The organism is Ferrimonas futtsuensis DSM 18154, from assembly GCF_000422645.1.
GTDB classification, from domain to species: domain Bacteria; phylum Pseudomonadota; class Gammaproteobacteria; order Enterobacterales; family Shewanellaceae; genus Ferrimonas; species Ferrimonas futtsuensis.
The window spans coordinates 1-57,671 of sequence record NZ_AUGL01000001.1 but is presented as its reverse complement, the minus strand read 5'-3'; the positions used below and the strand labels follow the sequence as shown (position 1 = coordinate 57,671).

Genomic DNA, 57,671 nt, shown 5'->3' with positions numbered 1-57,671 from the left:
GAGCAATGCGCCTGTCGATAATGGACGTCGCAGATTCCTGACCGCTGCTACAGCCGTAGTGGGCAGTGTCGGCGCCGCTGCTGTTGCGGTTCCATTTATCAAATCATGGAACCCGAGTGCCAAGGCGAAAGCCGCCGGCGCTCCAGTAGAAGTCAACATCAGTAAATTGGAACCAGGCCAGCTTCTGCGTGTCGAGTGGCGCGGTAAGCCGGTATGGATCGTACGTCGTACCCCGGAGGTACTGGATGGCCTGACCAAGCTGGATGACCAGCTGCGTGACCCGGAATCTGTTGAACCTCAGCAGCCCGAGTATGCTCAGAATGCCTTCCGCTCCATCAAAGATGAGTATTTCGTGGCCGTAGGCCTGTGTACCCACCTCGGGTGCTCCCCAACCTATCAACCTGACACCTTTGGCCAGCAGGTCGAAGGCGTTGCTTCCGGATTCTTCTGTCCCTGCCACGGCTCCAAGTTCGATATGGCCGGCCGGGTGTTCCAGGGCGTGCCTGCCCCGCTGAACCTGGTGATTCCACCTCACACCTATGTGGATGAGAACACCATTCTGGTCGGTATTGAGAAGGGGACGGCCTGATTATGAAAAAGATCATTGACTGGATCGACGAGCGGATCCCGATGACGGCCACCTACAACAAGCATGTTGGCCAGTATCCCGCTCCTAAGAACTTCAACTTCTGGTACTACTTCGGCTCTCTGGCGATGCTGGTACTGGTGAACCAGCTGCTCACCGGTGTGTGGCTGACCATGAATTACGTGCCCACCGCAGAAGGCGCCTTTGCCTCTGTGGAGTACATCATGCGTGATGTGGAGTATGGATGGCTGCTGCGTTATATGCACTCCACCGGAGCGTCCGCTTTCTTCGTGGTGGTGTATCTGCACATGTTCCGCGGCATGATGTACGGCTCCTATCAGAAGCCTCGCGAGCTGTTGTGGATCTTCGGCATGCTGATCTTCCTGATCCTGATGGCCGAAGCCTTTATGGGTTACCTGCTGCCCTGGGGCCAGATGTCCTACTGGGGTGCCCAGGTGATCATCTCCCTGTTCGGTGCCATTCCGGTGATTGGTGATGACCTGACCCTGTGGATCCGTGGTGACTACGTGGTGTCCGGTGCCACCCTGAACCGCTTCTTCGCCCTGCATGTGATTGCTCTGCCTCTGGTGCTGGTGGTACTGGTGTTCCTGCACATCATCGCCCTGCACGAAGTGGGTTCCAACAACCCCGACGGCATCGAAGTGAAGAAGAACAAGGGGCCTGACGGCTGGCCTGTAGACGCGATTCCCTTCCACCCCTATTACACCGTGAAGGACATCATGGGCGTGGCGGGCTTCCTGATCCTGTTCTGCTACGTGCTGTTCTTTATGCCTGAAGGTGGCGGTTACTTCCTGGAGCGTCCTAACTTCGAGGCAGCCAACCCCTTGAAAACCCCTGAGCACATTGCTCCGGTATGGTATTTCACCCCGTTCTACGCCATCCTGCGTGCCATTCCAGACAAGCTGCTGGGCGTGGTCGGCATGGGAGCGGCCATCGGTGTCCTGTTCGTGCTGCCCTGGCTGGATCGCTGCAAGGTGAAGTCCGTCCGCTACCGCAGCAGTCTGCACAAGCTGAACCTGGCCCAATTTGTGGTGTGTTTCATCATCCTGGGTTACCTCGGCGCAGTACAGGCAACTCCTGCCCTGACCCTGCTGGCCCGAATCTGTACCCTGGGGTACTTCGGCTTCTTCGTTCTGCTGTTTATCTACAGCAAGAACGAAAACTGCAAACCGGTTCCAGAGAGGGTGACAGGCTAATGAAAAAGGTATTCGCAGTATTGATCGCTTGCCTGCCGGCCCTGGCTTACGCCGCCGGTGGCAACAATGAACATGTGGTCAGCGCCAACATCGACCTGACCGACAAGGACTCCCTCAAGCGTGGCGCCCAGGCGTTCATGGATAACTGCAGTGGCTGTCACAGCTTGCAGTACCAGCGTTATCAGCGCATTGCCGACGATCTGGAGATGACCGAAGACGAGGTCAGCGCCCTGATCCACACCGACGCCAAGGTCGGTGAGCAGATCACCTCCGCCTTGAGCGGTGATAACGGTGCTCAGTGGTTCGGAGCCGCGCCTCCGGACCTGACTCTGGAAGCCCGCCTGAAGAGTCCAGACTGGATCTACTCCTATCTGAAGACGTTTTATGTGGACAAGAGCCGTCCCTTCGGCGTCAACAATCTGGTGTTCCCCGCCGTGGGTATGCCCCATGTGCTGGAAGGGCTGCAAGGCACTCCGGTGCTGCAGGAAGATGGCACCATTGTTGCCACCGGTGGTGCTCTGACCGCCGAGGAGTATGATCAGTATGTCCGTGACATCACCAACTTCCTGGCCTACACCGGTGAACCGGTAAAGCTGGAGCGTGAACGTCTCGGCAAATGGGTACTGGGTTTCCTGTTTATCTTCTTCATCGTGGCCTACCTGCTGAAGAAGGAATACTGGCGAGATGTACACTAAACGCCAATAAGGTTACAATCTACCTCTTGCGCAGTTGGGGGCGGTTTCGCCCCCAACTGTTTTACCGTTTCTGAAAGAGTTTGGAGGATTCGATGGCTGTTGCTGCCAATAAGCGCTCTGTAATGGCACTGTTTTCCGGTGCTAGTGATCTGTACAGCCACCAAGTGCGCATCGTGTTGGCTGAGAAGGGCGTGGGTGTCGAGGTGATTCAGGTTGACCCCAACCATCTGCCGGATGAGCTGGTGGAGATGAACCCCTACAACAGCGTACCGACTCTGCTGGACCGCGAGCTTGTTCTGTATAACTCCCGCATCATCATGGAGTACCTGGACGAGCGTTTCCCTCATCCACCGCTTATGCCGGTATACCCAGTATCCCGTGGCCAGAGCCGTCTGATGATGTACCGCATCCAGAAAGATTGGTATGCCCTGGCCGAGCGCATCATGCGTGGAGACCGCGCGGAAGCGGCCCGCAAAGAGCTGACTGAGAGCGTCCTGGGACTGGCTCCCGTGTTTGCCGAGACTCCCTACTTCATGAGTGAGGAGTTCACCCTGGTTGATTGCTATCTGGCGGCCCTGTTCTGGCGTCTGCCTCAGCTGGGTATTGAGCTGGGCGGCCGTGGCAGCAACGAGGTCAAGGCCTACATGACCCGCGTATTTGAGCGCGAGTCTTTCAAGGCTTCCCTGACCGAAGCCGAGCGTGAGCTGCGCATCGGTGTCTGAGCTGAGTCCTCAACGCCCCTACCTGCTGCGGGCGATGTATGACTGGCTGGTGGATAACGGTCTGACCCCCCACCTGGCCGTCAGTGCGGATCTGCCCGGTGTGGTTGTCCCTCGTCAGTATGTGAAGGATGGCCAGATCGTGCTGAACGTCGCACCTCATGCGGTAGGTAATCTGCAGCTGGGTATCGACGAAGTCAGGTTCAATGCCCGATTTGGCGGTCAGCCTCAGGCGCTGATTGTGCCGCTGTACGCCGTAGAGGCGATCTATGCCCGTGAGAACGGTGCTGGCACCCTGTTCCCGCCGGAAGAGGCGTACGAGAAGGTACTCGAGGGCGACGAGGCGACCTTGCCGGAACCTTCACCCACAGAGGTGGAACCTAAGCCGGACTCCCCGCCGAAGGGGCGCCCCAGCTTAAGGGTGATCAAGTAGAGAAGAAACGCGGCCATGGCCGCGTTTTTTTATGGGACTCTCATGGAAAGTTCCCTGAACTTTGTTCGGTAATCCGGAGGAAAGGTTCGGGATAACTCCGTGCTTCAGGCTGAACAAATTGTAACCGATTCTGCTTGTGTGATCTGGATCGCAAAAATGGCTTTGTGGGCTAAAGTTTTCCAGCAAGCGACGACGTCCGTGTTCTCGATTGAGTTCATGGGAAAAATACTCAGTATCCCAGATATTTACCCAGCCTCTTTACCTGCTTTTTACACAACATTCCGTTTAACGACGCTATAAATTTTAATTAAACAGGGTCATAAATCACTCAGAAATGGTCCTCTTTTCAAGTCAACTTGGTGGATTTGAGTGGTTTGTCCAAAAAGTGGCCGATCAGTATTCTGTTCCCCAGTTATTTCGGTGCTTCCCCGGTTGGGGACACCTGTTCAACACTCAATTATCAGACAGCAGATAAAGGCAACTCCCTTAGTGGGAGGCGCAAAGTCACCGGTCTTACCGTCAGTGGCAAGACAGCGGGACTACCTCATGTCTGGCATCGGTCTTCCTTCCCGGGTTGAAGTCCCTGCCTGCGCGCCCCTTTTATCTGCCGACAGTTGGAGAATCAGACTTGAATCGGCAAGACGACCAGATTAAAAACGGCATCGTACCGTTGAAGAGCCTGTTTGGGGCAGCACTTCTTACTTTTACCCTGAGTGCCTGTGGTGGCTCCGGCGGCGACAGCAGTAATCCGGACCCGGATCCCGATCCACCGCCGGTGATTCCCGACCCGGACCCTGAGCCGGACCCGGATCCCGAGCCGGACCCGGATCCCGAGCCTGAGCCGGACCCGGATCCTGAGCCGGACCCGGATCCTGAGCCGGACCCGGATCCTGAGCCGGACCCTGATCCTGAGCCGGACCCGGACCCGGATCCTGAGCCGGACCCGGATCCCGAGGTTGCCCCGGTGCTGCAGGGGGATGCGGTCTACTTCAACGGTCAGAATGCCTATGGCGAGATTGCCGACTGGCGTGCCGACGGCGAGTTCAGGCTGGTGGCCTGGCTGGATGAGGTGAACAGCGATCCTGCGGCCAGCACCGTGCTGGTGTCAGCCGATGACGGAGACTACCTCTCATTCCGCCACGACAGCGTCGAAGGCAGATGGAACGGCAATACCGTATCGCTGACTGGTCCATTCGAGTTCAACAAGACTCGTTATGTGGAGATCACCGTGGACAACGGTAAGCTCAGCGCGTCCGATGGCGAGAGCCAGGCTAGCATCAGTGATGGTGCGGTGGATGCGGATGCCGCTACGTACCGCTGGATCTATCGTCTGAATGACAGCTACTCAAGTGGGGGGCTGCAGGCGCTGGCGCTGGTGGACCTGGACAATTCCGAGAAGACCCGGACGCTGACGTTCGATCAGGACCAGGGCGTGGTGGCCTCCGGTGATGGTGCCGAGGGCACTCACCTATTGCACGGACTGGCCAGTGGCGACTGGCAGGCGATCACCTCCAATGTGTCGGCGCCCGTGCCCCATGTCGCCAGCCAGGCGGATTGGGACGCAGAGTTTGATAAGAGTTATCCGAACCAGCGTCCGCTTATTGGCACCACCAATGGCAACGATGAGAAGAAGTTTGCCTGGCAGGGTCACTACTGGATGCGTGCCTATGTGCGTATGGCGGAGACCTATGGTGACACCAAGTACCTGGATTACGCAGTGGAACTGGCTGACCACATGTTCAACTACACCGATGAGAAGCGGGTTGAGCGTGGTGAACTGAATATTCACAACCAGCCCTACGAAGGGCTGGCACCCAAGCTGTACCTGAATACTCCGGGTCTGCCGGTGCCCGGCTGGCGCCGTCCCTATAACGGTGCCTGGAGAAATGAGGCGCTGACCGACGGCATGATCCTCAACAGCATCATGAGACTGGTGGATCACATCAAGAGTGAGAACCTCACCCAGTACATGGAGCGGGCGGATTACTACATCGGCCGGGCCGAGCGAATTGTGCGCGCTCACGACAGCTCGTTCAGCACCACCAAAAACGGTGCCATCCAGGGGTCCTTCTTCTATGTGAACTACAAGAATGAGGACTATGGCGACGGGGGCTTGTTCTCCAATCCACTGCCGTTCAACCACGACATGACCCTGGGTACGGCGATGATCTACCTGGACAAGTGGGGTCAGGGTAACGGCGACCTGGGCCAGAAGGCCAGGGAGATCCTCGGTTTCTATATGGACAACCTGAGGATGGAGAGCAACAACCTGTGCAATTGGGACTATCAGTTCCTGGCTAACGGTGGCGGCAAGATGGAAGACTTCAACCATGCCCACCTGGATGTTGGCTTCATGGTTGCGGCCCGTCAGGAGGGCCTGTTGGACAACGATGAGCCTCTGACCTGTATGGCCAATGCCCTGGTCGAGCGTGTGTTCCTGGCACCGGCCATGGCCAGTTTCGGTGTGGACGGTACCGGCGTCAGCTCCACCTGGGACCAGATGGCCATCGGCTACGACTGGATTGAGCTGCAGGGATGGGATGCCCGGGTGGGCCTGGTGGCCGACCACATCCTGCGCCATTACGGAGATCTGAGCTGGTATCGTGCCTACCTGGGAGCGGCCAACTCCCTCTACTGGCAGGCTCAGGCTCAGTAGCAGGCGATGACCAACAGGCCAGTTCTTCCGAGTGAACCGGACTCGACGGGAAGGTTGTTCGGGGAACTGGTCCCCTTGGGGTCATCAGGCTGACCGGCACGCAGCGGCCACATATCACGGGGTCCCCCAAGGGGACCCCGTGATTCTTTTTTCCCAAGTGGGATTTATCCATCATTCCCACCTGCGATTAATTCCCGGATAACTCTCTAAAAACTAAGCGTAAAGCCCCGAAAATACAGGCTTTAGCGTCCATCTGGCTTCCTTGACAATACTCGCTTTGTGTCCATAAACTTGGTAGCTTGTGGGAAAAAGTGGTTATTTGTGGGAAAACCTTGTCCGACTGAAATTTAACAGGGATGGAGTAGCCAGTGTTCAGAGGCGCCAGCAGCATCGCACTTGATGCCAAAGGCCGGATCGTCATACCAAAGCGATACCGGCCCTCGTTGTGTGCGGACGACGCCGGTCCCCTGGTGGTTACCGTAGACATTCACTCCCCCTGCCTGCTGCTTTACCCCCTCCAAGCCTGGAGCGAAGTGGAGCAGAAACTGGCGCGCCTGTCGGACACCCAGCCCAGTGAGCGGGCCGTAAAACGGCTGCTGCTCGGTTATGCCAGCGACGCGGAGATGGACCGCATGGGACGGGTACTGATCCCGCCGCCCCTGCGTCAATTCGCGTCTTTGGAGAAGCAGCTGATGCTGGTGGGCCAACTGAACAAGTTTGAGATCTGGTCGGAACAGAACTGGCAGAACCAGATTGAAGCCTCCCATGCCGCAGTGGAAGCGGAAGCCTTTATCGATAATCAACGTTTACAGGAATTTGCCCTCTGATGGCGGAAACTTTTAGTCATGTCACCGTGCTGCTCAACGAGGCGGTGGACGGATTGAACATCAAACCGGACGGCACCTATGTCGACGGTACCTTTGGCCGCGGTGGTCACAGCCGGGAGATCTTGTCCCGCCTGGGACCCGATGGTCGCCTGTACGGCATCGACCGTGACCCTCAGGCGGTGGCGGTCGCCCAGGAGCTGGAGCAGACTGATCCCAGGTTCCGCATCATCCACGGTCCCTTCTCCGGCCTGGCGGATTACCTGAAAGAGCGCGGACTCGAGGGCAAGGTGGATGGCGTCCTGTTGGATCTTGGGGTGTCCTCCCCACAGCTGGACGACGCCGAGCGCGGCTTCAGTTTCCTGCGGGACGGCCCGCTGGATATGCGCATGGACAACAGCCAGGGCGAGACCGCAGCCCAGTGGCTGGAGCGGGCGGACGCCAAGGACATCGCCTGGGTGATTCGTACCTTCGGTGAGGACAAGTACGCCGGCCCCATCTCCCGTGCCATCAAGGCGCATCTGGAGGAGGGCAAGCCCCTGACCCGCACCCGGGATCTGGCGGGGCTGATCGAGTCCATCACCCCCAAGCACAAGCTGGAGAAGGGCAAGCATCCGGCCACCCGGACCTTCCAGGCGATTCGCATCTACATCAACAGCGAGCTCGAGGAGATTGAGCGGGCCCTGGCCGGGTCTCTGCTGGCGCTGGCGCCCCAGGGGCGGCTGTCGGTGATCAGCTTCCACTCGCTGGAAGATCGCATGGTGAAGCGCTTCATGCGCCGCCAGAGCCAGGGTGAACCCCTGCCTCCCGGATTGCCCCTGACCGAGGACCAGATCAACCAGACCCGCACCATGAAGACCGTGGGCAAGGCGCTCAAGCCAAGCGATCTGGAAGTGGATGACAATACCCGTTCCCGCAGCTCGGTTCTGCGGGTGGCGGAGAGGCTGGGCTGAGGATGAGCCTGGGCGACGCCGGTCTCGGTTCCGCCATTGTGGCGGATCTGCGCCGCCAATGGCCGGTGCTGCTTCTGGGCGTGTTGGTCCTGGGCAGTGCCCTGGCCGTGGTGTGGACCGCCTACGATGCCCGGGCGATGACCAACGCACTGAACCTGCAGTTGCAGCACAGGGATGAACTGGATATTGAGTGGCGCCACCTGCTTCTCGAGGAGCAGACCCTGACCGAGCACAGCCGGGTAGGGCGGATGGCGGAGAAGCAGTTGGGTATGGGGCGCCCCGCTCCGGGACAAGAGGTGGTGGTGAGGCTGCCATGAAACCAGCAACGCGCAAGAAGCGCCCATTGAAGCGACGCATTGCCAAGGCACCGGCCAAGTCCGGGGCCAAACAGAATCTGCATCCCACCCTGTTCCAGTATCGCTACCGCTTCGTGGTGTTTGCCCTGTGTGCCGTTTTCCTGGCCATCGTCGGTCGGGCGGCCTACATCCAGGTGATTTCGCCGGACCGGCTGATCTATGAGGGGGACATGCGCTCCCTGCGAACCCAGACCCGTGAGGTCCAGCGGGGTCTGATTACCGACCGCAATGGCGAGATGCTGGCGGTCAGTGTGCCCGCCGAAGCGATCTGGGCCGATCCCAAGGTGCTGAATCAGAAGAACAGTTTTGCCGATACCCGTCGCTGGCAGGCCCTGGCCGAGGTGGTGGGCGAGGATGCCGACCAACTTGCATCCCGGCTTAAGGCCAACCCCAAGCGCCGCTTTGTCTACCTCAAGCGTCAGGTGACCCCGGCCCTGGCCCGCTATGTGCGGGAGCTCAGGATCGCCGGCATTGGCCTCAAACCGGAGTCCCGCCGCTACTACCCGGCTGGGGAGATCACCGCCCAACTGGTGGGGATCACCAACATCGATGACAAAGGTCTGGAGGGCTTGGAGCGCCAGTACGACGACTGGCTGACCGGCTCGGCCAGCAAACGCAGGGTGCGCAAGTCCCGCGATGGCAAGGTGGTGGAGAACCTGTCGGTGATTGAGGAGGGGGAGAACCCCAATGATCTCAAGCTCAGCATCGACATGCGTCTGCAGTCCCTGGCCTATGAGGAGCTGAAGAAGGCCACCGAATACCATATGGCCAGCTCAGGCTCCATCGTCATTCTGGACGTGGCCACCAGCGAGGTGCTGGCCATGGTCAACACCCCGAGCTACAACCCCAACCAGAGGGCGGGGATGCAGAGTTTTGCCATGCGCAACCGGGCGGTAACCGATACCTTTGAACCCGGGTCTACGGTGAAACCCGTGGTGGTGGTGACCGCCCTGGCCGAGGGGGTGACCGAGCCCGGCGAGGTGATCAACACCAGCCCGGGGTACCGCCGTATCGGCGGCAGTATGGTGAGGGATACCCGCAATTTCGGTAAGCTGGACATCACCCATGTCCTGCTGAAATCGTCCAATATGGGCACCTCGAATCTGGCGCTGCGGATGGACATCGAGACCCTGTTGGACAGCTATGCCGGATTCGGCATCGGCGAGTACTCGGGGATCAATCTGCCCGGTGAGTCCACCGGTGTGCTCTCTCGCCGTCATCGCTGGTCCGACTTTGAGCGGGCAACCCTCTCCTTCGGTTATGGCCTCAGCGCGACCCCACTGCAGGTGGCCAGGATGTACGCCATCCTGGGCAATGGTGGCCGCAAGAACCCGGTGTCGATCCTCAAGGTGAAGCCGGATCAGATGCCGCCGGCGGAGCAGGTGATTCCCGAATGGGCCGCGGAACAGGTGGTGACCATGCTCTCCGGCATCACCGGTCCCGAAGGCACCGCCAAGCGCGCTCACATCGACGGCTACACCGTGGCCGGTAAGACCGGCACCTCCCGTAAGGCGATCGCCGGTGGCTACGGCGATGACTTTGTGACCTTCTTTGCCGGGCTGGCGCCTGCCGAGCGACCCAGGCTGGCGATCTCCGTGGTGATCAACGACCCCAAGGGGGAGGATTACTACGGGGGAACGGTAGCGGCTCCGGTGTTCGCCAAGGTGATGTCCGGTGCCCTGCAGATGCTGAACGTAGCACCCATTAGTGATAAGGAGCGGGCCGGTAATCTGGTGGCCCGCCGAGGAGGCGCAAATGATCGCTCTTGATGATCTGTTGGCGCCCTGGATGACGCTCGAAACACAGACAGAGGTTCAGGGGCTGACCCTGGACAGCCGCAAGGTGGTCCCTGGCGACTGCTTTGTGGCCATACCCGGCCACCTGGTGGATGGCCGCAAGTTTATCGATGCTGCCGTGGCCAACGGAGCCGTGGCAGTGCTGGAGGAGGCGGAGCGGGCCGGCGTGCTTGCCCGATCCCCAATTCTGCGTATTGGCCTGCCCAATCTGGTCAGCCAGCTCAGCGCCATCGCCCTGCGCGCCTATCCACAAGCGGCGGGGCCGGCGCTCTACGGTGTTACCGGCACCAATGGCAAAACCACGGTGACCCAGTTGCTGGCCCAGCTTCACCATCTCATTGGGGACAAGGCCGGGGTGATGGGCACCGTCGGCAATGGCCTCTGGGGGGCTCTTGAGCCGTCGGCCAACACCACCTCAGACGCCATCACCGTCGCCCGCTCCTTGTCGGAGCAGGCCAGGGCTGGAGCCCGGGCCATCGCCCTTGAAGTGAGCAGCCATGGCCTCAGTCAGCACCGGGTGGACGGTCTGCCCTTTGCGGTCGGGGTGTTCACCAACCTCAGCCGGGACCACCTGGACTACCACGGCGACATGAACGGCTATGCCGAGGCTAAGGCCCGGCTGTTTGATCTGCCTCAGCTGGAGGCCGGGGTATTCAATCTGGATGACCAGTATGGTGCCCAGTGGCATCGCCGCTGGCCAGCAGAGAAGACTTCGGTGGGCTACAGCCTGGATGGGGCCACCTGCCGGGGACAGTTCCTCTCTGTGCAGTCAGCCGACTACCACCCGGGCGGAGTGAAGGCGCAACTGGACTCCAGCTGGGGAGCCTTCGAGCTGAACTCGCCGCTGATCGGCGCCTTTAACCTGGCCAACCTGCTGGCCGCACTGGGGGCGATGCTGGTTCGCGGTGTGCCGCTGGCCTCTCTGATTGACGCAGTCAGCCATCTGCAGCCTGCCCTGGGCCGGATGGAGGCCTTCACCGCCCCTGGACGGGCTGCGGTGGTGGTGGACTATGCCCACACGCCGGATGCCCTGGGACAGGCGCTCAAGGCACTGAGGCGTCACTGCCGAGGGCGTCTCTGGTGCGTCTTTGGTTGTGGGGGCGAGCGTGATGCAGGCAAGCGTCCATTGATGGCGATGGAGGCGGAAGCGGTGGCCGATGAACTGGTGCTGACCGCGGACAACCCCAGGACAGAGTCGCTGGAGCAGATCATCGAGCAGATGCGCCAGGGCTTGACCGGGCGTGTTCCCTGCCGCATCGAGACCGACCGAGCCCGGGCGGTGGCGCTGGCCCTGGCGGACGCCGGCGAAAAAGACATGATCCTGGTGGCGGGTAAGGGCCACGAGGATTATCAGATTATTGGCACCGAGCGCCTGGACTACGACGAACGGCGCTGGGTGCAACAGCTGATGGAGGCCAAGGATGATTGATCTGACCCTGAGCCGGATGGCGGAGATCCTCTCCGGAGAGCTGGTGGGAGAGGACCGAATGATCTCCGGCCTGTTTACCGACAGCCGTCGTCCGCAGGCGGGCGGGGTGTTTGTGGCCCTCAAGGGTGAGCACTTCGACGGCCACCACTACCTGAATCAGGTGGCGGATACGGCGGCGGCGGCTTTGGTCAGTGAGCCTCAGCCGGTGGATCTGCCGCAGGTGGTGGTGGCGGACACCCGCCTGGCACTTGGGCAACTCGGCGCCTGGTTGTGCCGTAAGCTCAACCCCTACCGTGTCGCCATCACCGGCTCGGTGGGTAAGACCTCGGTGAAGGAGATGGCGGCGGCCATCTTCGGCTGCCAAGGGCCCACCCTGGCCACCAAAGGCAACTTCAACAACGATCTGGGTGTGCCCCTGACCCTGCTCAGGCTGGAACCTCGGCATCAATTCGGTGTCTTCGAACTGGGGGCCAATCACCCCGGCGAGATCCGTTACACCTCCTCCCTGGTCAGACCCAACGTGGCGATGATCAACAATGTTCAGGCTGCCCACCTGGAGGGCTTCGGCTCCATCGAGGGGGTGGCCCGGGCCAAGAGCGAGATTTTCGAGCACCTGGCAGAAGATGGCATCGCCGTAGTTAATCTCGACGACCATAAAGCCGACTTTATTAAGGCGACCCTGGGGCCCAGGCCCATCCTGACCTTCTCCAGTCAGACCTTTGCCGATCTCTATGCCGAGGATCTGGAGGCGCTCAATAACGGGTGTTACCGCTTTACCCTGCACAGGATAGACGGCGCACGGACCGTCACTCTGCCGCTGGTGGGGCGTCATCAGGTGGACAACGCCCTGGCGGCGGCCACCCTGGCGACCGCCGCAGGCATTGAGCTGGACACCATAGTCCGAGGCCTGCAGAGCGTCGAGCCGGTGAAGGGCAGGATGCGCCCGCTGGTCCTGGCCACCGGCCTGACGCTGATCGATGACAGCTACAACGCCAGTGTGGCGTCCGGCAAGGCGGCCATCGATGTCCTTGCCCAGACAGCCTCTATTAAAGTACTGATTTTCGGTGATATGGGCGAGCTGGGTGAGAATGCAGAACAGTTGCACGCCGAGGTCGGTGACCACGGGGTAAAAAAAGAGATTGACCACGTGCTGACAGTGGGTACATTAAGCCGCTCGATTTCCGCGCCCCACCCCCGGGGACGCCACTTTACGGAACAGCCCGCCCTGGTGGCTGCCGTCAAGGCGCTGGTGAAGGAGAGCGACCGGCCCATAACCCTATTGGTGAAGGGATCCCGAAGCGCCGCCATGGAGCGGGTGATAGAAGCGCTGTCGGATCACTATGGAGAACAGAAGTAGATGCTGGTTTACCTGGCCGAATACCTGGCCCAGTTTAATAGCGGGTTTAACGTCTTTTCCTATCTGACGTTCCGCTCCATTCTCGGATTGTTGACCGCCCTGGTGTTCTGCCTGTTCGCCGGGCCGCACCTGATTCGTTATCTGCAAAATATGCAGATAGGCCAGGTGGTCCGCGACGATGGTCCCGAGTCCCACTTCAGCAAGCGTGGCACCCCGACCATGGGGGGCATCATGATCCTTGGCGGCATCTTTGTCAGTGTGCTGCTGTGGGGAGAGCTGACCAATCGCTACGTGCTGGTGATGCTGTTTGTCCTGGGGTCTTTCGGCGCCATCGGCTTCGTCGATGACTACCGCAAGGTGATCCGTAAGGATCCCAAGGGCCTGATTGCCCGTTGGAAGTACTTCTGGCAATCGGCCATCGCCCTGGTGGTGGCCGCTTACCTGCTGTGGAGTGCCCGCAGTCCGGACGAAACCATGCTGGTGCTGCCCTTCTTCAAGGACGTGATGCCCCAGCTGGGTGGGTTCTTTGTGCTGCTGGTCTATTTCACCATTGTTGGCAGCTCCAACGCGGTCAACCTGACCGACGGTCTGGACGGCCTGGCCATCGTGCCCACGGTCATGGTGGCGGCGGCCTTTGCCCTGGTGGCCTATCTGTCAGGCCACGCGGAGTTTTCCCGCTACCTGCACATCCCTTACCTGCCCGGAGTGGGTGAGCTGGTGATCGTCTGCACCGCCATGGTGGGCGCCGGACTGGGATTTTTGTGGTTTAACACCTATCCCGCCCAGGTGTTTATGGGCGATGTCGGCTCCCTGGCCCTGGGGGCTGCCCTGGGCGCCATCGCGGTGCTGACCCGCCAGGAGATCCTGCTGGTGATCATGGGCGGCATCTTCGTGATTGAGACTCTGTCGGTGATCCTGCAGGTGGGTTCCTTCAAGATGCGCCGCAAGCGGATCTTCAGGATGGCCCCGATTCACCATCACTATGAACTCAAGGGCTGGCCCGAACCTCGGGTGATCGTGCGTTTCTGGATCATCTCCCTGTGTCTGGTTCTGCTGGGTCTGGCGACCCTGAAGGTGCGCTGATGAAGCAAATGACTGCGCCGGTGCAATGGCTGATTCTGGGACTGGGTATCACCGGTCTCTCCTGTGTGCGCCATCTGCATCGACGCGGTGACACCCTGGCGGTGTGGGACAGCCGGGAGACCCCGCCCGGTGCCGACACCCTGGCCAGGGAGTTTCCCGGTGTGCCCCTGTATACCGGGGAGTTTGACCCCCAAGCCCTGCAACAGGCGCAGACTCTGGTGGTCTCCCCGGGGATTCCCCTGGGGCACCCGGCCATTGCCCAGGCCATCGCGGCCGGGACAGAGGCGATCGGCGACATCGAACTCTTTGCCCGGGAGGCGGACGCGCCGGTGGTGGCCATCACCGGTTCCAACGGCAAGTCGACGGTGACCACCCTGGTGGGTGAGATGGCCCGGGCGGCGGGCCGCAGCATTGGGGTGGGGGGCAACATCGGCACTCCGGCCCTGGACCTGCTGGGGCAGGGTCACGACTGCTACGTGCTCGAGCTCTCCAGTTTCCAGCTGGAGACCACCCGCAGCCTCAGGCCGCGCATCGCCACGGTGCTCAACGTCAGCGATGACCACCTGGACAGGTACCGGGACTTTGACCATTACCGGGACACCAAGGCCACCATCTACGCCGGGGCCGAACTGGTGCTGGAAAATGCCGATGATGGCAACACCCGCAGTGGCCGGGAAGATGCGCTGAGCTTTGGCCTGGAGACCGGTGAATACCACCTGGATCAGGGGGTGCTGATGGCCCAAGGGCGGGCGGTGCTGCCGGTGACCGAGATGGCCCTGGTCGGTCGTCACAATCAGGCCAATGCCCTGGCGGCCATCGCCATGGCCGAGGCACTGGCGTTGCCCAATGATGCCATGGTGACCGCCCTGAAACAGTTCGGCGGGCTGCCTCATCGCTGCGAGACCGTGGCGGTGAAAGACGGCGTCCACTACATCAACGATTCCAAGGCCACCAACGTGGGGGCCACACTGGCGGCGTTGCAGGGGCTGGCGGATTTCTCCGGCCGGCTGCATCTGATTGCCGGCGGCGTCGGCAAGGGCGCGGACTTCTCCCCCCTGGCGCCATCGCTGGAGGCTCAGGTGACCTACCTGGTGACCCTGGGCCAGGATGGCGACGCCATCGCCACCATGAAGCCGGGGTCGCTGCGCTGCGACTCCATGGAAGAGGCCGTTCAGCTGCTGGCCGGAAAGACCCGGCCTGGGGACCTGGTGCTGCTCTCTCCTGCCTGCGCCAGCCTGGATATGTTCGCCAACTACATGGTGCGCGGTGACGCGTTCCGCCATGCGGTGGAGGCGTTGTAGATGGGAATGGGCCAACTGTCACTGGATTTCAGGGAGTCGTCATCACAGCCGATGCTGTATGACCGGCTGCTGCTGGTGCTGATGATGGTGCTGGCCTGTGTGGGTCTGGTGATGGTGACCTCGGCGTCCCTGGCGGAGGCGGAAAACCTCACCGGCGATCCCTTCCACTTTGTGAAGCGTCATCTGTTCTTCCTGGCCATGGCCGGGGTGATCGTGGCGGTCGGGGTGCGGATCCCCATCGCCTTCTGGCAGAGATACAGTACGCCGCTGATGTTCGTCGGCCTGGTGCTGCTGGTGGTGGTGCTCATCGGCGGACGCAGTGTCAACGGTGCCACCCGTTGGATCCCCCTGGGGCCGTTTAACCTGCAGGTGGCGGAGGTGGCCAAGTTCACCCTGTTCCTCTATCTGGCCGGGTATCTGGTGAGACGTCACCAGGAGGTGCGGGAGGAGATTAAGGGGTTCCTCAAGCCCTTCGTCGCCCTGGGGATGTACGCCGTGCTGCTGCTGATGCAGCCGGACCTGGGGACCACAGTGGTGATGTTTGTCACCGTCATGGGGATGCTGTTTCTGGCCGGGGCCAAGCTGCGTGATTTCTTTGCCCTGATGTTGCTGGGGGTGGCCATGGTGGTGCTGCTGATCGTGTCGGCGCCCTACCGGATGAAGCGGGTCACCAGCTTCTGGGATCCCTGGGAAGATCCCTTCGGCGCCGGCTATCAGCTGACCCAGTCGCTGATGGCCTACGGCCGGGGAGACTGGCTGGGGCAGGGGCTGGGCAACAGCATCCAGAAACTGGAGTACCTGCCCGAGGCTCATACGGATTTTATTTTTGCGGTACTGGGTGAAGAGCTGGGGTTTGTCGGCGTCACCTGTGTACTGGTGCTGGTGCTGATGCTGGCATTGCGGGCCCTGCGCATTGGCAACCTGGCGCTGCAGGCCAACCAGGCGTTTTCTGGTTATCTGGCCTACGGCATCGGCATCTGGTTTAGTTTTCAGACCGCGGTTAATGTCGGCGCCAGTGTGGGCTTGCTGCCCACCAAGGGGCTGACGCTGCCCATGGTCAGTTATGGTGGAAGCAGTTTATGGGTAACAACGGGCGCAGCCGTAGTATTGCTGCGTATCGACTACGAGCGGCGTCTGGCACAGACAGACGCCAAGGGGGAGAGCAATGACGGCGCCTAAGCGACTGATGGTGATGGCTGGCGGCACCGGCGGCCATGTCTTCCCCGCCCTGGCGGTGGCCCGTCGGCTCCAGGAGCAGGGCTGGCAGGTGAGCTGGCTCGGCACCTCCGATCGCATGGAGGCCAGAGTGGTGCCTCAGCACGGTTTTGAGATCGACTTTATCGACATCCAGGGGGTGCGCGGCAACGGTGTGCTGCGCAAGCTCAAGGCGCCCCTGCAGATCCTCAAGGCGGTGTATCAATCCTGGCGGATTCAGCGTCGGCGTAAGCCGGATGTGGTGCTGGGGATGGGCGGTTACGCTGCCGGTCCCGGGGGCATCGCCGCCTGGCTCAGGGGCACCCCGGTGGTGCTCCATGAACAAAATGCCGTGGCCGGTGCCACCAATCGCATCCTGGCCCGTTTCGCCAGCCGCATACTGTGCGCCTTCGATGGGGTGTTCCCCGGCAAAGGGGCCCGCCGGGTGGGCAACCCGGTGCGTGAGGAGCTGCTGGCGGTGGGTCAGCAGCATCCGGTGGTGCCAGGCGACCAGCTCAAGGTGCTGATCGTCGGCGGCAGCCTGGGTGCCCGGGTGCTCAACGAGACCCTGCCTCAGGCCGCGCAGCTGCTGGGCTCAGGCACCAGTCTCACCGTCTGGCATCAGGTAGGCCGTGGCAATGAGGCGGCCACCCGGGACGCCTGGCAGACCCTGGCCCCGGCGGTCGGAGTACAGGTCTCGGAATTTATTGATGATATGGCCGCGGCCTACACCTGGGCGGATCTGGTGATCTGCCGGGCCGGCGCCCTGACCGTGGCGGAACTGGCGGCCTGTGGCCGTCCCGCCATCCTGGTGCCCTTCCCCCATGCGGTGGACGATCACCAGACCAAAAACAGCGAAGCCCTGGTGGCAGCGGGAGCAGCCAGGTTGCAGCCCCAATCCAGTTTGACGCCAGAGGGTCTGGCGACCCTGCTCACCGAGCTGGCAGAAGATTCAGAACGGTTGACCGCCATGGCAAGGGCGGCAACCCAGGTGGCGGTACCCCAAGCCACCCAGTTGGTGGCCGAGGAGTGTATCCAGGCTGCCGGAGGCAACAATGAGTAACAGAACCACTGCAAACGGCCTGCCCGCCATGAGACGGGTGAAAGCGATCCATTTCGTCGGCATCGGTGGTGCCGGCATGGGCGGCATCGCCGAGGTGCTGGTCAATGAAGGCTATGCCATCAGCGGCAGTGACATCGCCGACAACGCCGTCACCGAGCGCCTCAAGGCGCTGGGGGCCACCATCCACATTGGCCATGATGCCCGGTGGGTGGAGAATAAGGACGTGGTGGTGGTCTCTACCGCCATCAAACAGGATAATCCCGAGGTGGCCGCGGCCAGAGGTGGTCGCATCCCTGTGGTGCAGCGGGCGCAGATGCTGGCGGAGCTGATGCGCTTCCGCCACGGCATCGCCATCGCTGGCACCCACGGCAAAACCACCACCACCAGCCTGATCGCCAGCATTTTCGCCCAGGCGCAGCTGGACCCCACCTTTGTCATCGGTGGCCTGCTCAACAGCGCCGGCACCAACGCCAGGCTGGGCTCAGGCAAGTTCCTGATCGCCGAAGCGGACGAGTCCGACGCCAGCTTCCTGCACCTGCAACCCATGGTCTCCGTGGTGACCAATGTCGAGCCGGATCACATGGACACCTATGGGGGAGACGTCAGCAAACTGCACGATACCTTCGTGGAGTTCCTGCACAACCTGCCTTTCTATGGCCTGGCGGTGGTCTGCGCAGACGACCCCGGGGTGCAGGAGCTGCTGCCCAGAATCGGCCGTCACCTGGTGACCTACGGCTTCGAATCTGGGGTGGACGTGCGCGGCATCGACTTCTGCCAGAGCGGCACCCACTCCGAGTTCCTGGTGCAGCGTGCTGACAAGGCGGATCTCAAGGTGACCCTGGCCCTGCCCGGACGTCACAACGCCCTCAATGCCCTGGCGGCCATCGCCGTGGCCACGGATGCGGGGATTCCCGACGACGCCATCGTCGCCGCCCTGGCCAGCTTCGAGGGGATTGGCCGACGTTTCCAGCAGTATGGCGAGTTCGATACCGGCCGCGGAAAGGCGTTGTTGGTGGACGACTATGGTCACCACCCCAGCGAGGTGGCGGCCACCATCAAGGCGGCGCGTGCGGCCTGGCCTGAGCGTCGACTGGTGATGGCCTATCAGCCACACCGTTACAGCCGTACCCGGGATCTGTATGACGATTTCGCCCAGGTGCTGGCCCAGGTGGATGAACTGCTGCTGCTGGAGGTGTACGCCGCAGGCGAGGAGCCCATCGCCGGAGCAGACAGCCGCGCCCTGGCCAGAACCATCCGTGGGCGGGGCAAGGTGGATCCCATCTATGTGCCTGGTCCGGATGCCTTGCCGGCGATGCTGGCGGAAGTGCTGCAGGATGGGGACGTGGTATTGACCCAGGGGGCGGGAAACATTGGCGCCCTGGCCAGGAAACTGGGCGCCATGGCGCTGTCGGTGGAGACGATGAAAGGGGAACAGCATGACTGAGTTTGGCAAAGTCGCCGTGATGTTGGGTGGCAGCAGTGCCGAGCGGGAGATCTCCCTGAAGTCAGGCAACGCCGTGCTGGCGGGCCTGCTGAAGGCCGGAGTGGACGCCCACCCCTTCGATCCGGCTGAGCGCCCCCTGGCCGAGCTGACCGAGTTCGACCGCGCCTTCGTGGTGCTTCACGGTCGTGGTGGTGAGGATGGCACCCTGCAAGGGGCGCTGGAACACATGAATATGCCCTATACCGGCAGCGGCGTGCTGGGTTGTGCCCTGGCCATGGACAAGGTGCGGACCAAGAGCCTGTGGGCCGGTCAGGGGCTGCCCACTGCCGCTTTCGAAGTGGCGGTGGCCGGTCAGTTCAAGCCGGAAACGGCGTCACAGATGCTGTCCCGGCTGGGTGGCAAGGTGATGGTGAAGCCCGCCAATGAGGGCTCCTCCATCGGCATGGCCATTGCCGAGTCCGGCGAGCAGCTGGCCCAGGCGATTGCCGCGGCCCATGAGTATGACGCTGAGGTGTTGGTGGAGCAGTGGATCGACGGTCCCGAGTACACCGTTTCCATTCTCGGAGAGCAGGCCCTGCCGGCCATCGAGATGCAGACCGACAACGCCTTCTACGACTACCAGGCCAAATACCAGTCCACCGAGACTCGCTATCTCTGCCCCTGCAACCTGCCTGAGTCAGAGGAGCAGGAGCTGAGGACTCTGGCGCTGAGAGCCTTTCGAGCTGTGGGCGCCAGTGGCTGGGGCCGCGTCGATGTGATGCGCACCAAAGATGGTCGCTGGCAACTGTTGGAGGTCAACACGGTTCCTGGGATGACCGAGACCAGCCTGGTGCCCAAGGCGGCCCGCGCGGTGGGCCTCGATTTCCAGCAGCTGGTGACCGCCATCCTGGCGCAGACGGCGGAGTAACCGGCGATGGGGCTGGCGGTGTGGCGCAACTGGACCCGGCCCAGGGTGAACTGGTACTCGGTGTGCGGTGTGCTGCTGCTGATAGCGGTGTTGATCGCGCTCGCCTGGGGCGGACGCATGCTGGGGCAGGTTCTGGCGGATGCGGAACGTTTGCCCATCGATGAGATCGCCCTGGTGGGGGAGCGCAGTTACACCCAGGATGAGGAGGTTCGCCTGGCCCTGTCCCACATCGAGGGGGACAGCCTGGTCACCGCCGACATGGAGAAGGTGCGTTCGGCACTGACCCAACTGCCCTGGGTCAAGCGGGTGACGGTGCGGCGCGAGTGGCCCAACCGGTTGCGACTCTACCTGGTGGAGCAGCGTCCCATGGCCCACTGGAATGGTGACCAGTGGTTGAACCAGGACGCCGAGGCGTTTCAGGCGCCGAAGCGCCCCGGGGTGGGCAAGCTGCCCAACCTGGCCGGTCCGCAAGACAGCAGTGAAAAAGTGTGGCAGAACTGGCTGAAATTCAGTGAGCTTCTGAGGTTAAATGGCTTTATGCCTCAGAGTCTTACCCTGAGTCATCGCCACGCCTGGACCCTGACCCTGGAGGATGGAATGGAGCTCAGGCTGGGGCGCATCGAAGGGATAGAGCGGTTGCAGCGATTTATTGAGCTGTGGCCCACGCTTTCCAAGCAAGGAAGGCGAGCAGAATACATTGATATTCGGTACGATACGGGATTGGCTGTCGGCTGGCAGTTGGAACAGAGAGATTGATGACATCATGACCAAAAGTCAGGAGCGAAACCTAATTGTGGGCTTGGACATCGGCACCTCCAAGGTGGTGGCGATCATCGGTGAGGTGCTGCCTGACGGCGCCATCAGCATCGCAGGCCTGGGCAGTCAGCCCTCCCGTGGCATGGACAAGGGCGGGGTGAACGATCTGGACTCGGTTTCCCGCAGCATTAAGAACGCCATTGGACAGGCGGAGATGATGGCGGACTGCCAGGTGGACTCGGTGTTCCTGAGCATCTCCGGCCGTCATGTGGACAGCCAGAATGAGAAGGGGATGGTCTCCATCGATGACGATGAGGTGACCCAGGACGACGTGGATCACGCCATCCACACCGCCCGTTCGGTGAAGATCCCCACCGAGCGGCGCATCCTGCATGTGCTGCCCCAGGAGTTCACCATCGATGAGCAGGAGGGGATCCGCAGCCCGGTGGGAATCTCCGGCATGCGTATGGAGGTGGATGTCCACATCGTGACCTGTTCCAACGACTGGGCCAAGAACATCATCAAGTGCGTCGAGCGCTGTGGCATTCAGGTTGAGGACCTGGTGTTCTCCGCCCTGGGCAGTGCCGACTCGGTGCTGACTCAGGACGAGAAGGATCTGGGCGCCTGCCTGGTGGACATCGGTGGCGGCACCACCGACATCGCCATCTACACCAATGGTGCCCTGCGCCACTGTGCGGTGATCCCGGTGGCCGGAAACCAGGTGACCAGCGACATCGCCAAGATCTTCCGCACCCCGCTCTCCTATGCGGAGCAGATAAAGGTGCAGTACGCCTCGGCGCGCAGCGCCCTGGTGAGCCAGGAGGAGAGCATCGATGTGCACTCCGTCGGTGGCCGGCCGTCGCGCACCATGTCCCGCCATACCCTGGCGGAGGTGGTGGAGCCCCGTTACCAGGAGATTTTCGAACTGGTCCAGGAGGAACTGCGGGCCAGTGGCTTCGAGGAGCAGGTGGCGGCGGGAGTGGTGCTGACCGGAGGCACCTCCGCCATCGAAGGGGCGGTGGAAGTGGCCGAAGAGTGCTTCGGCATGCCGGTTCGGGTGGCGGTGCCCCACGAGCCCAAGGGACTGAAGGAATACGTCAGCGAGCCAAGCTTTGCAACCTCCGTCGGCTTGCTGTACTTTGGCGCCGAGCGCATCCGCGATCGGGAAGTGGAACGCCACACCAAACACGGAGTGACCAGCCTGCTGGACAGGATCCAAGGCTGGTTTAAGGGCGAGTTTTAGCGGCCCGCTGAGTGGAACGGGGTTAGGATTGACCCCGGTGATACAGCCGCTAGGTAACAGATTGAATTTGGACGCAGGCTAAACGGAGATAAGAGTATGTTTGAGGTTGTGGACGCGCACACCGAAGATGCGGTCATTAAAGTGATCGGTGTAGGGGGCGGTGGTGGTAACGCCATCGAACACATGGTCGAGCAGACCATCGAAGGGGCTCAGTTTATCGTGGCCAACACGGACTCGCAGGCACTGCGCAAGTCCACCGCTGGCACCACCATTCAGCTGGGTAAAAACGTCACCAAGGGCCTGGGGGCCGGTGCCAACCCTGCGGTTGGCTACGAAGCGGCCATGGAGGACAAAGAGTCCATCCGCGCCGCCCTGACCGGTTCCGACATGGTGTTTATCGCTGCCGGTATGGGTGGCGGTACCGGTACCGGTGCGGCGCCTGTGGTTGCCGAAGTGGCCAAGGAGGAGGGGATCCTCACCGTGGCCGTGGTGACCAAGCCCTTTGTCTTCGAAGGTAAGAAGCGTGCTGCCTACGCCGAGCAGGGTATCCAAGAGCTGTCCAAGCATGTGGATTCCCTGATCACCGTACCCAACGACAAGCTGCTCAAGGTACTGGGCACCAAGACCAGCCTGCTGGAGGCGTTCAGCGCCGCCAACAACGTCCTGCTGGGTGCGGTACAGGGCATCGCCGAGCTGATCACCCGTACCGGTCTGATCAACGTTGACTTCGCCGACGTGAAGACGGTGATGTCTGAGATGGGCAACGCCATGATGGGCACAGGTGTGGCTCGCGGTGAGAACCGTGCGGAAGAGGCTGCCGAGGCCGCCGTATCCAGCCCGCTGCTGGAAGATATCGACCTGACCGGTGCCAAGGGCGTCCTGGTGAACATCACCTGTGGTATGGACCTGTCCATCGAGGAGTACACCCTCATCGGTGACCACGTTCGTGCCTATGCGTCTGAAAATGCTACCATCGTGGTAGGTACTGTCATTGAACCTGAGATGAGCGATGAGATCCGCGTGACCGTGGTGGCCACAGGCATCGGTGCCGACAAGAAGCCCGATATCCAGATCGTGGTGCCACCCAAGGCGGCGACCCCGGCGCCAGCGCCTCAGCCTGCGGCTCAGCCCGAGCCCAAGCCGATGGAGCAGCCTCCGGTGTCCATGCAGCCGATCCGCGTTGAACCAGCGATCCCGGCTGTTGAGCCTGCCACTCCGGCTCCGGCTCCGGCCAGCAGCAACCACGGCAACGCCGCGCCCGCCCAGGAGTCCCAGAAGGGTGCCTACCTGGATATTCCGGCGTTTCTGCGTAAGCAGCTGGATTAAAAGGCTTTACTGGCTGATCAGACCAGATTTTGGTTCTGGGCGTTTTTTCTGGTAAAATACGCGCCCTTCATTGAGTTTATAGAGAGCAGGACGGTTAATGAGTAAACAACGCACTCTACAGCGCCCGGTTCAGGCAACCGGTGTGGGCCTTCACTCCGGTGATAAGGTGACCATGAGCATCAATCCCGCCCCAGTGGGCACCGGGATCGTGTTCCGGCGCACTGATCTGACCCCGGTGGCGGAGATTCCCGCCAGTGCTGCGCTGGTGCGTGAAACCACCCTGTGTACAGGTCTGGTCAGCGACGAGGGGCACCGCATTGCGACGGTGGAGCACCTGATGTCTGCCCTGGCCGGTCTCGGCGTAGACAATGCCATCATCGAGGTGGACGCCCCCGAGATCCCCATTATGGACGGCAGTGCCAGTCCCTTTGTATTCCTTCTTCAGACCGCCGGCCTGGTAGAGCAGCCTGCGTCCAAACAGTACCTGCGCATCCGTAAGCCGATCCGGGTCGAAGAGGGAGACAAGTGGGCCGAGTTCCGTCCCCATAATGGCTTTAAACTCAACTTTGCCATCGACTTTGATCATCCAGAGATTGCTCGCAGCCAGCAGAAGATGGTGATGGAGTTCTCCTCCGCCGAGTACATCAAGCAGGTGAGCCGTGCCCGTACCTTCGGGTTCATGCGCGACATCGAGTACCTGCGGGCCAACAACCTGGCCCTGGGCGGCAGCATGGAAAATGCGGTGGTGCTGGACGAATTCCGCATCCTCAACCCGGACGGTCTGAGGGTGGAAGATGAGTTTGTTAAGCACAAGATTCTGGATGCGGTGGGCGATCTCTACCTGGGTGGTTACGCCATCCTGGGCGAGTTTACCGCCTTCAAGTCCGGCCACGCCCTGAACAATCAGCTGATTCGCACCGTTCTGGAGAATCAGGAGGCCTGGGAGCTGGTGAGCTTCGAGGAGGCTCAGGAGGTGCCCATGGACTACCTGGCACCGGTTACCGCCTGACCTAAGAGTTACCTTGCTGGCCGCCCCCATGGGCGGCCAGTTTTTTTAGCTTCTCCCCCAGACTGCCGCCTATAGAATCTGCCAGCTCCTGAATCTGGCTCGCGGCCTGAGGGCTCAGCTTATTGAGATTTTGCGTTACCGGACGCTCAATCCTGGACAGTGCCGGGTTGACTTTGATCTCAATAGTGGTGAGCATTGGGAAGTTTTGTTGCCGCAACTGCTGCAGCAGCTGCAGTTTCATAAACTGCAATCGGGTCGCCCAGGCGGCGCTGTCGGTCTCGATGATCATGACACCGTTGCGAAGGTTGGCCACCCGGTACCGCCCCTTGAGGTCATTACCCAGGAGATCGGCGGTCACTTGCTGCAGCTGCCTGAGCGATTCGGTTCGCTCCTGGACCTGGCGGAGCCTTTGGCCCATCAGCTCGGCAACATCGGTTGGTTTTGATTTCATACCAAGACACGAAACATAAGAAAAGAACTCCATGAGTGTAACAGTCTTTATTAAGGGAAAGCACGGTGTACGACACTGGCAACCGGGCAAGGGGTGGTTTTTACTGCCGCTGATGCTGGTGGCTGCGGGTGTCGGGCTGTTCCAGGCCCATAAGGAGCAGTTGCACCAGGCCGAGCTGGAATTGGCTCAGGCTCAGGAGAGTCAGGCCGAGGGGCAGGAGCAGGTGGATGAGATCCGTCAGCTGACCCAGACCCAACTGGCCACCCTGGCGGTCCGCCTCGGGCGGATGCAGGCGCAGATGAACCGCCTGGAGTCCCTGGGTATCGCACTGGCCGATCGGGCCGAACTTACCGAACAGTTTGATTTCTCATCGGCAGTGGGCCTGGGTGGCGCCAATGCCGATGGGTTGGGTGATGTGGAGCTCAAGCAGCTGCTGCTGGATATGGAGCAACTGGCCAAACGGCTGGACAGCTCGGACAACCAGCTTGCGCTACTTGAAACTGTCGAGCGCAATCACCATATAGACCTAAGCAGTTATTTGTCAGGACGTCCCATCGTCAAGGGCTGGCAGTCCTCAGACTATGGGATGCGCAACGATCCATTTTCCGGCCGTCCCGCCATGCATAAAGGCATCGATTTTGCGGGCACGGAAGGAGGCGATGTCGTAGCCACCGGAGCGGGAGTAGTGACCTATTCCGGAGAAATGTATGGCTATGGCAATCTGGTCGAGATTGATCACGGTAACGGGCTGAAGACCCGTTACGGTCATAACAAGTCCCTGCTTGTCAAAGCAGGCCAGGTGGTAAAGAAGGGAGACGTGGTTGCCGAATTGGGCAACACCGGCCGCTCGACTGGACCACACGTCCACTATGAAGTGTTGCGCAACGATCGTCAGGTCAACCCTAACAAATACGTTTATCGTAAGCCCCGCAGTTAAGCGGGGGTGGCAATCCTGGTGGGACCGGCGGAGTCTGGCCCAAGACCTTTCTAGAAAGTGAAAAAATACGATGTTTGCACAACTCCTCACCAAGATATTTGGTAGCAAGAACGAGCGCACCTTGAAGCAACTGCGCAAGGTTGCCGCGCAGATCAACCAGCTGGAAGCGGAATTCGAGGCCCTGGGCGACGAAGAGCTCAAGGCCAAGACTGAGGAGTTCAAGCAGCGCATCAATGATGGGGCCAGCCTGGACGACATTCTGCCTGAAGCCTTCGCCACCGTCCGCGAGGCGTCCAAGCGGGTCTTTGGCATGCGTCACTTCGACGTGCAGCTGGTGGGCGGCATGGTGCTGCAGTCCGGCCGCATCGCCGAGATGCGCACCGGTGAAGGTAAAACCCTGACCGCGACTCTGCCAGCCTACCTGAACGCCCTCACCGGCAAAGGGGTTCACGTGATTACCGTGAACGACTACCTGGCCACCCGTGACGCCGACTGGAACCGCCCCCTGTTCGAATTCCTGGGCATGACCGTGGGCACCAACGTGCCTGGCATGGCGCCCCAGCAGAAGAAGGAAGCCTACGCTGCCGACATCACTTACGGCACCAACAACGAGTTTGGCTTCGATTACCTGCGTGACAACATGGCCTTCTCCGCCCCTGAGCGGGTTCAGCGGCCACTGTTCTACGCCATCATCGATGAAGTGGATTCCATCCTTATCGACGAGGCCCGTACCCCGCTGATCATCTCCGGCGCCGCCGAAGACAGCTCCGAAGCCTACATCAAGGTGGACAAACTGATCCCCCGCCTGGAGCGCCAGGAGAAGGAGGACACCGAGGAGTACACCGGCGACGGTGACTACACCATCGATGAGAAGGGCAAACAGGTTCACCTGACCGAGCGCGGTCAGGAGAAGGTGGAGTTGCTGCTGGCTGAGATCGGCATGTTGCCGGAAGGCGACTCGCTCTACAGCGCCGCCAACATCTCTTTGCTGCACCACGTCAACGCCGCCCTGCGCGCCCACACCCTGTTTGAGAAGGATGTGGACTACATCATCCAGGAAGGCGAAATTGTCATCGTGGATGAGCACACTGGCCGTACCATGCCGGGTCGCCGCTGGTCTGAAGGCCTGCACCAGGCGGTGGAAGCCAAAGAGGGAGTGAAGATCCAGAACGAGAACCAGACTCTGGCGTCCATCACCTTCCAGAACTACTTCCGCCTGTACGACAAGCTCGGTGGCATGACCGGTACCGCCGACACCGAAGCGTTCGAATTCCAGCACATCTACAATCTGGACACCGTGGTGATCCCCACCAACCGTCCGATGATCCGTGATGACCGCCCCGATCAGGTGTACCTGACCGAGGAGGAGAAGTTCGAAGCGATCATCGCCGACATCATCGATTGTCAGGAGCGTGGCCAGCCTGCCCTGGTGGGCACCATCTCCATTGAGGCGTCCGAGCGTCTCTCTAACGCCCTGCGTAAGTCCAAGATCAAGCACAACGTGCTGAACGCCAAGTTCCACGAGCAGGAAGCCCAGATCGTGGCCGACGCTGGCCGCAGCGGCGCCGTCACCATCGCCACCAACATGGCCGGTCGTGGTACCGACATCGTGCTCGGCGGCAGCTGGCAGGCGGAGCTGGACGAGCTCAAGGCGAGCGGCGCCACCGAGGAACAGATTGCCGAGAAGCTGGCCAACTGGCATGAGCGCCACGACGCGGTCCTGGAAGCCGGCGGCCTGCACATCATCGGTACCGAGCGTCACGAATCCCGCCGTATCGACAACCAGTTGCGTGGTCGTTCCGGTCGTCAGGGTGATGCCGGTTCCTCCCGCTTCTACCTCTCCATGGAAGACTCGCTGATGCGCATCTTCGCTTCCGACCGGGTGTCCGGTCTGATGAAGAAGCTGGGTATGGAGCGCGGTGAAGCCATCGAGCACCCCTGGGTGACCAAGTCCATCGAAGGCGCTCAGCGCAAGGTGGAGGCCCGCAACTTCGACATCCGCAAGCAGCTGCTGGAGTTTGATGATGTGGCCAACGACCAGCGTAAGGTGGTGTACGCCCAGCGTAACGAGCTGATGGACAGCGACAGCATCGCCGAGACCATTCAGGTGATTCGTGACGATGTGCTGGCGAACGTCATCAACAGCTACATTCCGCCTCAGTCTCTGGAAGAGATGTGGGACGTTCCCGGCCTGGAAGAGCGCCTGAATTCCGAGTTCAACCTGGAGCTGCCCATCAGCAAGTGGCTCGAGGAGGAGGAGGATCTCCACGAAGAGACTCTGCGTGAGCGCATCAGCCAGGCCTGGGCCGAGGTGTACAAGCAGAAAGAGGAGTCTGTGGGTGAGCCGGTTCTGCGCCAGTTCGAGAAGGCGATCATGCTGCAGACTCTGGACAACCTGTGGAAGGAGCATCTGGCGGCCATGGACCACCTGCGTCAGGGCATTCATCTGCGCGGTTACGCCCAGAAGAACCCCAAGCAGGAGTACAAGCGCGAATCCTTCGAGCTGTTTGAGGGCATGCTGGAGACCCTGAAGCACGACGTGATCTCCATCCTCTCCAAGGTGCGGGTACAGACCCAGTCCGAGGTGGACGAGATGGAAGCCAAACGCCGTGAGCAGGAGGAAGCCCTGGCGGCTCAGCGCAACTACTCCGGTGCTCCCGAGGGTGAGCAGGCGCCCCAGCCCAAGGTTGGCCGCAACGAGCCCTGCCCTTGTGGCTCCGGCAAGAAGTACAAGCAGTGCCACGGAAAGCTGGCCTAAGGCTTGAGTCCAACGAACAGCAAAAGCCAGTCTCCGGACTGGCTTTTTAGTACAGAGAAGAAGCGATGACCATCCAGAGAATCGTCATTGGCCTGGTGCAAAACCACCAGAATCACTACCTGATCAGTCTGCGTCAGGGAGATCAGCACCTGGCGGGCAAGTGGGAGTTCCCCGGCGGCAAGGCGGAGGCGGGCGAAGATGAGCTGACCGCCCTGGCCCGCGAGCTGGAGGAGGAGGTGGGGCTGGAGATGACCCAGGCCGAACTGATGGAGCGTAAAGTGTTTGAGTTCGACGACCGCACCCTGGAGCTGCACTTCTTCCGGGTGACCGGGTACCGCGGCGAGGCACACGCGAGGGAGGGACAGCCCCTGAAGTGGGCCAGTGTCGAAGAGCTTCGGGCTCTGCCCTTTCCCAAGGCCAATGACTCGGTCATTGCGGTCCTGTGAACCAGAAAAGGCTCCTTGCGGAGCCTTTTTGCTGTACCAGCCTCATCGGATAAGCCGGGTTTAATCCTCTTTGAAAAAGTCGCCTTCGTCGTAACCCAGATCGTCGGGGATCTCCGGCTCGGCAGGGATGGCGTGCTTCTCGTCCGCCCAGTCACCCAGGTCGATCAGTTTGCAGCGCTCGCTGCAGAAGGGCTTGAAGGGGTGCTCACTGTCCCAGGTCACTGTCTTCTTACAGGTGGGGCATTGTACTTCCAGGGTCATGGGGTCTCCATCGACAGCGACAGGCTAAAGGGCAGGTTGCGAACCTCGGCACTGCCTGTGCTGGCATTCATCATATGCAGGCTGAAGCGGTTCTTGTGGCCGCTCACTACAGGGTAGCAGCCGTAGTGGTTGTCCAGTCGCACCCGCAACAGCGCCAGGGGATGATCGGCATTATGGAGAAACTGTCCCTGAATCGCCACCTTGTTCTCCCAGTGGCTGCATTCCCGAATCAGCTGCAGCTGCAGGGCGATCGACTCGGTCAGCGGGGCCAGGGTGGCCTGCCAGGCCTCAATGTCGTGGATCCGCTGTTCTTTGGGCTGACCCAGCCAGAACTGCAACCTGGGCAGATCGAAGCCACAGGCGCCGCCGGCCAGATTGACTCTCTGGCGAATCTGGCTGAGGAAGCGGTCCTGGCGCAGAGAGCTGCCCGGCCGTTCCATCTGCAGCAGGGCAGCGTTCTGCCCTTTGAGAGTGTCCACCAGGGCCTGCAGCTGTTGTTGGTCCACCCCAGGCTGACTCTGCCACTGATTCACCAGAGTCAGGCTCTGGTCCACCTGCTTGGCCAGATCGCCCTTGATGTCGGAGCGCTCCAACAGGTCGCACAGCTCGAACAGGGTGCGGAACAGGCTGCGATGGGCACTGGGGCAGTCGCCATTCCGGCTGTCCTCCAGAGACTGGATCAGCTGCTCGACCCGCAGGTAGAAGCGGGTGCGTTCATTTAGGGGGTGTTCATACAGAGTCGAGTTACTCATGGCTCCCGGCAAGTGTCAGATAGTGTTGATGGAGTCGTTCCACCTGTGTGTTAAGGTCGGCAAAGTCGCCGCCGTTGTCAATGCAATCATCCGCCGCGGCCAGGCGCTGCTCACGGCTGGCCTGGTTGGCCATGATCTTTTCCACCAAGGCTCGGTCGTTGCTGTCCCGGCTCATGGTGCGCCTGAGTTGCTCCTCCTCCGGCAGATCCACCACCAGAACCCGCTCAACCAGGGATTGCAGGCCATTCTCCACCAGCAGCGGGATCACCAGCAGGGCATAGGGGGAGGCGGCAGCCCTGCCCCGCTCGGTCATGGTGGCGCGCACCATGGGATGGATCAGGTTGTTGAGCCACTGGAGCTCCTGGGGATTGTTGAACACCCTCGCTCTTAGCGCCGACCGGTCCAGCTCACCCTCGGAGAGCACCTCTTGCCCAAAGTGGTCGACGATCGCCTTGAGGCCGTCACTGCCCGGTGCCACCACCTCCCGGGCAATGATGTCGGCGTCAATCAGTTCGATGCCCCGGTCGGCAAACAGGTTGGCCACCGTGGTTTTGCCGGAGCCGATGCCGCCGGTGAGGCCGATCAGCACGGCACTCACAGGCCCAGCACCCGGGTCAGGTACCAATGGACGATCTGGTCACCCCACAGCAGGGCTATCCAGCCCGCCAGGATGATCCAGGGACCGAAGGGCATGGGGTTGTCCCGCGTCAGTTTGCCCAGGGCCAGTTGCAGTATGCCGTAGACCGCGCCAAGTACCGAGGAGAGCAGGATGATCAGCAGCAGCGGCTTCCACCCCAGCCAGGCACCGAAGAGTGCCAGCAGTTTGAAATCGCCATAGCCCATCCCCTCCTTGCCGGTGACCATTCGGAACAGCTGGAACACGCTCCACAGGCTGAGGTAACCGAAGGCCGCACCCAGGACCGCCTGTTCCAGCGGCACCAGGCCATCTTTGATGTTGAACAGCAGGCCCAGCCACAGCAGGGGCAGGGTGATCTGATCCGGCAGCAGCATGGTGTCGGCGTCGATGAAGGCCAGGGCGATCAGTCCCAGACTCAGCAGCCACAGGGCAGCAAAGGCCGGGGTAGGCCCGAACTGCCAGGCCATCAGTGCCGAGACGGCCGCGGTCATCAGTTCCACCATGGGGTAGCGCAGGCCAATGGCAGCGCCGCAGCTGTGGCATTTGCCGCCCAGAAGCAGGTAGCTGAGCACCGGAACGTTGTGCTTCATGGGGATCGGGGTCTGGCAGTGGCCACAGCGGGATCTCGGGGTGGCCAGGTTGAAGTTTTCCGGCAGATCGGTGCGGGTCACCGGCTGCTGGCAGTACTCCTGACATTCGATGCGCCAGTCCCTGTCCATCATGATGGGCAGGCGATGGATCACCACATTGAGGAAGCTGCCCAGGATCAGGCCCAACAGGGCGACCAGGGTAGTGAACAGCCAGGGCTGAGAGTGAAAAAGGGTGATCCAGTAATCCATTTATCGATTCGGCTTAGTGAGTTAACCCGTAGATCCTAGCCGACCACGCTACCTAATTGGAAGATCGGAAGATACATTGCCACCACTAATCCACCCACGAGTGAGCCGATGACCACCATCAACAGGGGTTCGATCAGGGTGGAGAGGCCATCTACGGCGTCATCCACCTGCATCTCATAGATGTTGGCGACCTTGTTGAGCATCTCATCCAGTGAGCCGGACTCCTCCCCGATTAACACCATCTGGACCAGCATGTCGGGAAACACGCTCTGGGTGCGCATCGCCATGTTCATCTGCAGTCCGGAGATCACCTCGGTGCGCACCGACTGGACGGCCTTGCGATACACCGCGTTACCGGCGGCACCGGCGGCGGACTCCAGCCCGTCAATCAGGGGGACCCCGGCGGCGAAGGTGGTGGCCAGGGTACGGGCGAAGCGAGCCACCGCCCCTTTGTTGAGGATGGGGCCCACCAGGGGGAGTTTCAGCAGCAGGGCGTCCACTCTGTCACTGAACCTCTGGGAGCGGCGATGGGCCTGAATGAAGCCCCAGATCAGCACAGTCACCCCAGCAGCGAAATAGGGCCAGGCCAGTTGAAGGAAGCGGGAGAGTTGAATCACCAGTTGGGTAAACACCGGCAGTTCGGCGTCGAAGCTGGCAAAGATCTCCTCGAACTGGGGCACCACAAACAGCAGCAGGATCACCGTGACGATCACCGCCACCACGATCACCGCCGCAGGGTAGAACATCGCCTTCTTGATCTTGGATTTCAGCGCTTCCGCTTTCTCCCTGTAGGTGGCGATGCGGTCAAACACCCGATCCAGGGCGCCGGAGTGCTCGCCGGCTTCCACCAGGTCGCAGTAGAGTTCGTCGAACTGCTTGGGGTGGGGACGCAATGCCTTGGAGAGGGGCAGGCCGGCTTCCACCTGAAGCAGGATCTCCCCCAGCAGGGTGCGCATCGCTTCCTTGTCATGGCCGCGGCCCAGCATCTGCAGGGTGGTGACCAGCGGGACCCCGGCCATCAACATGGTGGCGATCTGTCGGGTGACCATGGCCATCTCCATCGGGGTGATGCTAGCGCCCCGGCCGAACAGGGGGGTGGGCTTGCGCCTTAGCCGTACCGCGTGGATCCCCTGTCTGCGCAGCTGGGTCCGGGCTTCCTCGGCGCTGATGGCTCGGATCTCCCCCCGGGTGCGGCGGCCGCTGGCGTTGGCGCCCTGCCACAGATACTCGACGATGGCGGCACCCGCCCCCTTGGTCTGTTGGGTCATCCCTGCGCCTCCCAGTCGGTGATTCGGTTGATCTCCGCCAGGCTGGTGATGCCGGCGGCCACCTGGGTCAGGCCGGATCGTCGCAGGGGCACCATGCCACTCTCTATGGCGACCTGGGCCAGCTCCAGAGAGTTGCCGTTGGCCATGATCAGCTCAGCCAGGGGCGGCGACATGGGCAACAGCTCATAGACTCCCAGGCGTCCCTTGTAACCGCCGGTGCAGTGCTCACACCCCTTGGCCCGGTAGAGGGTGAGCCCCGAGGCGATCTGAGCGTCGCTGAATCCCGCTTTCTCGAGGGCCTCGGCAGTCAGGGGCTCCGGTTGTTTGCAGTGGCGGCAGAGTCTTCTTGCCAGTCGCTGGGCGATGATCAGTGACACCGAGGCGGCGATGTTGTAGGCGGGCACCCCCATGTTCAGCAGCCGGGTCAGGGTCTCGGCAGCGGAGTTGGTGTGCAGGGTGGAGAGCACCAGGTGACCGGTCTGGGCCGCCTTGATGGCGATCTCGGCGGTTTCCAGATCCCGGATCTCTCCCACCATCACCACATCCGGATCCTGGCGCAGAAAGGCGCGCAGGGCGGCAGCGAAGGTGAGTCCGGCGCGGTTGTTGATCTGCACCTGGTTGATGCCTGGGAGGTTTATCTCTACCGGGTCTTCGGCGGTGGAGATGTTGCGCTGCTCGGTATTGAGAATATTCAGGCCGGTATAGAGTGAGACCGTCTTGCCGGAACCGGTGGGGCCGGTGACCAGGATCATCCCTTGCGGCCGCTGCAGTGCCCCCAGGTAGAGGGCTTTCTGAGGAGGGTGATAGCCGAGGACATCGATGTTAAGCAGGGCGGCGGAACCATCGAGGATCCGCATCACGATTTTCTCCCCAAACAGGGTGGGCAGGGTGGACACCCGAAAGTCGATGGCCCGTTTAGGGCCGAGGCGCAGTTTGATGCGGCCATCCTGAGGCAGCCGGCGTTCGGCAATGTCCAGCTTGGACATCACCTTGAGCCGGGCGGAGATGCGGCTGGCCAGGTTGGCGGGCGGGCTGGAGACGGTGTGCAGCACGCCGTCGATGCGAAAACGGATGCGGTAGCTGGCCTCAAACGGCTCGAAATGCAGGTCCGAGGCCCCTCTCTTGATGGCGTCGGTGAGCAGCTTGTTGATGTAGATGACGATGGGGGCATCGTCGGCGGCGGGAGGCACATCCCGCTCCTCCCCCTGCTCCTCCACCTCGATGCTGCCCAGGTTCTGCTCATCCAACTCGGTCAGCTCCAGGGCGTCGAAGTCGCTCTCCAGGAACTGCTCAATCACCTGCTCCAGGGCGCTCACGTCCACCAGAACCGGCACCGCCCTCAGGCCGGTGTTGAATTCGAAGTCCTCCAGCACCGTCAGGTTGGCGGCATCGCAGGTGGCGATAAACAGCTGCCCGCCCCGACAGGAGAGGGGCAGGCAGCGGTGGCGTTCCACCAGTTTCTGGCTGATCAGTTCAACCGGCAGGGTGTCGGGATTGAGGTGGCGGATATCAAACAGCGGCGCGCCCAGGTCGCGCGCCTGCTGATAGCAGTGGCCGTCCACCCGGTGCCCTTAACAGAGGCCGGCGGCGACGCAGCTGCCCGTGGTTTGATCCCAGGTGATGGTACCGCTGCTGGCCGTGGGCACCAGGATGTAGGTCTTGCTGTCGACGTCCCCGGTTCCGGTGGCGGTAATGCCGGCGGTGGTAAAGGTTACCGTATTCACATAGGCACCCGAATCCGCCCCCGCAGTGCTGACGGAGCCGTTACAGGCGGTATGCACGGCTTCCGCGTTTCCTGTGGTGCCTTTGGTCTGCACACACACCTCTATCTGAGTCTTGATGGAGCCGGTGGCGGACACCACTTCGCTGAACTTGGCGCGTTTGGTGTAGGTTTGATAGGCGGGCAGGGCGATGGCGGCGAGGATGCCGACGATGGCCACAACGATCATCAGTTCGATCAGGGTAAAGCCTGTCTGGCGGGCATGGGTACGCATCTGGACACTCCTTTGCTTTGGCGACAATCCTTGTCTCCCCTTCGCGTCCTGCGAAGAGGTGATCCAACCTAAAAGCTAGTACAAAGTGCTGCTGTCACAAGCCAGAGCGGGCCAAAAAACCGCAGGTTATCCTGGTGCCAGGGCTTTTAATTCCTTTAATCAGTAGTTTGCCGGGAATGTCAGGAGAGCAAAAAGACAAAACGGCACCCAGGGGTGCCGCTTTGGTTATCCACAGAGGGTTGGAGTCCGCTCAACGGAAGCGCATGGAGAGATCCACCGCCTTGACGTGCTTGGTCAGGGCGCCCACCGAGATGTAGTCGATGCCGGTGTGGGCAAACTCGGCGATGGTGTCGATGGTGACGTTGCCACTCACTTCCAGCTTGGCCCGTCCCTGGTTCAGCTCCACCGCCTCCATCTGCATGGTCAGATCGAAGTTGTCCAGCATGACGATGTCGGCACCGTGGTCGATGGCCTGCTGCAGTTCGTCCAGGTTTTCCACTTCCACCTCAACCGGCTTGTCGGCGTGCAGGGCACGGGCTGCGGCGATCGCTTCGGCGATGCCTCCACAGGCGGCGATGTGGTTCTCCTTGATCAGGAAGGCATCGAACAGGCCGATTCGGTGGTTTTTACCGCCGCCGCAGGTGACGGCGTATTTTTGGGCGGTGCGAAGGCCGGGCACGGTCTTGCGGGTATCCAGCAACTGGGTGCCTGTGCCCTCCAGCTGCATCACATACTGATTGACCAGGGTGGCCACGCCGGAGAGGGTCTGGACAAAGTTCAGGGCCACCCGCTCGCCGGTAAGCAGGATGCGGGCCGGGCCGGAGAGCTCACACAGCACCTGATTGGCCAGGACCAGATCGCCATCATCCACGTGCCAGTGGAGGGCCACTTCGCCACCCAGTTGGTTGAACACCTGCTCTACCCAGGCTTTGCCACAAAACACCGCGTCTTCGCGGCTGATGATGGTGGCCTCGGCGTTGCGATCGACAGGGATCAGTTGGGCGGTGATGTCCCCCTCATCGGCATTGAGTCCACCCAGGTCTTCGGTGAGGGCGGCGGCCACGGTGAGGCGGATGTCGTTTTCCAGCATAGTGAGTTACTTCCTGATAGTAAGTGTTTGTCCCCGTTGCACCAACTCCAGGTGCCTCAGGGCGTTCATCCCCAGCAGTATGGTGTTGTCTTCCTGGCCGGGGTTGAGACCGGCCTCCAGATTATACAGGGTCAGCGGACCGATTGTGAGTGTCTCTATGGTGGTGCGGTGCACCGTGATGGTGCCGTTGGCTGTGCTCACCGGGTAGGGGAAGCCGGGATTCAGTCCCAGCGCCGGTCCGAGATGAGCGGGCACAGAGATGGTGGTGGCCCCGGTATCCAGCATCAGGGTGACCGGTTGGCCATTGAGCGTCCCGGCCACCACGTAGTGACCGCGGCGATTCTGTTGCAGCACCAGCTCCTCTCCCTGAACCACAGGGTTCAGGTTGGGATTGTGTTGCCGCTCCAGTTTGTCATCAAAGTAGAGGTAGAGCAGTCCCAGCATGGAGAGCCAGGCCAGAAGCAGCATTGGCTTTCCCAGGGGAGAGTGTGGACGTGTTCTCTTCATACCGGACCTGCTACAGTGTGGTTTTTGGCATTATCGGTTTTCTCCATGGACAAGGGCAACCACTACACTCTGGATCCTCAGGGGCGCTGGCTGAGCGGTGCAACCCACAGATTCAGCCCCTTTCAGGATGCCCGCCCCGAGGGCCTTGCCATCAGCGCCCTGGTGATCCACAACATCAGCCTGTTGCCGGGTCAGTTTGGCAGTGACTACGTTGACCAGCTGTTTCTTGGCTGTGTCCAGGTGGACCACCCGGTGCTGGCGGACGTTCGGGGGCTGAGGTTGTCTGCCCACCTCTTTATACGACGAAGCGGCCAGGTGATTCAGTATGTTCCCTTCGATCGTCGTGCCTGGCATGCTGGAGCCAGCGAACTGGCGGGGCAAAGCCGATGCAATGACTTCAGCATAGGAATTGAGATGGAGGGCAGTGATCATCTTCCCTTCACCGTGGCACAATACCATAGTCTCATCGAGGTAACTTCCGCTTTATTAGCGTCTTACCCCGATATCACCCTGGACAGAATTGTGGGTCACAGTGACATCGCCCCGGGACGGAAAACCGATCCGGGGCCCCATTTTGACTGGAATCGTTACCGGCTCGGATTAGACAAGGCAAGCTAAATGGCTCTGTTTTCATTACTGGTGGTACTGCTGCTGGAGCGGCTGAAGTTGATCGCTCCTGCCCTGCAGTTTAATGCGGTGTTTGATGCCTATCGCAGCAGGTTGTTTAACGACAGTGAGCTGCGCAGCGGCTGGAAGATGCTGTTCTCCCTGGCTCTGGCCCCGGCTCTGGTGGCCCTGCTCGCGTATGAGTTCGAAGGGGTACACTATGGCGTCTGGCACCTGGCCCTGTGGCTGTTGGTCGGGGTGGTGCTGTTCAGCCATATGGAGCTGAGGGCGGCTTTCAAGGAGTACCTTCAGGCAGCCTGCCGGGCCGATCTCCAGGCCAGCTTCCACATTGCCGACAAGGTGGACCCTGTGCCCCTGGAAGCGGTGACTGAGCGGGAACTGGGGCAGCGAATGGGGCAGGTGGCCGCCTGGCTGAATTACCGCTACTACGCGGCGGTGGCCCTTTACTTTGTTCTGTTGGGACCTGCGGTGGCAACCTTCTATTGTGTGGTGCGTGGCTACCACGACCACTTCGAACGTCATCAGCTTAACCGTCCCCTGGTGTCCGGACTGATGACCCTGCTGGACTGGGTACCGGTGCGCCTGGTGGCGTTCGGCTTCGCCCTTTCCGGTCACTTCAGCCGAGCCCTGTCGGTGTGGCTCTCCCTGGCGTTCAAGCCGACAGTGTCGGCCAGGACTCTGATCTATCGCGTCGCCCTGGTGGCGGAGGAGATTCCTGTGGAGAGCGCGGCGCCAGTCTGCGTCCAGTCCACCCTCAACCTGCTGAAGCTGGCCAAGCGCAATGTCACCCTGCTGCTCATTCTGGTGTCCCTGCTGACCATCTTCGGCGTGTTGAGCTAGCCGAGGGCGGAGCGTTTACTCCGGAAGGGCGTCAGTTCACCGCTGATGCCAACCGGTTCAGGGCAACAGAGGCAGCACTCTAATGCCTGGTCAATTCAATGACCCAGGGGAGCCCGGCGGCTCCCCTTTTTCATCTCCCACACCGAACCAGTTCACACCAGGGAACCCGGAAGAGTGACCTGGCGCACGCGGCTCAGTCTGACCAGTGAAAACCCGATTGAAGAATCAGCGATTTTAGGCAGGATTGAAATGCCAACAGAATTCGACTCACTTCAATTGTCGAAATTGCGAACCGGTCGGTTGATCTATCTCTCAAACAAGGGATGATCCAACGTGGCAGCAATCCCCTTTGCCTGCCAGAATCTCATTCACAGATTCCTTTGAGATCAAAATGTTGTAAAGTGGTCATACCATTGATTGCAAGGCCTGTTCGGTTTTATTGATCGGGTCGATCTATTAAATGCATTCTGTGATTTCAATCAAAGTGGTTGCCATTAAAGAGTGTGATCTGCTACATTTTGTGCCGCACTCATAATGGTCTTACCAATTGACAAACCATTAGCAGACTGGGAAGTTATCCGACCATGGCCTACCAAAAAATCAGTCAGCCAAAGCTGTCCGACGTCATCGTTAACCAACTGGAGAAGATGATCCTCGAAGGCAGCCTGAAACCGGGGCAGAAACTGCCGCCGGAGCGGGAGCTGGCACAACAGTTTGAAGTATCCCGACCCTCTCTGAGGGAGGCGATTCAGAAGCTGGAGGTGAAAGGCCTGTTGAATCGGCGCCAGGGTGGCGGCACCTACGTGCAGGATCAGCTGTGGAAAAGCTTGGCCGATCCCCTCATCGAACTGCTGGCGGACAACCCGGAGACTCAGTACGACCTCCTGGAGTTCCGTCACGCAACCGAGGGAATGATGGCCTATTATGCAGCATTGCGTGGTACCGATTCGGATCACGCCATTCTTAAGCAGCGAATTGAACGACTCCATGAGGTCCAGGGTCAGCTTGAGCTTGAAGCCAAGGCGATCGTGGACTTCTACCGTGCGGTGGCCGAAGCCTCACACAACGTTGCCATGTTGCACGTGGTGTTGAGTCTGTCGCCTCTGCTCGAGCGTAATGTGACGGAAAACCTCGGTCTTCTGTACCGCCGGGAGGGCTCCGCCCATTACGCCAACCTGCACCGGGAAGCCCTGTTAAAAGCGATCTTGAATCGCGAGCCCGAAGTGGCACGCAGGGCATCTAATGAACACCTGGCCTACATCGAGGAAGTGACCATCGAGGTGCGCCAGGAAGACAGTCGTCAGCAGCGCAGCCTGCGCCGCCTGCGGAACGACTACTAGCAGAATGCGAGTAAAGGCGGCCCTTCGGGCCGCCCCATCACAAGCAACGATGGAAGAGGAATTTTGTGATGCCGGAAATGATGCCACACGACGTGGATCCGCAAGAAACTCATGAATGGCTGGGCGCCCTGGCGGCGGTATTGGAGCAGGATGGTCCCGAACGGGCTCACTACCTGCTGGAGCAGATGATCGACAAGGCCCGCCGCAGCGGTGCCCATCTGCCCTACAAACCCACCACCGCCTATGTGAACACCATCCCTGTTGGCTCCGAGCCCCACATGCCTGGCAACCAGGAACTGGAGGAGCGCATCCGTGCCATCGTTCGCTGGAACGCCCTGGCCATGGTATTGCGTGCGTCCAAGAAGGACCTGGAGCTTGGGGGTCACATCTCCAGCTTTGCCTCCAGTGCCACCCTGTACGACGTGTGCTTCAACCACTTCTTCCGTGCGCCCAATGAGAAGGATGGTGGTGACCTGGTGTACTTCCAGGGTCACATCGCCCCCGGCATCTACTCGCGCTCTTTCCTGGAAGGCCGCCTGACCGAAGCTCAGCTGGACAACTTCCGCCAGGAGGTGGACGGTAAGGGCCTCTCCTCCTACCCTCACCCCCGTCTGATGCCCGATTACTGGCAGTTCCCCACCGTATCCATGGGTCTGGGTCCCATCGCCGCCATCTACCAGGCGCGCTACCTCAAGTATCTGACCGACCGCGGCATCAAGGACTGTTCCGAACAGAAGGTGTACTGCTTCCTTGGTGATGGCGAAGTGGATGAGCCGGAAGCCCTGGGTGCCATTGGCCTGGCTGCCCGAGAAGAGCTGGATAACCTGATCTTCATCGTCAACTGCAACCTGCAGCGTCTGGACGGCCCGGTACGGGGTAACGGCAAGATCATCCAGGAGCTGGAAGGCGAATTCCGCGGCGCCGGCTGGGAAGTGATCAAGGTGATCTGGGGTCGCTACTGGGATCCCCTGTTGGCCCAAGACACCTCCGGCAAGCTGCTGCAGCTGATGGAAGAGACCGTCGACGGCGAATACCAGAACTGCAAGGCCAAGGGTGGCGCCTACACCCGTGAGCACTTCTTCAGCAAGTACCCGGAGACCGCCGAGATGGTGGCCAATATGTCCGACAGCGACATCTGGCGCCTGAATCGTGGTGGTCACGATCCGGTGAAGGTCTACGCCGCCCTGAAGCAGGCCACCGAAACCAAGGGTCGCCCCACGGTGATTCTGGCCAAGACCGTTAAAGGTTACGGCATGGGTGAAGCCGGTGAAGGCAAGAACATCGCCCACGGCGTGAAGAAGATGGACATGGATGCAATCAAGCATTTCCGTGACCGCTTCAACATCCCTCTGAGCGACGATCAGCTGGAAGACATCCCTTACTACCACCCGGGTGAAGATTCCGAAGAGGTGAAATACCTGCGCGAGCGCCGTGAAGCCCTGAAAGGCTACATGCCAGCCCGCAGTTCCAAGTTCACCGAAGAGCTGATCACCCCTCCGCTGAAGGCCTTTGACGCCGTGCTCAAGGGCTCCAACGGCCGCGAAATCTCCACCACCATGGCGTTCGTCCGCGTCCTGACCGCCCTGCTGAAAGACAAGCAGATCGGCAAGCGCATCGTGCCCATCATCCCGGATGAAGCCCGTACCTTCGGTATGGAAGGCCTGTTCCGTCAGGTGGGCATCTACGCCCACGAAGGCCAGAAGTACACCCCTCAGGACAAGGACCAGGTGGCCTACTACCGTGAGGACAAGAAGGGCCAGGTACTGCAGGAAGGGATCAACGAGCTGGGCGCCATGAGCTCCTGGCTGGCGGCGGCGACCAGTTACTCCACCAACGACGCCCCGACCATTCCGTTCTACATCTACTACTCCATGTTCGGCTTCCAGCGCATCGGTGACATGGCCTGGGCGGCCGGTGACCAGCGTGCCCGTGGATTCATGATTGGCGGTACTTCCGGACGCACCACCCTCAACGGCGAAGGTTTGCAGCACCAGGATGGCCACAGCCACATTCAGGCGAATACCATCCCAAGCTGCATCACCTATGATCCTACCTATGGCTACGAAGTGGCGGTCATCGTCCACGACGGCCTGGAGCGGATGTACGGCGATGCCCAGGAGGACGTGTTCTACTACCTGACCACCCTGAACGAGAACTATGAGCAGCCTGCCATGCCAGAAGGCGTGGAAGAGGGGATCATCAAGGGTATCTACAAGCTGGACAGCATCAAGGGTTCCGGCAAAGGCAAGGTACAGCTGTTGGGTTGTGGTTCCATCCTGCAGCAGGTTCGAAAGGCCGCCGACGCCCTGGCCAAGGACTACGGCATCGATGTGGACGTATTCAGCGTCACCAGCTTCAACGAACTGACCCGTGACGGTCAGGACATTGAACGCCACAACCTGCTGAACCCCACTGCCAAACCTAAGCAGGCCTACATCAGCACTGTGCTGGATGAGTCCCCTGTTATCGCCGCGACCGACTACATGAAGTCCTACGCCGATCAGGTTCGTGCCTGGGTTCCCGGCGACTACAGCGTACTGGGCACCGACGGCTTCGGCCGCTCCGACAGCCGCGCCAACCTGCGTCACCACTTCGAAGTGGACTCTCGCTGGGTGGTTCTGGCCGCGCTCAAGTCCCTGGTGGACCGTGGCGAGCTGCCGGTTGAGGTGCTGACCCAGACCATTGAGCAGTACGGCATCGATACCGCCAAACCGAATCCGCTGTGGGCTTGATAGGGATTAGATAAATGTCACAAATCAAAGAGATCCGTCTGCCCGACGTGGGCGGCGATGCGGTAGAGATCATCGAGCTGTGCGTGGCCGCTGGCGACGCTGTGGAAGCGGAAGGTTCGCTGATCACCGTGGAAACCGACAAGGCCACCATGGATGTGCCCAGCGAAGACGCGGGTACCGTGGTGGAGCTGAAAGTCCAGGTCGGTGACAAGGTCTCCGAAGGGGACCTGATCGCCCTGGTGGAGGTGGCCGGTGAAGCGGCCGCCGAGGCCCCGGCGGCCGAAGCGACCCCAGCGGAAGCCCCGGCTCCTGCCGAGCCTGCCCCTGCCCCTGAAGCCCCTGCCGCCGCCGAGGCGCCGGCGGCCTCTGAGCCTGTGGTGAAAGAGGTGACCGTGCCTGACATCGGCGAGTCCGGTGAAGTGGACATCATCGAGGTGCTGGTGGCCGTGGGTGACAGTGTCGACGCGGAACAGGGCCTGATCACTCTGGAGACCGACAAGGCCACCATGGAGGTGCCTGCCCCCTTCGCCGGTGTGGTGAAGGAGCTGAAGGTCAACGTGGGCGACAAGATTGGCGAAGGTGGGCTGGTGGCCCTGATTGAAACTCAGGATGCGGCCCCAGCGGCGGCTGAGCCTGCTCCGGCGCCTGCTGCCGAAGCGCCTAAGGCGGAACCTGCGCCAGCTCCGGCCAAGAACTCCGCGCCCCCGGTGCCACATCACCCCTCTGCGGCGGCTCCCAAGGCCACCGGCGCCATCTACGCCTCACCTGCGGTTCGCCGTCTGGCCAGCGAGTTTGGTGTGGACCTGACCAAGGTGAAGGGCAGCGGCCGTAAGAACCGGATCCTCAAAGAGGATGTACAGGCTTACGTCAAGTACGAGTTATCCCGTCCCAAGGCCAGCGCCGCCACCAGCACCGGTGCCGGTAACGGCCTGCAGGTGATTGAAGGACCTAAGGTGGACTTCGCCAAGTTCGGTGAAGTGGAAGAGGTACCGCTGACCCGAATCCAGAAGATCTCCGGTCCCAACCTGCATCGCAACTGGGTGACCATTCCTCACGTGACTCAGTTTGACGAGGCGGACATCACCGAGCAGGAGGCGTTCCGTAAGGAGCAGAACCAGCTGGCGGCCAAGAGCGACAGCGGTGTGAAGATCACCCCTCTGGTGTTTATCCTCAAGGCGGCGGCCCGTGCGCTGGAGACCCACCCCAAGTTCAACAGCTCCCTGTCTGCGGACGGTGAGAGCCTGGTGATGAAGAAGTACATCCACATCGGTGTGGCGGTGGATACCCCCAACGGTCTGGTGGTGCCTGTGGTTCGCGACGTGAACAAGAAAGGGATCATCGAGTTGTCCCAGGATCTGGCGGCGCTCTCCACTAAGGCCCGTCAAGGTAAGTTGACAGCCACCGACATGCAGGGAAGCTGCTTCACCATCTCCAGCCTGGGCGGCATTGGCGGGACTCAGTTTACCCCCATCGTCAACGCCCCGGACGTGGCCATCCTCGGCGTGTCCCGCTCCGAGATGAAGCCCAAGTGGGATGGCCAGGCGTTCCAGCCCCGGCTGATGCTGCCCCTGGCGATGTCTTATGACCACAGGGTGATCGACGGCGCCGACGCGGCCCGCTTCATCACCACCCTGAGCCAGACACTGGGTGACATCCGCCGATTGATTCTGTAAATCGGCATATAAAAGGCCGACCATTCTGGTTGGCCTTTTGTTTAAGGAATCGGGGCAGTACAATGCCAGCATCCCCGCCGTCAGGTGGTGACTGCCCCAACGGAATGAATAAAAAATAGAGGACATTATGAGCAACGAGATCAAAACCCAAGTCGTGGTTCTCGGTGCCGGACCTGCCGGTTACTCCGCCGCTTTTCGTGCCGCCGACCTCGGCCTGGAAACCGTTATCGTTGAGCGTTACTCCACCCTGGGTGGCGTGTGCCTGAACGTCGGTTGTATCCCTTCCAAAGCGCTGCTGCACGTTGCCAAGGTGATCGATGAAGCCAAGGCGATGGCGGATCACGGTGTCAGTTTCGGCGAGCCCCAAATCGATCTGGACAAGGTACGCGCCCACAAGGAGAAGGTGATTGGTCAGCTGACCGGCGGCCTGTCTGGCATGGCCAAGATGCGCAAGGTGAAGGTGGTGAACGGCTTTGGTAAGTTCACCGGCTCCAACTCCATCGCCGTGGAAGGTGCCGACGGCACCACAGTGGTGAACTTCGACCACGCCATCATCGCCGCAGGTTCCCGCCCCATCGAGTTGCCTTTCATCCCCCACGAAGATCCCCGCATCTGGGATTCCACCGACGCCCTGGAGCTGAAAGAGATCCCTGAGCGCCTGCTGGTAATGGGCGGGGGCATCATCGGCCTGGAGATGGGTACCGTGTACCACACCCTGGGTTCCAAGGTGGACGTTGTGGAGATGCTGGATCAGGTGATCCCCGCCGCCGATAAGGATGTGGTTCGCGTCTTCACCAAGCGGATGAAGAACAAGTTCGATTTCATGCTGCAGACCAAGGTGACCCTGGTGGAAGCCAAGGAAGATGGCATCTACGTCAGCATGGAGGGCAAGAAGGCCCCAGCCGAACCTCAGCGTTATGATGCGGTTCTGGTGGCCATCGGCCGTACCCCCAACGGCAAGCTGATCGACGCCGACAAGGCGGGCGTGAAGATTGACGAGCGCGGCTTCATCAACGTGGATAAGCAGATGCGCACCAACGTCAACCACATCTTCGCCATCGGTGACATCGTGGGCCAGCCGATGCTGGCACACAAAGGTGTGCACGAAGGCCATGTGGCTGCCGAGGTGATCTCCGGTAAGAAGCACTACTTCGATCCCAAGGTGATCCCCTCCATCGCCTACACCGATCCTGAGGTGGCCTGGGTGGGCCTGACCGAGAAGGAAGCCAAGGCGCAGAACATCGCTTACGAAACGTCCGTCTTCCCCTGGGCGGCCAGTGGCCGAGCCATAGCCCAGGATGCCGCAGACGGCATGACCAAGCTGATCTTCGACAAGGAGACTCACCGGGTGATCGGTGGCGCCATCGTCGGCAGCAATGGTGGCGAACTGTTGGGTGAGATTGGCCTGGCCATCGAGATGGGCTGTGACGCCGAGGATCTGGCGCTGACCATCCACGCCCACCCCACACTGCATGAGTCAGTGGGCCTGGCCGCCGAGGTGTATGAAGGCAGCATCACGGATCTGCCGAACCCCAAGGCGAAGAAGCGTTAACACCCTTCAAATGCGAATTAAGCGGCTTCGGCCGCTTTTTTTATGCACAGAGCAATGGAAGTTTGGTAGAACAACTTTTAAAGTAGCGATTCGATAACCAAAACCCTGAAGGTGGCTCATTCTGTTGAGGTGGCTCACGCTATTGGTCCTGCTGTTGGGACAATCTCTACCGGTTTACGGCTTCCAGAGCCGCGTACTCGATCATCATTCCGGTTTCGTCTCCAACTCAGTGACGGATATGGCCTTCAGCGATCGGGGGCAGCTGTGGGTGACGACCCACGATGGCCTCTACCGCATCGCCAGCCACAAGGTTCGTCGTCTCGATCGTTTCTCCGATACCGTTCTTCTGCCTGACTTCACCCTGACCCGGGTTCGTGCCCTGCCAAACAATCTGGTCCTGGTCTCCAGTGAGCACGACCTGTTTTTGCTGGATGAGGCCCACAACCGGGTGTCTATGCTTGGTCGTGATAGCTTCCATGACTACCAGAGGGGCGGCTCAACGGCGCTGACGGAAGCGGAAGGGCATCTGTTCTGGGTGCTGAATGAGATGGGGCAACTGTATCGTTTCGATATGGCCCAGGAGCAGGCCACTCTGCTGTCGGTCATTGGCGCTCAAAAGCACTTCTTTCAAGGCCTGGTCCACCATGGCGACACGCTGGTGACCGGCACCCGCAATCAGTTGATCACCTTCTCCATGGCGGGGGAGGTACTGGAATCGGCGTCCTGGCCCAAGGAGCGGGGCAACCTCACCACCCTGTTCTCCGACCGCCAAGGCCGGTTATGGCTGACCTCAACCCGGGGACTCTACCTGCGCCAGGGAGAGCAGTTCCTGCGGATTGATTCTGTGGGGCGCTCGGTTCGCGATATCCATCAGGACAGCAAGGGTAACCTGTGGGTGGTGACCACCCTGGGCCTGTTCCGTATCGATGGTGAGGATCTGAAAGTGACCGCCATGGGGCGCAGTGAAGAGCTGTTTGATGTGGCGGCCAGCATGCATAAGCTTGAGCTGGATGAGAACGATAACCTCTGGGTGGCCACCGTCAGTGCCGGCATTGCCGCGCTCTCTCAGCCGGAAGATTATGTGTTGGATCGCCTCTCGACCCACACCTCGCCGGCGATAGGGGCGGATCTGGTGTGGGGGTTCAGCGGCGCCCCTGAGCAGTTGTTCGTTGCCCATGATCAGGGTGTGGATGAGGTGGACCTGGTGGGGCGCAGGGTCAAACCCCTGTTGCTGGAGGGCCTGGATGCCCTGGATGCGGCGTTCAACACCCTGCCCATATCCGACACCGAGATTCTGGTGGGGACCACCAAGGGTCTGTTTTTGGTGGACCGGGAGCAGGGGGTGGGCCACAGGATCGCCATTGGCAGTGACGGTCTTCCGGATCTGAGCAACCGGGTGATCCTCAGCCTGACCGAGGGGCCGGGCCGGGTCTGGCTGGCCACCGACATGGGGCTTTACCTGTTCGATACCGAACGTCGCACCCTGGAGTTGATTCTGGATGAAGGGCAGCCTCTGATGGAGGTGCGCAACATCCTGGACCTGGGTCATGAGGTGTGGCTGGGAGGCAAACAGTTGTTTGGCCGTTACCACCTGATGGACAGGCGCTTCGAGTCGACGCTGAACTGGCTGCCCGGCGAGCCCTCGGATTACCATTTTGGCCCCATGGCCCAGGTGGCGCCGGACAAGCTGCTGGTGGGCAGTTTTGGTGAGGGGATCCTGGAGGTGGACACCGGCCTCAAGCTGGCGTTTCGCATGAACCACCAGTGGCGCTTCAACTGCATCACGCCCTACTTCATCCAGCCAACCAATGAGGGGGCGGTGATTGGCTGTCCTCAGGTGCTGGCGCGCTACAACAGGGACACCGGGTCCATCATCAGTGTGGGCAATGACGGTGGCCTGTTTAATACCGAACTCAATGAGGGAGCCGCCTTCCGCCTGGCCGACGACACTCTGGTGGTTGGGACCACCACCGGGCTGATGCGGGTGGATCCGATGAACATCTCCTTGGCCAGGAGCAGCAACAGCCTTCAACTGGAGTCGGTCAAGGTGCAGTACGACGAGGGCAACGAGCTGTTCCTGATCCCCCAGCTTCAGAAGATGGTGATCCGTCCCAACTTCGAGCTGGTGAACATCAGTCTTGGCACCACCAACCTCATTACCGGGCCGGCGGTGCATTTTCGCTATCAGCTGGTATTCGACGGCAAACCCAGCAACATGACCGAGCTGGATGGGGAGTCCAGCATTACCCTGTCGCGTTTGCCCCCGGGCAACCATTCCCTGCTGGTGTACGGTGAGTTTGACGGTGTCTGGCAGGAGCAGCCATTGAGGCTGAACTTCAAGGTGGAGCAGTACTGGTGGGCCAGGCAGGGGATGCAGCTGCTGTTCCTGACGGTCACCATACTGATGCTGTTTGTCACCGCGGTGAACTGGCGCAACCAGCTGCGTCGACAGCGCCGGATCAACCAGGCGTTGAGGCAGAGTCAGCACAGATTGCAGTTGGCGCTGCAGGGGGGCGGGTCAGACATCTGGGAGTGGGATGCCAAGAGCGACAGCTTCTATGTGGAAAACCGTCAGACCACCCTGTCGCGTACCAACAGGCCAATGCGAATTCCCAGAGTGGGAATGACCCTGCACAAACAGGATCTGCAGCCTGTTGCCCAGGCCTGGAAACAGTTGTTGAGTGGCGATCAGGAGCGAATCAACGTTGAGTTTCGCGCCATCAGCCCCATTGGCGAATGGCGCTGGCTGTGGGTAACCGGCACGGTGATCGAACGGGATCCGGATACCGGTCAGGCGCTGCTGGTGGCCGGGGTGTACGCCGACCGTACCAAGGTGCGTAAGATGGCACATCTGCACACCCTCTATGCCCATGCCATGGAGAACACCACCGAGGGGATGATGATTCTGGATGCGGAGTACAATGTGACTGCGCACAACCCCTCCGCCCTGGCGATCCTCGGATACCCCAAAGGCGCGCTGGAGGGGGTGAGCCTGTCGGATACCCTGCTTACCGAATCTGAGATCCTGGCGGAGATGAAGAGTCAGCGGCGTTGGAGCGGTGAAGCCCAGATGCGCCGCCGCGGCCGCGGCCAGGTACCGGTGTGGCTCAACCTCAGCCATATGTCGCTGGACAGCGGCGGTGACTATCTGGTGGTGCTTTTCTCCGACATCTCCGAGCGCAAGAAGCAGGAGGTGGCGTTGCAGAAGCTGGCCAACTATGACCTGGTCACCGGCCTGCCCAACCGTTCCCAGTTTGATCAGCAGATCCGTGCCCTGATGCAGGAATCGCCGGATGAGCCTCTGGCCCTGCTGTTTCTGGACTTGGACAGGTTCAAACACATCAACGACACCTTCGGCCATGGCACCGGCGACGCCCTGTTGGTGGAGGTCAGCCGATTGCTCTCCTCCGTGGTGGGGGGCAGCGGCACCGTCTGCCGCTTCGGCGGTGATGAGTTCGTCATCATCGTTCGAGATTTCAATCACAGGCTCCAGGTGGAAGCCCTGGCGGAACGGATCCTCAGTCTGTTGTCTGAGCCTATCCAGGTGCAGCAGCAGGTGCTCTACCTGTCGGTGAGCATCGGCATCGCCCTCTACCCCGAGGATGGCAGCCAGGCCGAGGAGTTGCTGAAGAACGCCGACCTGGCGATGTACCACGCCAAGGAGGAGGGGCGGGGACGCGCCTGCTTCTACACCAGGGAGCGGGATGCCCAGGCCACCTATCAGCTGGAGATGGAGAATGAGCTGCGCCAGGCCCTGGAGCAGGACAAGCTGGCGATTCACTATCAGCCGCAGCTGGATGTTTCCGATAACTCGGTGTGTGGTGTCGAGGCGCTGATGCGCTGGAACCGGGAGGACGGCAGTCCGGTGGCACCGGATCTCTTTATCGAACTGGCGGAATCCAGCGGCCTGATTATCCGCCTGGATCGTTGGATGCTGGAGAACGCCTGTCGGGAATTCATGTCTTGGCCGGACAATCGAGCCCTCAAGCTTTCCATCAACGTCTCGGCCAGTCACTTCCGTCAGTTCGACTACGTGGAGTTTATCCAGTCGGTGTTGCAGAGCACAGGCATTCCGCCGGAGCAGTTGTGTCTGGAGATCACCGAAGGGGTGCTGATGAAGCAGGTGAACCTGGCCCAGGCGCACCTGCTGGCCCTGAGGGAACTGGGTATCTCCGTGGCGGTGGACGACTTCGGTACCGGCTACTCCTCGCTCTCCTACCTGAGCCAGTTTGCGGTGAACAGCCTGAAGATCGACCGCTCCTTCATCCAGTCCATGCTGGAGAATAAAGCCAATCGGGCGATCACCTGCAGTATTCTGGATCTGGGCCGCAACCTGGAGCTGGATGTGGTGGCAGAAGGGGTGGAAACCCCGGATCAGCTGGCGTTCCTGCGCAGCCAGGGCTGTCATCTGGTGCAGGGGTATCACTTTGCCAGACCCATGCCGTCTTCACAGTGCCGTCAGTGGCTGGCAAACTGGGCTCCTAGTGAACATGAATTGCTGATGGCATCGTCCTAGGGGGCACAGCCGCCCTGGGTGCCCGAGGGTCATCACCAAGATAAACTCGCCCTAGAGGGATCTATGTTACGTATATTGCTGGCTTTTCTGCTGCTCCTGCCTATGTGGGGGCAGGCGTCCGAGCGCCCCACCGTGGGTGTGGTGCTCTCCGGCGGCGGCGCCAAGGGAGCGGCCCACATCGGTGTGCTCAGGGTGCTGGAACAGAACAGGATTCCGGTGGATTACATCGCCGGCACCTCCATGGGCTCCTATGTGGCCGGGCTCTATGCCCTGGGATACAGTGCCGATGAGATCGAGGCGATCCTGCTGTCCATGGATTTCAATACCGGCTTCGACGACGAGATCCCCAGGGAAGACCTCTCCTATCGTGACAAGCAGCAGCGGGATGATTTCCCCCTGGGGATCCAGATGGGCTACCGGGAGGGGGAGCTGCGTTTTCCCAAAGGGGCGCTGCAGGGGCAGACCATGCGCTCGCTGATTCGCCGCTCCGTGGGCAACATTCCAGAAGTGGGTCACTTCGATGATCTGCCCATCCCCCTGCGTACCGTTGCCACGGATCTAGCCGATCGCAGTGAAGTGGTGCTGGAGAGCGGTAACCTGGTGCTGGCGATGCAGGCGAGCATGACGGTACCCGGGGCGCTGGCGCCCATAGAGATCGATGGCCATATGCTGGTGGACGGCGGCATGGCCAACAATCTGCCTGTTTCCGTGGTGAAGGCGATGGGGGCGGACGTCGTTATTGCCGTGGACATCGGCACGCCACTCAAGGGTAAGGATGATCTCAAATCGGTATTTGACATCGTCGACCAACTGACTGGCTACCTGACCAACCTCACCCGGGATCAACAGGTGGCCCTGATGGGGGACCAGGATATCCTGCTGGTGCCGGAGATCGATGGGGTGGGGACGTCCGATTTTGATCTGATGCCGCAGATGATTCCCCGGGGCGAGGCGGCTGCCAGGGTCAAGCTGGAACAGCTCAGGGCACTCTCTCTGCCTGAGGCTCGTTATGCCGGCCACCTGGCTCAGAAACAGGCTTTGCGCAGCTTCTGGGAGAATAAGGGCGCCGGGGAGCTGGTGGCCATCGAGTTGGACAACGACTCCTGGGTCAGCGAGAGCCGCATTCTCACCGCACTGGGGGTCAAACCCGGTCAACCCCTGGCTCAGGACGAGATCGAGGACGCCATTGCCCGCGTCTATGCCCTCAATGAGTTTGAGCGGGTGGATGCTTACATCCAGGAAAGGGCCGAAGGGCGGGTGCTGGTGGTGGATACCGACGGCAAGAGCTGGGGTCCCCACCTGTTCGAGCTGGGGCTGAGGTTTGAGGATGACTTCGACAATCCGACGACCTCGAACCTGGATATCGCCTTCACCATGAATAACATCACCAGCCTGAATGGACAGTGGCGAAATGAGTTATCCCTGGGGACCAATCGCAGGCTCAGCAGTGAGTTTTATCTGCCCCTGGACGCCAATGGCCGCTGGTACGGCCGGGCGCAGTTCGAGGCGCAACAGGAGCGTTGGGAGCGTATTTCACCCACGGAGGATTTCCCGTTCCGCAGCATTGAGCGCAAACGGGATAACTGGATGGCGGGTTTGGGCATCAACCTGGGGCTGGCGGCCCAGCTGGAGCTGGGGTATCAGTACGAGTCCGGTGAGGTCAATGACGAGCACGCCCTGGTATTGAACAAACTGGGTGATTATGAGTTCCACGGTGCCATGTTCAGTTTCGGCTACGATACCCTGGACGGCGCCATGTTCCCTACCCAGGGGCACCGGCTGTTGGTGAGCCTGTCCCACATCGATGAGCGCTCGGATCTGGCATTCGACGGCCTGCCCACCAATCAGCAGGAGTCCTTGGTCTATCACCTGGAGTGGATCGGTGCCACCAATTGGGATCAGCACAGTTTCTTCATCAAGAGTGAACTGGAGACCATCGACAGCGACGGCATCAGCTTTGTTCACTTCACCTCTCTGGGCGGCTTCCTGAACCTGTCCGGCTTCTATCGGGACTCTCTGCTGGGAAGCCACAAGGGGCTGATTGCCGGGGTGTACACCTATGATCTGAGTAAGGAGGTGCTGGGCATCACCTGGCCCCTGTATCTGGGTTTTTCCGCCGAGGCGGGGAACGTCTGGCTGACCCGCAATGACGCAGACTGGGACGACCTCATCTACGCTGGCAGCCTGTTTATCGGTGCCGAAACCAAACTGGGGCCTGCGGCCATCGCCTGGGGCATGGCGGACAGCGGTGATTCCAGCCTCTATCTGTTCCTGGGCAAGCGCTTCTGACGCAGTTCCATCGATGCGGATACGGAAAAGGGCACCCCAGGGTGCCCTTTCTGCGTCGAACGCTGCTACAGCCAGTGCTCCAGGGAGAACTCCTCCAGGCTGAGATACTGTCTGTCGGCGATCACATACCTGGGGTCTGCCCTGTGCTCGGCATCGGGGATGGCCAGGGTGTGCATCCTGGCCGCCTTGGCCGCCAAAAGGCCGTTGAAGGAGTCTTCGACGGCGAGACACTGGGTGGCCTCAAGGTTGAGGGCGTCGATCGCATTGAGGTAGACCTGGGGGTGGGGTTTGCCCAGGGGCAGATGTTCGGCGGAGCAGGTGGCCTGGAAGTAGTGGCCTATTGCAAGCTTCTCCAGGGTGGCTTCCATCAGGATATGAGGCGAGGAGGTGGCGACAGCCATGGGGATGCCTGCCTGGTGCAGGGTGTCGAGAGTCGAAACAACGCCAGGCATGGGTTGCCCCTTGTCGCGGATCACCGCCACCATGGCGTCGAGAATCCGCTGCTCGACCTCCTTGGCGCTGGCGTTGTCCCAGGGGTGGCGGCTGAACCAGAACTGAACGACATGATCAATTCTGAGTCCCTGGGTTTTTAGGGTGTCTTCCAGGGTGATGGGCACGCCATATTGAGGAAATACCTCCATTTCAGCCAGTTGCCAGAACGGCTCGGAATCCACCAGGATGCCGTCCATATCGAAAATGACCCCTTTGACCATAACAACTCCTATCACTTGCGTATGTGCCCCTTGAAAGAGCTGAGGCTTCGACTAAGGTTAGGGCATCTGAAGATATTTCAATGCCATTGCCTGCCCCTTTGCGGCGGGCAGTGTAGCTCATTTTTTGATGGTGAACCTATGTTAAAACCCCTTTCTATTGTCAGTTTGGCGCTACTTGTGGCCGGTTGCGGCGGCAGCGGCTCCTCTTCCCCCAAAACCGGCCAGTTTGCTTTAGCGGTGTCCGATGCACCTGTGGAGCAGGCGGATGAAGTGGTGCTCTACTTCAACGAAGTGATCCTGGTGCCGGAGAACGGCGGCGATCCCGTGGTGATCGATCTCAGCGAAGGCGGTCCCGACAGCGTCGATCTGCTGCAGTATACCGGCAGTGACAGCGCCACCCTGGTGAACAGCCAGACCCTGGCGGTGGGGGAGTACACCATGTGCCTGTACGCCCTGGATGGAGACGGCACCGAGCAACTCTCTTATGTGAACACCCAGGACCAGGGGGTGGTGCCGCTGCGGGTCAACAGCAAGGGCAGTTGCAAAGGGGTGAAGGGCAACACCGACGCCGCCGGACGCCTGTTCTTCAACCAGCCCTTTACCATCAATACCGGCATCAACAGCTATGTGGCGGAGTTCAATCTGCGTCAGGGACTGGTGGACCCTCAGGGCCAGGAGGGGATGTTCATTAAACCGACCGCGGTGCAGTTGGTGAACCAGGCCGGGGCCGGTAACATCGCCGGTGCACTTTCAGAGGTCCAGAAGGATGCCTGCGAAGCGGACATGACCTCCCTGTTGGAGGTGTCTGAATTCAGTCACGTGGCTTACCTGTTCGCCTCAGAGCGCGATCGCACCACCATGGGCGACATCGTGGGCGATGCCGGATACCCGGAGGGTTCGCCTCTGGTCGCCCCGGTGGCTACGGCAGACATCAGCCTGGATGAGGCCAGTGGCGAGTATCGTTACGAGTTTGGCTTTATCGGCGAGGGCATCTACAGCATCGGTTACACCTGTGTGGCCAACTTCGACCTGCCTGAAAGCCATGAGACCGAAGAGCAGGACTTTACCTTCTACCAGCACTACACCCCGGTACAGGTCCAGCCTGGACTGACCACTGTTCAAGATCTCGATCCCATTCTGTGATCCCGCGCGGCGGCACCTGTCCTGGGTGCCGCCCAGCTTCACTTTCTTCAACTTTAGTCCAAAAAACCGGCTCATCGGAGCGGTTGCAATTTAAACTTCCGTTTTAATTCAGATATACTGCCCACAGCCTAAAACATGTGGCATTCATCACAAAATGGAACCAAAACGCCACGCAAAACCGGAGCTCGCTGTGATCTGAAGCAGTGGCCGAGAACCCGGAATCAACAACAGGACGAGCAGCTTCGTTGTAAGCCTGCCAGTAAAAGAGGAATTTTGCCGTGCTAGAAGCCTACCGTGAACACGTCGCCGAACGCGCAAACCAAGGTATTGCTCCCAAGCCCCTGGACGCGGAGCAAACCGCGGCCCTGGTGGAGCTGCTGAAGAATCCCCCCGTCGGTGAAGAGGAGACCCTGGTCGATCTGCTGGAAAATCGCATTCCGCCCGGTGTCGATGAGGCCGCCTATGTGAAGGCCAGCTTCCTGACCGCCGTCGCCCGCGGTGAGGCCTCCAGCCCGCTGCTGAGCAAGGCGCGTGCCACTGAATTGCTGGGCACCATGCAGGGTGGCTACAACATCGAGCCACTGATTGCCCTGCTGGATGACGCCGAGCTGGCGCCTCTGGCCGCCAAGGCCCTGTCTCACACCCTGCTGATGTTCGATGCCTTCCACGATGTGGTTGAGAAGATGAACGCCGGCAACGACTTTGCCAAGCAGGTGGTGCACTCCTGGGCCGAAGCGGAGTGGTTCCTCTCCAAGCCAGCCCTGGCGGAAAAGATCACCCTGACCGTGTTCAAGGTGAGCGGCGAGACCAACACCGACGACCTGTCCCCCGCCCCTGACGCCTGGTCCCGTCCGGACATCCCGCTGCACGCCCTGGCGATGCTGAAGACTGCCCGTGACGGCATTACTCCGGACAAGGATGGCGAGATTGGCCCCATCAGCACCATCGAGGCGCTGAAGGAGAAGGGCCATCCGGTGGCTTATGTTGGCGACGTTGTGGGCACCGGCTCCTCCCGTAAGTCCGCCACCAACTCGGTGCTGTGGTTTATGGGTGACGACATTCCCAATGTACCCAACAAGCGCGCCGGCGGTTACTGCCTGGGCGGCAAGATCGCACCGATCTTCTTCAACACCATGGAAGACGCCGGCGCCCTGCCCATCGAGCTGGATGTCAGCAAGATGAACATGGGCGACGTCATCGAGATCTACCCCTATGAGGGATTGGCCAAAAATGCCGATACCGGTGAGGAGCTGTGTCGCTTCAATCTGAAAACCGATGTGCTGCTGGACGAGGTGCGCGCCGGTGGCCGTATTCCACTGATCATCGGCCGTGGTCTGACCGACCGCGCCCGTGAAGCCCTGGAGCTGGGCACCAGCGAGGTGTTCCGTCGTCCCGCCGATGTGGTCGACAGCGGCAAGGGTTATACCCTGGCGCAGAAGATGGTCGGCAAGGCCTGTGGCGTCACCGGCGTCCGCCCCGGTCAATACTGTGAACCCAAGATGACCACTGTGGGCTCCCAGGACACCACCGGTCCCATGACCCGCGACGAACTCAAGGATCTGGCCTGTCTGGGCTTCTCCGCCGACCTGACCATGCAGTCCTTCTGTCACACCTCCGCCTACCCCAAGCCGGTGGACGTGACCACTCACGCCACCCTGCCTGACTTCATCATGAACCGTGGCGGCATCTCCCTGCGCCCGGGTGACGGCGTGATTCACTCCTGGCTGAACCGCATGCTGCTGCCCGATACCGTAGGTACCGGCGGTGACTCCCACACCCGTTTCCCACTGGGGATCTCCTTCCCGGCAGGCTCCGGCCTGGTGGCTTTCGCTGCCGCCACCGGTGTGATGCCTCTGGATATGCCTGAGTCGGTACTGGTGCGCTTCAAGGGCGAGATGCAGCCAGGCATCACCCTGCGCGATCTGGTGCACGCCATCCCCTACTACGCCATCCAGCAGGGCCTGCTGACCGTAGAGAAGCAGGGCAAGAAAAACATCTTCTCCGGCCGCGTGCTGGAGATCGAAGGTCTGGACCACCTCACCGTCGAGCAGGCGTTTGAACTGTCCGACGCCTCTGCCGAGCGTTCCGCCGCCGGTTGTACCATCAAGCTGTCCGAGGACTCTGTGGCCGAGTACCTGCAGTCCAACATCGTCATGCTGAAGTGGATGATTGCCGAAGGTTACGGTGACCGCCGTACCATTGAGCGTCGCATCCAGGCGATGGAGAAGTGGCTGGCCAATCCGGAGCTGATGGAAGCGGATGCCGATGCTGAGTACTGTGAAGTGATCGAGATCGATCTGGCCCAGATCACCCAGCCTATCCTGTGTGCGCCGAACGATCCCGACGACGCCCGACTGCTGTCCGAGGTTCAGGGCGAAAGCATCGACGAGGTGTTCATCGGCTCCTGCATGACCAACATCGGTCACTTCCGCGCCGCCGGCAAGCTGCTGGACAAGCACAAAGGCGCCCTGCCGACCCGTCTGTGGGTGGCGCCACCGACCAAGATGGACCAGCAGCAGCTGATCGACGAGGGTTACTACGGCATCTATGGCCGAGTGGGCGCCCGCACCGAGCAGCCCGGCTGTTCCCTGTGTATGGGTAACCAGGCCCGGGTCGCCGACGGTGCGTCCGTGGTCTCCACCTCTACCCGTAACTTCCCCAACCGTCTGGGCACCGGAGCCAATGTGTTCCTGGCCTCTGCGGAGCTGGCGGCGGTGGCCTCCATCATGGGCAAACTGCCTAGCGTTGAGGAGTATCAGGAGTACGCCAAGGCGATCGATGCTCAGGCGGCGGACACCTACCGTTACCTGAACTTCCACAAGATGGAGCATTACACCAAGCCTGCCGGTGAGGTGATTATCCAGACGGCGGTTTAACGCCGGTACCGGCCAAACTCAAAAGCCCCGCCAGATGCGGGGCTTTTTTGGGCTGTGTTTTAGTTAGCTGTTGAAGGCGTATACTTAAGGTACCTCTCCGCTTTGGGAGTTCAGGTATGAAACAGCAGCAATTCACACAGTTGCTTCACCATATTGAGGAGCTGTCGCCAAGCCAGCGCGAACAGCTACTCAATCTTCTTTGCTTTGATGGCGCCTCTGCCAGCGCATTTCTCATAGAGAATCATCCAGATAGTTGTCCCCATTGCCACTCTGTTGAGTTGCGTCCTTGGGGCTCAAGCCACGGTCTTCCTCGATATCGTTGCAAGTCCTGTAGCAAAACCTTCAACCCATTAACTGGCACTCCCTTGGCTCGCTTGCGGAAAAAGGAGCATTGGCTGGCGTATGCTCAGTGTTTGATTGATGGCTTCACCGTCCGGCGCTCTGCAAAAGAGTGCCGAATAAACAAGAACACGGCCTTTCTCTGGCGCCACCGGTTTCTCAAGTTCATTGCCAACAAACAAGCTACCCAAGAGCATGGTATCGTTGAAGCCGATGAAACCTTCTTTCTGAAGTCGAACAAAGGCCAGAAAACGTTAGAGCGACCTGCCCGCGTCCGCGGCGGAGTAAGTAAAACCAAAGGTGGAGGAAGCGAAGACCAGGTTTCTGTTCTCATTGTGCGAGACAGGTCTGGGCAAACTGCGGATTTCATGCTGGAAAGACTTGATGCAAAACATGTCGGTGCCGCCCTGAGTTCGGTGTTATCGATGGATGCTTGTCTATGTACCGACAGGGCATCGGTCTACGCTGCGTACGCGAAAAGAGCGGGAATAAAGCATGAAACGATTAAGGCATCAGGGCCGAGAAAGCGAGGGCCATTCCACATACAGAATGTGAACGCCTACGACAGTCGATTGAAAAGTTGGATGGTGCGATTTCGAGGTGTAGCGACTAAATATCTGCACAACTACTTGGGATGGCACCGAATGCTGGACCGCTACCGGTACCAATTGAATCAAAGGCAGTGTCTTAGCGAAGTTGCTGGGTGGGGTGCAACAGTTACATAAGACACAGCCCTTTTTTGTG

The 57,671-nt window shown here is 60.6% G+C and carries 47 protein-coding genes and 1 riboswitch (1 of these 48 running past the window's edge); of the genes, 36 read left to right on the top strand and 11 right to left on the bottom strand.

Annotation, left to right across the window (positions count from 1 at the left end):
- From petA to lpxC, 22 genes are all read left to right on the top strand, one after another.
- A protein-coding gene (gene petA, locus G505_RS0100235) for a ubiquinol-cytochrome c reductase iron-sulfur subunit (protein WP_028107755.1) crosses the window boundary here: on the top strand, nucleotides 1–589 show its 3' portion. The gene continues 2 nt to the left of window position 1, outside the view; 589 of the gene's 591 nt are visible here — the last part of the coding sequence; its start codon straddles the left edge of the window (only 1 of its three bases is visible, at nucleotide 1); it ends in the stop codon at nucleotides 587–589.
- Nucleotides 590–591: 2 nt separating this feature from the next.
- Entirely contained in the window at nucleotides 592–1,803 is a 1,212-nt protein-coding gene (locus tag G505_RS0100230; RefSeq protein WP_425402160.1) for a cytochrome b, read from the top strand.
- Nucleotides 1,803–2,498 carry a cytochrome c1 gene (locus G505_RS0100225; RefSeq protein ID WP_028107753.1) on the top strand — a complete coding sequence of 232 codons (696 nt, stop codon included), beginning with the start codon at nucleotides 1,803–1,805 and terminating at the stop codon, nucleotides 2,496–2,498. The genes G505_RS0100230 and G505_RS0100225 overlap by 1 nt, the downstream gene beginning before the upstream one ends.
- A gap of 92 nt (nucleotides 2,499–2,590) precedes the next feature.
- On the top strand, nucleotides 2,591–3,220 hold the full coding sequence (sspA, locus tag G505_RS0100220; protein WP_028107752.1) for a stringent starvation protein SspA: 630 nt from the start codon (nucleotides 2,591–2,593) through the stop codon (nucleotides 3,218–3,220).
- Nucleotides 3,213–3,650 carry a ClpXP protease specificity-enhancing factor gene (locus G505_RS0100215; RefSeq protein WP_211219913.1) on the top strand — a complete coding sequence of 146 codons (438 nt, stop codon included), beginning with the start codon at nucleotides 3,213–3,215 and terminating at the stop codon, nucleotides 3,648–3,650. The genes sspA and G505_RS0100215 overlap by 8 nt, the downstream gene beginning before the upstream one ends.
- Before the next feature lie 466 nt (nucleotides 3,651–4,116).
- A riboswitch (cyclic di-GMP riboswitch) is annotated at nucleotides 4,117–4,197 on the top strand.
- Nucleotides 4,198–4,278: 81 nt separating this feature from the next.
- A complete protein-coding gene (locus tag G505_RS23215; RefSeq protein WP_028107750.1) occupies nucleotides 4,279–6,306 on the top strand; it encodes a hypothetical protein in 2,028 nt (675 codons plus the stop codon).
- 368 nt (nucleotides 6,307–6,674) lie between these two features.
- A complete protein-coding gene (mraZ, locus tag G505_RS0100205; RefSeq protein ID WP_028107749.1) occupies nucleotides 6,675–7,133 on the top strand; it encodes a division/cell wall cluster transcriptional repressor MraZ in 459 nt (152 codons plus the stop codon).
- Nucleotides 7,133–8,083 (top strand): 16S rRNA (cytosine(1402)-N(4))-methyltransferase RsmH, encoded by a 951-nt coding sequence (gene rsmH, locus G505_RS0100200; RefSeq protein ID WP_028107748.1) that lies wholly within the window; start codon nucleotides 7,133–7,135, stop codon nucleotides 8,081–8,083. The genes mraZ and rsmH overlap by 1 nt, the downstream gene beginning before the upstream one ends.
- Nucleotides 8,084–8,085: 2 nt before the next feature.
- Complete coding sequence (gene ftsL / locus G505_RS0100195; RefSeq protein ID WP_028107747.1) at nucleotides 8,086–8,400, top strand: cell division protein FtsL; 315 nt, start codon at nucleotides 8,086–8,088, stop codon at nucleotides 8,398–8,400.
- Nucleotides 8,397–10,208 (top strand): penicillin-binding transpeptidase domain-containing protein, encoded by a 1,812-nt coding sequence (locus G505_RS0100190; protein WP_084643689.1) that lies wholly within the window; start codon nucleotides 8,397–8,399, stop codon nucleotides 10,206–10,208. The genes ftsL and G505_RS0100190 overlap by 4 nt, the downstream gene beginning before the upstream one ends.
- Nucleotides 10,195–11,664 carry a UDP-N-acetylmuramoyl-L-alanyl-D-glutamate--2,6-diaminopimelate ligase gene (murE, locus tag G505_RS0100185; protein WP_035384926.1) on the top strand — a complete coding sequence of 490 codons (1,470 nt, stop codon included), beginning with the start codon at nucleotides 10,195–10,197 and terminating at the stop codon, nucleotides 11,662–11,664. Before G505_RS0100190 ends, murE begins: the two co-directional genes overlap by 14 nt.
- Nucleotides 11,657–13,021 carry a UDP-N-acetylmuramoyl-tripeptide--D-alanyl-D-alanine ligase gene (locus tag G505_RS0100180; protein ID WP_028107744.1) on the top strand — a complete coding sequence of 455 codons (1,365 nt, stop codon included), beginning with the start codon at nucleotides 11,657–11,659 and terminating at the stop codon, nucleotides 13,019–13,021. The genes murE and G505_RS0100180 overlap by 8 nt, the downstream gene beginning before the upstream one ends.
- A complete protein-coding gene (mraY, locus tag G505_RS0100175; protein ID WP_028107743.1) occupies nucleotides 13,022–14,104 on the top strand; it encodes a phospho-N-acetylmuramoyl-pentapeptide-transferase in 1,083 nt (360 codons plus the stop codon). It abuts the gene before it with no gap.
- Nucleotides 14,105–14,112: 8 nt separating this feature from the next.
- On the top strand, nucleotides 14,113–15,405 hold the full coding sequence (murD, locus tag G505_RS0100170) for a UDP-N-acetylmuramoyl-L-alanine--D-glutamate ligase (RefSeq protein ID WP_028107742.1): 1,293 nt from the start codon (nucleotides 14,113–14,115) through the stop codon (nucleotides 15,403–15,405).
- On the top strand, nucleotides 15,406–16,584 hold the full coding sequence (gene ftsW, locus G505_RS20105) for a cell division protein FtsW (protein WP_051215756.1): 1,179 nt from the start codon (nucleotides 15,406–15,408) through the stop codon (nucleotides 16,582–16,584).
- Nucleotides 16,571–17,662 carry an undecaprenyldiphospho-muramoylpentapeptide beta-N-acetylglucosaminyltransferase gene (murG, locus tag G505_RS0100160; protein WP_028107741.1) on the top strand — a complete coding sequence of 364 codons (1,092 nt, stop codon included), beginning with the start codon at nucleotides 16,571–16,573 and terminating at the stop codon, nucleotides 17,660–17,662. The genes ftsW and murG overlap by 14 nt, the downstream gene beginning before the upstream one ends.
- Nucleotides 17,655–19,106, top strand: coding sequence for a UDP-N-acetylmuramate--L-alanine ligase (gene murC / locus G505_RS0100155; RefSeq protein WP_028107740.1), 1,452 nt, complete (start codon nucleotides 17,655–17,657; stop codon nucleotides 19,104–19,106). Before murG ends, murC begins: the two co-directional genes overlap by 8 nt.
- Nucleotides 19,099–20,013 (top strand): D-alanine--D-alanine ligase, encoded by a 915-nt coding sequence (locus tag G505_RS0100150; protein ID WP_028107739.1) that lies wholly within the window; start codon nucleotides 19,099–19,101, stop codon nucleotides 20,011–20,013. Before murC ends, G505_RS0100150 begins: the two co-directional genes overlap by 8 nt.
- A gap of 6 nt (nucleotides 20,014–20,019) precedes the next feature.
- Nucleotides 20,020–20,769, top strand: coding sequence for a cell division protein FtsQ/DivIB (locus G505_RS0100145; RefSeq protein WP_051215755.1), 750 nt, complete (start codon nucleotides 20,020–20,022; stop codon nucleotides 20,767–20,769).
- Between the two features lie 7 nt (nucleotides 20,770–20,776).
- Nucleotides 20,777–22,012, top strand: coding sequence for a cell division protein FtsA (gene ftsA, locus G505_RS0100140; protein WP_028107737.1), 1,236 nt, complete (start codon nucleotides 20,777–20,779; stop codon nucleotides 22,010–22,012).
- A 96-nt stretch (nucleotides 22,013–22,108) separates the two neighbouring features.
- Nucleotides 22,109–23,338, top strand: coding sequence for a cell division protein FtsZ (gene ftsZ, locus G505_RS0100135; RefSeq protein ID WP_028107736.1), 1,230 nt, complete (start codon nucleotides 22,109–22,111; stop codon nucleotides 23,336–23,338).
- A 97-nt stretch (nucleotides 23,339–23,435) separates the two neighbouring features.
- A complete protein-coding gene (gene lpxC, locus G505_RS0100130; protein WP_028107735.1) occupies nucleotides 23,436–24,347 on the top strand; it encodes a UDP-3-O-acyl-N-acetylglucosamine deacetylase in 912 nt (303 codons plus the stop codon).
- 1 nt (nucleotide 24,348) lies between these two features.
- On the opposite strand, the gene G505_RS0100125 is transcribed toward lpxC, so the two are convergent.
- The gene (locus G505_RS0100125) at nucleotides 24,349–24,798 is read right to left on the bottom strand and encodes a DUF721 domain-containing protein (protein WP_028107734.1); all 450 of its coding nucleotides are present in this window, start codon (nucleotides 24,796–24,798) and stop codon (nucleotides 24,349–24,351) included.
- A gap of 31 nt (nucleotides 24,799–24,829) precedes the next feature.
- Here G505_RS0100125 and G505_RS0100120 point away from each other — a divergent pair, with 31 nt between their 5' ends.
- The 3 genes from G505_RS0100120 (at nucleotide 24,830) to mutT (ending at nucleotide 28,939) form a co-directional block, all read left to right on the top strand.
- Nucleotides 24,830–25,735, top strand: a complete 906-nt coding sequence (locus tag G505_RS0100120; protein WP_028107733.1) for a M23 family metallopeptidase — start codon at nucleotides 24,830–24,832, stop codon at nucleotides 25,733–25,735.
- Between the two features lie 70 nt (nucleotides 25,736–25,805).
- Nucleotides 25,806–28,493, top strand: a complete 2,688-nt coding sequence (gene secA, locus G505_RS0100115; RefSeq protein ID WP_028107732.1) for a preprotein translocase subunit SecA — start codon at nucleotides 25,806–25,808, stop codon at nucleotides 28,491–28,493.
- A gap of 65 nt (nucleotides 28,494–28,558) precedes the next feature.
- Nucleotides 28,559–28,939 (top strand): 8-oxo-dGTP diphosphatase MutT, encoded by a 381-nt coding sequence (gene mutT / locus G505_RS0100110; protein WP_028107731.1) that lies wholly within the window; start codon nucleotides 28,559–28,561, stop codon nucleotides 28,937–28,939.
- 60 nt (nucleotides 28,940–28,999) lie between these two features.
- On the opposite strand, the gene yacG is transcribed toward mutT, so the two are convergent.
- The 9 genes from yacG to G505_RS0100065 form a co-directional block, all read right to left on the bottom strand.
- Nucleotides 29,000–29,200, bottom strand: coding sequence for a DNA gyrase inhibitor YacG (gene yacG / locus G505_RS0100105; RefSeq protein ID WP_028107730.1), 201 nt, complete (start codon nucleotides 29,198–29,200; stop codon nucleotides 29,000–29,002).
- Entirely contained in the window at nucleotides 29,197–29,952 is a 756-nt protein-coding gene (locus tag G505_RS0100100) for a cell division protein ZapD (RefSeq protein ID WP_035384925.1), read from the bottom strand. Before G505_RS0100100 ends, yacG begins: the two co-directional genes overlap by 4 nt.
- Nucleotides 29,945–30,550, bottom strand: a complete 606-nt coding sequence (gene coaE / locus G505_RS0100095) for a dephospho-CoA kinase (RefSeq protein WP_028107728.1) — start codon at nucleotides 30,548–30,550, stop codon at nucleotides 29,945–29,947. The genes G505_RS0100100 and coaE overlap by 8 nt, the downstream gene beginning before the upstream one ends.
- A complete protein-coding gene (locus tag G505_RS0100090) occupies nucleotides 30,547–31,428 on the bottom strand; it encodes a prepilin peptidase (RefSeq protein ID WP_028107727.1) in 882 nt (293 codons plus the stop codon). Before G505_RS0100090 ends, coaE begins: the two co-directional genes overlap by 4 nt.
- A 35-nt stretch (nucleotides 31,429–31,463) precedes the next feature.
- Nucleotides 31,464–32,696 (bottom strand): type II secretion system F family protein, encoded by a 1,233-nt coding sequence (locus tag G505_RS0100085; protein WP_028107726.1) that lies wholly within the window; start codon nucleotides 32,694–32,696, stop codon nucleotides 31,464–31,466.
- Nucleotides 32,693–34,258: a type IV-A pilus assembly ATPase PilB gene (pilB, locus tag G505_RS20100; RefSeq protein ID WP_051215754.1), complete on the bottom strand. Its 1,566-nt coding sequence runs from the start codon at nucleotides 34,256–34,258 to the stop codon at nucleotides 32,693–32,695. The genes G505_RS0100085 and pilB overlap by 4 nt, the downstream gene beginning before the upstream one ends.
- A gap of 9 nt (nucleotides 34,259–34,267) precedes the next feature.
- On the bottom strand, nucleotides 34,268–34,690 hold the full coding sequence (locus tag G505_RS0100075) for a pilin (protein ID WP_028107725.1): 423 nt from the start codon (nucleotides 34,688–34,690) through the stop codon (nucleotides 34,268–34,270).
- Nucleotides 34,691–34,940: 250 nt separating this feature from the next.
- Nucleotides 34,941–35,780 (bottom strand): carboxylating nicotinate-nucleotide diphosphorylase, encoded by an 840-nt coding sequence (gene nadC / locus G505_RS0100070; RefSeq protein ID WP_028107724.1) that lies wholly within the window; start codon nucleotides 35,778–35,780, stop codon nucleotides 34,941–34,943.
- Between the two features lie 6 nt (nucleotides 35,781–35,786).
- The gene (locus G505_RS0100065; protein ID WP_035384924.1) at nucleotides 35,787–36,287 is read right to left on the bottom strand and encodes a retropepsin-like aspartic protease family protein; all 501 of its coding nucleotides are present in this window, start codon (nucleotides 36,285–36,287) and stop codon (nucleotides 35,787–35,789) included.
- Between the two features lie 45 nt (nucleotides 36,288–36,332).
- Between G505_RS0100065 and ampD the strand changes: the two genes are divergently transcribed.
- The 8 genes from ampD (at nucleotide 36,333) to G505_RS0100025 (ending at nucleotide 51,856) form a co-directional block, all read left to right on the top strand.
- Entirely contained in the window at nucleotides 36,333–36,905 is a 573-nt protein-coding gene (ampD, locus tag G505_RS0100060; RefSeq protein WP_028107722.1) for a 1,6-anhydro-N-acetylmuramyl-L-alanine amidase AmpD, read from the top strand.
- Nucleotides 36,906–37,754, top strand: a complete 849-nt coding sequence (gene ampE / locus G505_RS0100055) for a beta-lactamase regulator AmpE (protein ID WP_028107721.1) — start codon at nucleotides 36,906–36,908, stop codon at nucleotides 37,752–37,754.
- 584 nt (nucleotides 37,755–38,338) lie between these two features.
- Complete coding sequence (pdhR, locus tag G505_RS0100050) at nucleotides 38,339–39,094, top strand: pyruvate dehydrogenase complex transcriptional repressor PdhR (RefSeq protein WP_028107720.1); 756 nt, start codon at nucleotides 38,339–38,341, stop codon at nucleotides 39,092–39,094.
- 68 nt (nucleotides 39,095–39,162) lie between these two features.
- Nucleotides 39,163–41,826, top strand: a complete 2,664-nt coding sequence (aceE, locus tag G505_RS0100045) for a pyruvate dehydrogenase (acetyl-transferring), homodimeric type (RefSeq protein ID WP_028107719.1) — start codon at nucleotides 39,163–39,165, stop codon at nucleotides 41,824–41,826.
- Nucleotides 41,827–41,840: 14 nt separating this feature from the next.
- Nucleotides 41,841–43,499, top strand: a complete 1,659-nt coding sequence (gene aceF / locus G505_RS0100040; RefSeq protein WP_028107718.1) for a pyruvate dehydrogenase complex dihydrolipoyllysine-residue acetyltransferase — start codon at nucleotides 41,841–41,843, stop codon at nucleotides 43,497–43,499.
- A 127-nt stretch (nucleotides 43,500–43,626) separates the two neighbouring features.
- Nucleotides 43,627–45,051 (top strand): dihydrolipoyl dehydrogenase, encoded by a 1,425-nt coding sequence (gene lpdA / locus G505_RS0100035; RefSeq protein ID WP_084643684.1) that lies wholly within the window; start codon nucleotides 43,627–43,629, stop codon nucleotides 45,049–45,051.
- A gap of 154 nt (nucleotides 45,052–45,205) precedes the next feature.
- Nucleotides 45,206–49,567: an EAL domain-containing protein gene (locus G505_RS0100030; protein ID WP_157508927.1), complete on the top strand. Its 4,362-nt coding sequence runs from the start codon at nucleotides 45,206–45,208 to the stop codon at nucleotides 49,565–49,567.
- 63 nt (nucleotides 49,568–49,630) lie between these two features.
- The gene (locus tag G505_RS0100025) at nucleotides 49,631–51,856 is read left to right on the top strand and encodes a patatin-like phospholipase family protein (RefSeq protein ID WP_028107715.1); all 2,226 of its coding nucleotides are present in this window, start codon (nucleotides 49,631–49,633) and stop codon (nucleotides 51,854–51,856) included.
- Between the two features lie 65 nt (nucleotides 51,857–51,921).
- Here the strand turns inward: G505_RS0100025 and hxpB are convergent, their stop codons facing one another.
- Entirely contained in the window at nucleotides 51,922–52,569 is a 648-nt protein-coding gene (hxpB, locus tag G505_RS0100020; RefSeq protein ID WP_035384923.1) for a hexitol phosphatase HxpB, read from the bottom strand.
- Nucleotides 52,570–52,707: 138 nt separating this feature from the next.
- On the opposite strand from hxpB, the gene G505_RS0100015 reads away from it, so the two are divergent.
- From G505_RS0100015 to G505_RS0100005, 3 genes are all read left to right on the top strand, one after another.
- Complete coding sequence (locus G505_RS0100015) at nucleotides 52,708–53,712, top strand: DUF4382 domain-containing protein (RefSeq protein ID WP_028107713.1); 1,005 nt, start codon at nucleotides 52,708–52,710, stop codon at nucleotides 53,710–53,712.
- 278 nt (nucleotides 53,713–53,990) lie between these two features.
- Nucleotides 53,991–56,588, top strand: coding sequence for a bifunctional aconitate hydratase 2/2-methylisocitrate dehydratase (gene acnB / locus G505_RS0100010; protein WP_028107712.1), 2,598 nt, complete (start codon nucleotides 53,991–53,993; stop codon nucleotides 56,586–56,588).
- A 116-nt stretch (nucleotides 56,589–56,704) separates the two neighbouring features.
- A complete protein-coding gene (locus G505_RS0100005; protein WP_028107711.1) occupies nucleotides 56,705–57,652 on the top strand; it encodes an IS1595 family transposase in 948 nt (315 codons plus the stop codon).
- Nucleotides 57,653–57,671 lie beyond the last annotated feature (19 nt).

Coding starts and splice junctions, on each gene's coding strand:
- sspA (WP_028107752.1), top strand. CDS start 2,591: ATGGCTGTTGCTGCCAATAAGCGCTCTGTAATGGCACTGTTTTCCGGT.
- yacG (WP_028107730.1), bottom strand. CDS start 29,200: ATGACCCTGGAAGTACAATGCCCCACCTGTAAGAAGACAGTGACCTGG.
- G505_RS0100005 (WP_028107711.1), top strand. CDS start 56,705: ATGAAACAGCAGCAATTCACACAGTTGCTTCACCATATTGAGGAGCTG.
- ftsW (WP_051215756.1), top strand. CDS start 15,406: ATGGGAATGGGCCAACTGTCACTGGATTTCAGGGAGTCGTCATCACAG.
- murD (WP_028107742.1), top strand. CDS start 14,113: ATGACTGCGCCGGTGCAATGGCTGATTCTGGGACTGGGTATCACCGGT.
- G505_RS0100025 (WP_028107715.1), top strand. CDS start 49,631: ATGTTACGTATATTGCTGGCTTTTCTGCTGCTCCTGCCTATGTGGGGG.
- secA (WP_028107732.1), top strand. CDS start 25,806: ATGTTTGCACAACTCCTCACCAAGATATTTGGTAGCAAGAACGAGCGC.
- G505_RS0100075 (WP_028107725.1), bottom strand. CDS start 34,690: ATGCGTACCCATGCCCGCCAGACAGGCTTTACCCTGATCGAACTGATG.
- G505_RS0100150 (WP_028107739.1), top strand. CDS start 19,099: ATGACTGAGTTTGGCAAAGTCGCCGTGATGTTGGGTGGCAGCAGTGCC.
- G505_RS0100145 (WP_051215755.1), top strand. CDS start 20,020: ATGGGGCTGGCGGTGTGGCGCAACTGGACCCGGCCCAGGGTGAACTGG.
- pdhR (WP_028107720.1), top strand. CDS start 38,339: ATGGCCTACCAAAAAATCAGTCAGCCAAAGCTGTCCGACGTCATCGTT.
- ampE (WP_028107721.1), top strand. CDS start 36,906: ATGGCTCTGTTTTCATTACTGGTGGTACTGCTGCTGGAGCGGCTGAAG.
- G505_RS0100065 (WP_035384924.1), bottom strand. CDS start 36,287: ATGAAGAGAACACGTCCACACTCTCCCCTGGGAAAGCCAATGCTGCTT.
- aceE (WP_028107719.1), top strand. CDS start 39,163: ATGCCGGAAATGATGCCACACGACGTGGATCCGCAAGAAACTCATGAA.
- lpxC (WP_028107735.1), top strand. CDS start 23,436: ATGAGTAAACAACGCACTCTACAGCGCCCGGTTCAGGCAACCGGTGTG.
- G505_RS0100230 (WP_425402160.1), top strand. CDS start 592: ATGAAAAAGATCATTGACTGGATCGACGAGCGGATCCCGATGACGGCC.
- murE (WP_035384926.1), top strand. CDS start 10,195: ATGATCGCTCTTGATGATCTGTTGGCGCCCTGGATGACGCTCGAAACA.
- mutT (WP_028107731.1), top strand. CDS start 28,559: ATGACCATCCAGAGAATCGTCATTGGCCTGGTGCAAAACCACCAGAAT.
- nadC (WP_028107724.1), bottom strand. CDS start 35,780: ATGCTGGAAAACGACATCCGCCTCACCGTGGCCGCCGCCCTCACCGAA.
- mraY (WP_028107743.1), top strand. CDS start 13,022: ATGCTGGTTTACCTGGCCGAATACCTGGCCCAGTTTAATAGCGGGTTT.
- ftsL (WP_028107747.1), top strand. CDS start 8,086: ATGAGCCTGGGCGACGCCGGTCTCGGTTCCGCCATTGTGGCGGATCTG.
- G505_RS0100085 (WP_028107726.1), bottom strand. CDS start 32,696: ATGACCCAACAGACCAAGGGGGCGGGTGCCGCCATCGTCGAGTATCTG.
- G505_RS0100015 (WP_028107713.1), top strand. CDS start 52,708: ATGTTAAAACCCCTTTCTATTGTCAGTTTGGCGCTACTTGTGGCCGGT.
- G505_RS0100090 (WP_028107727.1), bottom strand. CDS start 31,428: ATGGATTACTGGATCACCCTTTTTCACTCTCAGCCCTGGCTGTTCACT.
- lpdA (WP_084643684.1), top strand. CDS start 43,627: ATGAGCAACGAGATCAAAACCCAAGTCGTGGTTCTCGGTGCCGGACCT.
- rsmH (WP_028107748.1), top strand. CDS start 7,133: ATGGCGGAAACTTTTAGTCATGTCACCGTGCTGCTCAACGAGGCGGTG.
- murC (WP_028107740.1), top strand. CDS start 17,655: ATGAGTAACAGAACCACTGCAAACGGCCTGCCCGCCATGAGACGGGTG.
- G505_RS0100125 (WP_028107734.1), bottom strand. CDS start 24,798: ATGAAATCAAAACCAACCGATGTTGCCGAGCTGATGGGCCAAAGGCTC.
- G505_RS0100120 (WP_028107733.1), top strand. CDS start 24,830: ATGAGTGTAACAGTCTTTATTAAGGGAAAGCACGGTGTACGACACTGG.
- G505_RS0100225 (WP_028107753.1), top strand. CDS start 1,803: ATGAAAAAGGTATTCGCAGTATTGATCGCTTGCCTGCCGGCCCTGGCT.
- G505_RS0100100 (WP_035384925.1), bottom strand. CDS start 29,952: ATGAGTAACTCGACTCTGTATGAACACCCCCTAAATGAACGCACCCGC.
- ftsZ (WP_028107736.1), top strand. CDS start 22,109: ATGTTTGAGGTTGTGGACGCGCACACCGAAGATGCGGTCATTAAAGTG.
- G505_RS0100190 (WP_084643689.1), top strand. CDS start 8,397: ATGAAACCAGCAACGCGCAAGAAGCGCCCATTGAAGCGACGCATTGCC.
- aceF (WP_028107718.1), top strand. CDS start 41,841: ATGTCACAAATCAAAGAGATCCGTCTGCCCGACGTGGGCGGCGATGCG.
- hxpB (WP_035384923.1), bottom strand. CDS start 52,569: ATGGTCAAAGGGGTCATTTTCGATATGGACGGCATCCTGGTGGATTCC.
- ftsA (WP_028107737.1), top strand. CDS start 20,777: ATGACCAAAAGTCAGGAGCGAAACCTAATTGTGGGCTTGGACATCGGC.
- ampD (WP_028107722.1), top strand. CDS start 36,333: ATGGACAAGGGCAACCACTACACTCTGGATCCTCAGGGGCGCTGGCTG.
- G505_RS0100180 (WP_028107744.1), top strand. CDS start 11,657: ATGATTGATCTGACCCTGAGCCGGATGGCGGAGATCCTCTCCGGAGAG.
- murG (WP_028107741.1), top strand. CDS start 16,571: ATGACGGCGCCTAAGCGACTGATGGTGATGGCTGGCGGCACCGGCGGC.